This is a genomic window from Pseudomonas sp. PS01298 (genome assembly GCF_029959745.1).
Lineage (GTDB): Bacteria > Pseudomonadota > Gammaproteobacteria > Pseudomonadales > Pseudomonadaceae > Aquipseudomonas > Aquipseudomonas aylmerensis.
Window position 1 is genome coordinate 1 of sequence record NZ_JASCPP010000017.1, and the last position, 57,671, is coordinate 57,671.

General features: G+C 60.4%; 47 protein-coding genes and 1 tRNA gene (1 of these 48 running past the window's edge). 18 read left to right on the plus strand and 30 right to left on the minus strand.

The window, feature by feature from the left end; translation table 11 throughout:
* Window positions 1-423: 423 nt before the first annotated feature.
* The 7 genes from QMX97_RS09180 to rfbB are packed head-to-tail and all read right to left on the minus strand — an operon-like array spanning window position 424 to window position 7,495.
* Window positions 424-879: a YiiD C-terminal domain-containing protein gene (locus QMX97_RS09180; RefSeq protein WP_282396763.1), complete on the minus strand. Its 456-nt coding sequence runs from the start codon at window positions 877-879 to the stop codon at window positions 424-426.
* Window positions 880-905: 26 nt separating this feature from the next.
* Window positions 906-2,291 (minus strand): sigma-54 dependent transcriptional regulator, encoded by a 1,386-nt coding sequence (locus tag QMX97_RS09185; RefSeq protein WP_065899621.1) that lies wholly within the window; start codon window positions 2,289-2,291, stop codon window positions 906-908.
* Window positions 2,288-4,096: an ATP-binding protein gene (locus QMX97_RS09190; protein ID WP_106805432.1), complete on the minus strand. Its 1,809-nt coding sequence runs from the start codon at window positions 4,094-4,096 to the stop codon at window positions 2,288-2,290. Before QMX97_RS09190 ends, QMX97_RS09185 begins: the two co-directional genes overlap by 4 nt.
* A 36-nt stretch (window positions 4,097-4,132) precedes the next feature.
* On the minus strand, window positions 4,133-5,002 hold the full coding sequence (gene rfbD / locus QMX97_RS09195) for a dTDP-4-dehydrorhamnose reductase (RefSeq protein ID WP_282396764.1): 870 nt from the start codon (window positions 5,000-5,002) through the stop codon (window positions 4,133-4,135).
* A complete protein-coding gene (gene rfbC, locus QMX97_RS09200) occupies window positions 4,999-5,544 on the minus strand; it encodes a dTDP-4-dehydrorhamnose 3,5-epimerase (protein ID WP_282396765.1) in 546 nt (181 codons plus the stop codon). Before rfbC ends, rfbD begins: the two co-directional genes overlap by 4 nt.
* Complete coding sequence (gene rfbA, locus QMX97_RS09205; protein WP_065899625.1) at window positions 5,541-6,416, minus strand: glucose-1-phosphate thymidylyltransferase RfbA; 876 nt, start codon at window positions 6,414-6,416, stop codon at window positions 5,541-5,543. The genes rfbC and rfbA overlap by 4 nt, the downstream gene beginning before the upstream one ends.
* Complete coding sequence (rfbB, locus tag QMX97_RS09210) at window positions 6,413-7,495, minus strand: dTDP-glucose 4,6-dehydratase (protein ID WP_282396766.1); 1,083 nt, start codon at window positions 7,493-7,495, stop codon at window positions 6,413-6,415. The genes rfbA and rfbB overlap by 4 nt, the downstream gene beginning before the upstream one ends.
* Before the next feature lie 148 nt (window positions 7,496-7,643).
* Between rfbB and QMX97_RS09215 the strand changes: the two genes are divergently transcribed.
* The 3 genes from QMX97_RS09215 (at window position 7,644) to QMX97_RS09225 (ending at window position 12,234) form a co-directional block, all read left to right on the plus strand.
* The gene (locus tag QMX97_RS09215; RefSeq protein ID WP_282396767.1) at window positions 7,644-10,553 is read left to right on the plus strand and encodes an aminotransferase; all 2,910 of its coding nucleotides are present in this window, start codon (window positions 7,644-7,646) and stop codon (window positions 10,551-10,553) included.
* A 121-nt stretch (window positions 10,554-10,674) separates the two neighbouring features.
* Window positions 10,675-11,781 carry an agmatine deiminase gene (aguA, locus tag QMX97_RS09220; protein WP_065899628.1) on the plus strand — a complete coding sequence of 369 codons (1,107 nt, stop codon included), beginning with the start codon at window positions 10,675-10,677 and terminating at the stop codon, window positions 11,779-11,781.
* 234 nt (window positions 11,782-12,015) lie between these two features.
* Window positions 12,016-12,234 carry a hypothetical protein gene (locus QMX97_RS09225; protein ID WP_065899629.1) on the plus strand — a complete coding sequence of 73 codons (219 nt, stop codon included), beginning with the start codon at window positions 12,016-12,018 and terminating at the stop codon, window positions 12,232-12,234.
* A gap of 92 nt (window positions 12,235-12,326) precedes the next feature.
* On the opposite strand, the gene QMX97_RS09230 is transcribed toward QMX97_RS09225, so the two are convergent.
* Window positions 12,327-14,414 (minus strand): TonB-dependent siderophore receptor, encoded by a 2,088-nt coding sequence (locus QMX97_RS09230; RefSeq protein ID WP_282396768.1) that lies wholly within the window; start codon window positions 14,412-14,414, stop codon window positions 12,327-12,329.
* A 408-nt stretch (window positions 14,415-14,822) separates the two neighbouring features.
* Between QMX97_RS09230 and QMX97_RS09235 the strand changes: the two genes are divergently transcribed.
* The gene (locus QMX97_RS09235; RefSeq protein WP_065899631.1) at window positions 14,823-16,139 is read left to right on the plus strand and encodes an OprD family porin; all 1,317 of its coding nucleotides are present in this window, start codon (window positions 14,823-14,825) and stop codon (window positions 16,137-16,139) included.
* A 60-nt stretch (window positions 16,140-16,199) separates the two neighbouring features.
* Here the strand turns inward: QMX97_RS09235 and QMX97_RS09240 are convergent, their stop codons facing one another.
* Window positions 16,200-18,341, minus strand: a complete 2,142-nt coding sequence (locus QMX97_RS09240) for a M48 family metallopeptidase (RefSeq protein ID WP_282396769.1) — start codon at window positions 18,339-18,341, stop codon at window positions 16,200-16,202.
* A gap of 199 nt (window positions 18,342-18,540) precedes the next feature.
* Between QMX97_RS09240 and QMX97_RS09245 the strand changes: the two genes are divergently transcribed.
* Window positions 18,541-18,756: a 4-oxalocrotonate tautomerase family protein gene (locus tag QMX97_RS09245; RefSeq protein ID WP_065899633.1), complete on the plus strand. Its 216-nt coding sequence runs from the start codon at window positions 18,541-18,543 to the stop codon at window positions 18,754-18,756.
* Window positions 18,753-19,454, plus strand: coding sequence for an SDR family oxidoreductase (locus QMX97_RS09250; RefSeq protein ID WP_065899634.1), 702 nt, complete (start codon window positions 18,753-18,755; stop codon window positions 19,452-19,454). The genes QMX97_RS09245 and QMX97_RS09250 overlap by 4 nt, the downstream gene beginning before the upstream one ends.
* A gap of 124 nt (window positions 19,455-19,578) precedes the next feature.
* On the opposite strand, the gene QMX97_RS09255 is transcribed toward QMX97_RS09250, so the two are convergent.
* Window positions 19,579-20,526 carry a FecR domain-containing protein gene (locus tag QMX97_RS09255; RefSeq protein ID WP_282396770.1) on the minus strand — a complete coding sequence of 316 codons (948 nt, stop codon included), beginning with the start codon at window positions 20,524-20,526 and terminating at the stop codon, window positions 19,579-19,581.
* Window positions 20,526-21,026, minus strand: a complete 501-nt coding sequence (locus QMX97_RS09260) for a sigma-70 family RNA polymerase sigma factor (RefSeq protein ID WP_282396771.1) — start codon at window positions 21,024-21,026, stop codon at window positions 20,526-20,528. The genes QMX97_RS09255 and QMX97_RS09260 overlap by 1 nt, the downstream gene beginning before the upstream one ends.
* Before the next feature lie 494 nt (window positions 21,027-21,520).
* Here QMX97_RS09260 and QMX97_RS09265 point away from each other — a divergent pair, with 494 nt between their 5' ends.
* The 8 genes from QMX97_RS09265 to pelG all read left to right on the plus strand — a co-directional run bounded on the left by QMX97_RS09265 (window position 21,521) and on the right by pelG (window position 34,682).
* Window positions 21,521-22,453 carry an NAD-dependent epimerase/dehydratase family protein gene (locus tag QMX97_RS09265; protein WP_065899641.1) on the plus strand — a complete coding sequence of 311 codons (933 nt, stop codon included), beginning with the start codon at window positions 21,521-21,523 and terminating at the stop codon, window positions 22,451-22,453.
* A gap of 63 nt (window positions 22,454-22,516) precedes the next feature.
* On the plus strand, window positions 22,517-25,330 hold the full coding sequence (locus QMX97_RS09270; RefSeq protein ID WP_201143348.1) for a bifunctional glycoside hydrolase 114/ polysaccharide deacetylase family protein: 2,814 nt from the start codon (window positions 22,517-22,519) through the stop codon (window positions 25,328-25,330).
* Window positions 25,308-28,916, plus strand: coding sequence for a tetratricopeptide repeat protein (locus tag QMX97_RS09275; RefSeq protein ID WP_282396772.1), 3,609 nt, complete (start codon window positions 25,308-25,310; stop codon window positions 28,914-28,916). Before QMX97_RS09270 ends, QMX97_RS09275 begins: the two co-directional genes overlap by 23 nt.
* A 26-nt stretch (window positions 28,917-28,942) precedes the next feature.
* The gene (locus tag QMX97_RS09280) at window positions 28,943-29,461 is read left to right on the plus strand and encodes a penicillin-binding protein activator LpoB (RefSeq protein ID WP_065899648.1); all 519 of its coding nucleotides are present in this window, start codon (window positions 28,943-28,945) and stop codon (window positions 29,459-29,461) included.
* A gap of 5 nt (window positions 29,462-29,466) precedes the next feature.
* On the plus strand, window positions 29,467-30,834 hold the full coding sequence (locus tag QMX97_RS09285; RefSeq protein WP_065899653.1) for a PelD GGDEF domain-containing protein: 1,368 nt from the start codon (window positions 29,467-29,469) through the stop codon (window positions 30,832-30,834).
* Window positions 30,812-31,807, plus strand: coding sequence for a HEAT repeat domain-containing protein (locus tag QMX97_RS09290; protein WP_065899654.1), 996 nt, complete (start codon window positions 30,812-30,814; stop codon window positions 31,805-31,807). The genes QMX97_RS09285 and QMX97_RS09290 overlap by 23 nt, the downstream gene beginning before the upstream one ends.
* Window positions 31,797-33,311, plus strand: coding sequence for a GT4 family glycosyltransferase PelF (pelF, locus tag QMX97_RS09295; protein WP_065899655.1), 1,515 nt, complete (start codon window positions 31,797-31,799; stop codon window positions 33,309-33,311). The genes QMX97_RS09290 and pelF overlap by 11 nt, the downstream gene beginning before the upstream one ends.
* Window positions 33,312-34,682, plus strand: a complete 1,371-nt coding sequence (pelG, locus tag QMX97_RS09300) for an exopolysaccharide Pel transporter PelG (protein WP_065899656.1) — start codon at window positions 33,312-33,314, stop codon at window positions 34,680-34,682.
* Between the two features lie 158 nt (window positions 34,683-34,840).
* Here the strand turns inward: pelG and QMX97_RS09305 are convergent, their stop codons facing one another.
* From QMX97_RS09305 to QMX97_RS09335, 7 genes are all read right to left on the minus strand, one after another.
* Window positions 34,841-37,150, minus strand: coding sequence for a TonB-dependent receptor (locus QMX97_RS09305; protein ID WP_226940012.1), 2,310 nt, complete (start codon window positions 37,148-37,150; stop codon window positions 34,841-34,843).
* A 547-nt stretch (window positions 37,151-37,697) separates the two neighbouring features.
* Window positions 37,698-37,976, minus strand: a complete 279-nt coding sequence (locus tag QMX97_RS32115; RefSeq protein ID WP_348775366.1) for a FecR domain-containing protein — start codon at window positions 37,974-37,976, stop codon at window positions 37,698-37,700.
* Window positions 37,977-38,476: 500 nt separating this feature from the next.
* Window positions 38,477-39,127 (minus strand): HAD-IA family hydrolase, encoded by a 651-nt coding sequence (locus tag QMX97_RS09315; RefSeq protein WP_106805421.1) that lies wholly within the window; start codon window positions 39,125-39,127, stop codon window positions 38,477-38,479.
* A gap of 566 nt (window positions 39,128-39,693) precedes the next feature.
* Entirely contained in the window at window positions 39,694-40,206 is a 513-nt protein-coding gene (locus QMX97_RS09320; protein WP_256595142.1) for a bifunctional diaminohydroxyphosphoribosylaminopyrimidine deaminase/5-amino-6-(5-phosphoribosylamino)uracil reductase RibD, read from the minus strand.
* Between the two features lie 81 nt (window positions 40,207-40,287).
* Window positions 40,288-40,887 carry a histidine phosphatase family protein gene (locus tag QMX97_RS09325; protein ID WP_106805419.1) on the minus strand — a complete coding sequence of 200 codons (600 nt, stop codon included), beginning with the start codon at window positions 40,885-40,887 and terminating at the stop codon, window positions 40,288-40,290.
* 102 nt (window positions 40,888-40,989) lie between these two features.
* Window positions 40,990-41,694 (minus strand): DJ-1/PfpI family protein, encoded by a 705-nt coding sequence (locus QMX97_RS09330; protein WP_106805418.1) that lies wholly within the window; start codon window positions 41,692-41,694, stop codon window positions 40,990-40,992.
* 396 nt (window positions 41,695-42,090) lie between these two features.
* Complete coding sequence (locus tag QMX97_RS09335; RefSeq protein WP_106805417.1) at window positions 42,091-42,381, minus strand: chorismate mutase; 291 nt, start codon at window positions 42,379-42,381, stop codon at window positions 42,091-42,093.
* Window positions 42,382-42,703: 322 nt separating this feature from the next.
* Here QMX97_RS09335 and QMX97_RS09340 point away from each other — a divergent pair, with 322 nt between their 5' ends.
* Window positions 42,704-43,396, plus strand: coding sequence for a M24 family metallopeptidase (locus QMX97_RS09340; RefSeq protein ID WP_106805416.1), 693 nt, complete (start codon window positions 42,704-42,706; stop codon window positions 43,394-43,396).
* Here the strand turns inward: QMX97_RS09340 and QMX97_RS09345 are convergent.
* From QMX97_RS09345 to QMX97_RS09365, 5 genes are all read right to left on the minus strand, one after another.
* Window positions 43,393-43,728, minus strand: coding sequence for a hypothetical protein (locus QMX97_RS09345; protein WP_248769689.1), 336 nt, complete (start codon window positions 43,726-43,728; stop codon window positions 43,393-43,395). The genes QMX97_RS09340 and QMX97_RS09345 overlap by 4 nt on opposite strands.
* Entirely contained in the window at window positions 43,725-44,705 is a 981-nt protein-coding gene (locus QMX97_RS09350; protein ID WP_106805415.1) for an integrase domain-containing protein, read from the minus strand. The genes QMX97_RS09345 and QMX97_RS09350 overlap by 4 nt, the downstream gene beginning before the upstream one ends.
* Before the next feature lie 895 nt (window positions 44,706-45,600).
* The gene (locus QMX97_RS09355; RefSeq protein WP_106805413.1) at window positions 45,601-45,930 is read right to left on the minus strand and encodes a hypothetical protein; all 330 of its coding nucleotides are present in this window, start codon (window positions 45,928-45,930) and stop codon (window positions 45,601-45,603) included.
* A 1-nt stretch (window position 45,931) separates the two neighbouring features.
* Entirely contained in the window at window positions 45,932-47,266 is a 1,335-nt protein-coding gene (locus QMX97_RS09360; RefSeq protein WP_248769687.1) for an integrase arm-type DNA-binding domain-containing protein, read from the minus strand.
* 172 nt (window positions 47,267-47,438) lie between these two features.
* Window positions 47,439-47,514: transfer RNA gene (locus QMX97_RS09365), tRNA-Thr, on the minus strand.
* Window positions 47,515-47,932: 418 nt separating this feature from the next.
* Here QMX97_RS09365 and bcsQ point away from each other — a divergent pair.
* The gene (bcsQ, locus tag QMX97_RS09370) at window positions 47,933-48,868 is read left to right on the plus strand and encodes a cellulose biosynthesis protein BcsQ (protein WP_201143357.1); all 936 of its coding nucleotides are present in this window, start codon (window positions 47,933-47,935) and stop codon (window positions 48,866-48,868) included.
* Window positions 48,869-49,109: 241 nt separating this feature from the next.
* Here the strand turns inward: bcsQ and QMX97_RS09375 are convergent, their stop codons facing one another.
* The 5 genes from QMX97_RS09375 to QMX97_RS09395 all read right to left on the minus strand — a co-directional run bounded on the left by QMX97_RS09375 (window position 49,110) and on the right by QMX97_RS09395 (window position 53,315).
* Window positions 49,110-50,297 carry a methyltransferase gene (locus tag QMX97_RS09375; protein WP_282396773.1) on the minus strand — a complete coding sequence of 396 codons (1,188 nt, stop codon included), beginning with the start codon at window positions 50,295-50,297 and terminating at the stop codon, window positions 49,110-49,112.
* A complete protein-coding gene (locus tag QMX97_RS09380; protein ID WP_058422651.1) occupies window positions 50,278-50,967 on the minus strand; it encodes an ABC transporter permease in 690 nt (229 codons plus the stop codon). The genes QMX97_RS09375 and QMX97_RS09380 overlap by 20 nt, the downstream gene beginning before the upstream one ends.
* A gap of 38 nt (window positions 50,968-51,005) precedes the next feature.
* Window positions 51,006-51,701 (minus strand): ABC transporter permease, encoded by a 696-nt coding sequence (locus QMX97_RS09385; RefSeq protein ID WP_053253867.1) that lies wholly within the window; start codon window positions 51,699-51,701, stop codon window positions 51,006-51,008.
* Window positions 51,702-51,775: 74 nt separating this feature from the next.
* A complete protein-coding gene (locus tag QMX97_RS09390; protein ID WP_065899767.1) occupies window positions 51,776-52,528 on the minus strand; it encodes an ABC transporter substrate-binding protein in 753 nt (250 codons plus the stop codon).
* 13 nt (window positions 52,529-52,541) lie between these two features.
* The gene (locus QMX97_RS09395) at window positions 52,542-53,315 is read right to left on the minus strand and encodes an ABC transporter ATP-binding protein (RefSeq protein ID WP_017138656.1); all 774 of its coding nucleotides are present in this window, start codon (window positions 53,313-53,315) and stop codon (window positions 52,542-52,544) included.
* 554 nt (window positions 53,316-53,869) lie between these two features.
* Here QMX97_RS09395 and gabP point away from each other — a divergent pair.
* A complete protein-coding gene (gene gabP, locus QMX97_RS09400) occupies window positions 53,870-55,261 on the plus strand; it encodes a GABA permease (protein ID WP_065899768.1) in 1,392 nt (463 codons plus the stop codon).
* An 83-nt stretch (window positions 55,262-55,344) separates the two neighbouring features.
* Here gabP and QMX97_RS09405 read toward each other — a convergent pair whose 3' ends face one another.
* Together QMX97_RS09405 and QMX97_RS09410 are read right to left on the minus strand one after the other, a co-directional pair.
* A complete protein-coding gene (locus QMX97_RS09405; protein ID WP_213550251.1) occupies window positions 55,345-55,752 on the minus strand; it encodes a hypothetical protein in 408 nt (135 codons plus the stop codon).
* Between the two features lie 4 nt (window positions 55,753-55,756).
* Window positions 55,757-56,704: an alpha/beta fold hydrolase gene (locus tag QMX97_RS09410; protein WP_282396774.1), complete on the minus strand. Its 948-nt coding sequence runs from the start codon at window positions 56,702-56,704 to the stop codon at window positions 55,757-55,759.
* Between the two features lie 170 nt (window positions 56,705-56,874).
* Between QMX97_RS09410 and QMX97_RS09415 the strand changes: the two genes are divergently transcribed.
* Window positions 56,875-57,671, plus strand: the 5' portion of a protein-coding gene (locus tag QMX97_RS09415) for an arsenic resistance protein (protein ID WP_282396775.1). It continues 169 nt past the right edge of the window; the window shows 797 of its 966 coding nt (coding positions 1-797); the start codon lies at window positions 56,875-56,877; its stop codon lies off the right edge, out of view.

The following is a 57,671-nucleotide window of genomic DNA, read 5'->3' on the forward strand; positions in this document are numbered from 1 at the left end:
GGCAAGCCCGCTCCCACATTTTTGATCGGTGTGAAGCTTCGCGTTTGGCTGTGCGGTTGAAATTGCCGGGCCTTGCGCCGCAGCAATGGACGACGCATCCCCCAATGTGGGAGCGGGCTTGCCCGCGAAAGCGGTATGCCAGTCACCGAACATGTTGGCTGATCCACCGCCTTTGCGGGCAAGCCCGCTCCCACATTTTTGATCGGTGTGAAGCTTCGCGTTTGGCTGTGCGGTTGAAATTGCCGGGCCTTGCGCCGCAGCAATGGACGACGCATCCCAATGTGGGAGCGGGCTTGCCCGCGAAGGCGGTATGCCAGTCACCGAACATGTTGGCTGATCCACCGCTTTCGCGAGCAAGCCCACTCCCACATGGGAACTGCGTCGGGCGCGGGATGCAGGCTAGCCGCTTCCACGCTTATGCTTTTAGCGGTGCAGGACGTACTGGCCGGTAAATACCACCGCGCGCGCCTCACTGCCCTCATTCACAATCCATGTCTCCAGGGTCAAACGCGCTCGGCCATAACGCTTATAGGTGGCGAGAAAGCGCTTCCACACCTTCTCTTCCGGCGCTGCGCACATCACCGTCGCATCCTGCGTCACCGGCAGCGGATAGCTGATCTGCCCTTCCTGGATCACGATATGCCCGTCTTCAATGCCTTCCTCGCGCAGCTGCAGGTGCAGCCAACCCCAACCCGCCAACACCGCGCCGCAATACAGGCTGCCGCCGAACATGGTGCTCTTGTGGTTGATATTGGCCTGCAGGGGCAGGTGCAGCTGCAATTGGCCGTGTTGCCAGTCGAGCACCTTGAGGCCCATTTCCCGGGTGAGGGGAATGTCGTGGTGAAGGATGGATTCCAGGTAACGGCTGTCGCGGCTCATGGGTGCCTCTTGATGGGTGGGCGGGGTCATTCGTCGTCGGTACTGTGGTTGCCGCTGTCGGCGAAGTTCAGGCCGTGTTTACGCAGCTTGTCGTGCAGGGTCTTGCGCGGCACACCCAGGGCTTCGGCGAGGCTGCGCAGGGAGCTGTGGGGGCGTGTGAGTTCGGCTGCGATCAGGCTCTTCTCGAACTGTTCGACTTGTTCGCTCAGGCCTCCCGGAGTGGAGGTCAGTACACCTGCCGCCGGATTGTCCGGCGTGTTGTCCAGCGCCAGCTCCAGGCCCAGGGCAAAGCGCTCGGCAGCGTTCTGCAGTTCGCGGACATTGCCCGGCCAGCTGTGGCGCAGCAGCAGCGCGCGTTGGCCCGGTTGCAGCTCGTGCAGCGGCAGGCCGTGGCGGCTGCTGGCTTCGTCGGCAAAGTGCTGGAACAGCATCAGCGCATCTTCACCGCGCTCGCGCAGCGGCGGGATGCGCAACGGCGCGACGTTGAGGCGGTAGTACAAGTCGGCCCGGAAGCGGCCCTGGTCGGCGGACTGGCGCAGGTCTTCCTTGGTGGCGGCGATGATGCGGATATCCAGTGGAATCAGCTGATTGCCGCCCAGGCGCTCGACCACACGCTCCTGCAACAGGCGCAGCAGCTTGACCTGTACATCCAGGCTCATGCTTTCGATTTCGTCGAGGAACAGCGTGCCGCCGTTGGCGAATTCGAACTTGCCGATACGCCGCTTCTGCGCGCCGGTAAAGGCGCCCGGTTCATGGCCGAACAGCTCGCTTTCGACCACCGACTCAGCCAGGGCGCCGGCGTTGATCGCCACAAACGGCCCGCTGCGTCGGCTCGACAAGTCATGCAAGGCGCGCGCGACCACTTCCTTGCCGGCGCCGGTTTCACCGAGGATCAGCACATCGGCCTTGGTCGCCGCCAATGCGCCGATCTGCTCGCGCAGCCGCAGCATTTGCGGGGAGTGGCCGACCAGCCGCGTGCTCAATTGCTGGCGGTCACTCAAGGCCAGGCGCAGGCTGCGGTTGTCCAGCACCAGGCGGCGCAGGGCCAGGGCGCGGCGCACGCTGTCGAGCAGGGCGTCGCTGGCGAAGGGTTTTTCCAGGAAGTCATAGGCGCCGGCGCGCATGGCCTGCACCGCCAGCGGCACGTCGCCGTGGCCGGTGATCAGCAGTACCGGCAACTCCGCGTCCTGGCCGTGCAGTTCGGCCAGCAGCTCCAGGCCATCCATGCCGGGCATGCGGATGTCGCTGACCACCACGCCCGGCCAATCGCGGGACAGGCGTGCGGTAAGGCCGGTGGCTTCGCCCAGCGTCAGGACTTTCAGCCCGGCCAGGTCCAGGGTCTGGCACAGGGCCTGACGCAAGTGTGGATCGTCGTCGATCAACACCACCTGAATCTGGTTATCGATACTCATACACTGCGGTCCTCGGACGGTTGCAGACTGACGCCCGGCGAGCCGGCACGCAATTTCAAGGTTAACAGCGCGCCGCCTTCCTTGTGGTTGGCGAACAGCAGCTCGCCGCCAAAGGCACGCATCAGGGTGTCACAGATTGCCAGCCCCAGCCCCAGGCCTTGAGTGCGCGTCTTGGTGGTGTAGAACGGCTCGCTGGCGCGGCCCAGGGCTTCCATGCAAAAGCCCGGGCCGTTGTCGCGAATGTACAGGTTGACGCCCTGTTCGGTGGTTTGGGCACTCAGCCAGAGCTTGCGCGGCGGGCCTTTTTCGGTCAGGGCGTCGAGGGCATTGGCCAGCAGGTTGCCCAGTACCTGGCGCAAGCGGGTTTCGCCGGCCTGCACCCACAGGGTCGCTTCCGGCAAATCGCGGATCAACTCGACTTCCATCGACCGCCGCCGCTTGGCCAGCAAGGCCAGCGCGTCGTCCAGCGCCGGCTGCAGCGCCACGCTTTCCGGCGCATGGCGGTCGCGGCGGGCAAAGGCGCGCAGGTGCGCGATGATCGAGGCCATGCGCCCGGTCAGTTCGCTGATCAGCTTGAGGTTGCCCCGCGCATCACTGGTGCGCTCGTGGTCGAGCAGGATCTCGGCGTTTTCCGCGTAGCTGCGGATCGCCGCCAGGGGCTGATTGAGTTCGTGGCTGATGCTCGCGGACATGGTGCCCAAAGCCGACAGTTTGCCGGCCTGCACCAGGTCATCCTGGGCGCGCACCAGTTCCTGCTGGGCGTGTTCGCGTTCGAGCACTTCCTGCTTCAAGCGGCGGTTGAGGCCTTCGAGGTCGCTGGTCCGCTCGACCACGCGCATTTCCAGCTCACGACGGGCCTTGGCTTCGAAGGCAATGCGGTCCAGATAGTGGCGGCGGCGCTGCATCATCAGGCCGAGCAACAGCATCAACACCAGCAGCGTGGCGCCCCCCACCGCAACCACTGTGCGCACCGGGCGGTTGATCAGCGAGCGCGGCGCCAGGATCTCCACGTTCCAGCCGGTCTCGGCGATGGCTGTGGATTGGCGCAGCCACGCCGTGGAGCTCAGTGCCAATGGCTGCGGGTCGCGAGTCGGGTAGGGCTGGATGGCGATGATGGCCTGGCGTTCTTCGGCGGTCAGTGGCCGAGTGGCACGGAAGCGCCATTGCGGGCGCGAGGTCAGGATCACCACGCCATTGTGGTCGGTGACCAGCAGTTGTTCCGGGGTATTGCCCCACAGGCTCTCGGTGTGGTCCAGGTCGACCTTGACCACCAGCACTCCGATGATGGTGGCACCATCGCGCACGGCGGCGGCGAAAAAGTAACCGCGTTTGGCCGAGGTGGTGCCCAGGCCGAAGAAGCGCCCCAGGCGCCCGGCCATGGCTTCGCTGAAGTAGGGGCGGAAGGAGAAATTGCGGCCGACGAAACTGTCTTGCTTGTCCCAGTTAGACGCGGCGAGGGTCTTGCCGGTGGTGTCCATCAGGTACATCACTTCCACCCCGGCCTGGGCCGCGACGTCCTTGAGCAGCAGGTTGGCGTTGACCAGGTTGGTGCTCACCTGCGGCGCATCCAGGGCCGTGCGCAGGGCCGGCAAGTCACCGAGAATCTGCGGCAGCACTTCATAGCGATGCAGCGTGCCCAGCAGGTTGGCCACGTACAGGTCGAGGGTCTGGCGGTTCTGCCCGGCCAGTTCACTGCGGTAATAGCGCTCGGCCAAGTGCTCCAGCGGCCACAGCAGCGGCGCCAGGCACAACGCCAACAGGGCGAGGCTGCGCCAGCGGGGTCTTCGCGGAAGGGGTGGGTTCATGGGAGTCGTGCGCCTGTGGGTACAGGCGCATTATGCCTAGTGCTGCCTTGCAAGACACTCGCGCAATGCGTCTTGCCACTGTGGCTGGCTGACCTGCCATTGTTGCTGCAGGCGACTGCAATCCAGGCGTGAGTTCAGCGGGCGCTTGGCGGGCGTCGGGTAGGCGCTGGAGGGAATCGCCTCCAGCTCGGCACAGGCTGTGCCGCCGGCGCGCAGCTGCTCGGCGATCGCCGCGGCGAAGCCGAACCAAGAGGTCTCGCCCTGGGCGGTCAGGTGGTAGACCCCCCATTCACCGGCCTTGCCGGCCTGCCAGCGATCGATCAAGGCACGGGTGCTGTTGGCGATCGTGCCGGCCCAGGTCGGCGCACCGATCTGGTCGGCGACGATACGCAAGTGCGGTTTTTCCTGCAGCAGGCGTTGCATGGTCAGCAGGAAATTCTTGCCGTGGTTGGAGTAGACCCAACTGGTGCGCAGGATCAGGTACTCGCCACCCACGGCGGCAATCGCCTGCTCACCCGCCAGCTTGCTTTGGCCGTAGACGCCCAGGGGGTTCGGTGTGTCGGCTTCGGTGTAGGGCGCGGGTTTGTTGCCGTCAAACACGTAGTCGGTGGAGTAGTGGATCAACGGGATGCCCAGGGCCTCGGCTTCCTCGGCGAGGACGCCGGGGGCAATCGCGTTGATGGCGAAGGCGACGTCTGCTTCGCTTTCGGCTTGATCGACCGCAGTGTGAGCCGCGGCATTGATGATCAGGTCGGGGCGCTGGGCACGGACCTGCTGGCGGATCCGGTCGACGTCAGCCAGGTCGAGCTGATCGCGGCCCAGCACGATGAGTTCGCCGAGATCCTGCAGCCGCTGTTGCAGCGCCAGGGAGACTTGGCCGTGTTGGCCGGTGATGAGGATTTTCATGGGAACAGGTCGGCTTCCATCAGTCGTTTGCCTGCCTGGTCCTTGGCAGACAGTTGCGGCGGTGCAGTGAGTTCCCAGTCGATGGCCAGCGCCGGGTCATTCCACAGGATGCTGCGCTCGGCGCTCGGCTGGTAATAGTCGGTGGTCTTGTACAGAAATTCGGCGTAATCGCTGAGTACCACAAACCCATGGGCGAAGCCTTCCGGTATCCACAGCTGGCGATTGTTCTGCGCCGACAACCGAACCCCCACCCACTGGCCGAAGTTCGGCGAGCTGCGGCGAATATCGACGGCCACGTCCAATACTTCACCGGCGGTCACGCGCACCAGCTTGCCCTGGGTGTGTTCGAGTTGATAGTGCAGGCCGCGCAGCACGCCTTTTTGTGAGCGTGAATGGTTGTCCTGGACAAAGTTGCGCTGCAGCCCGGTGGCGTTTTCGAAAGCCCGGGCGTTGAAGCTTTCGTAGAAAAAGCCGCGCTCATCACCGAACACTTTGGGTTCGATGATCAGCACGCCTGGCAATGAGGTTTCAATGACGTTCACTGGTTGTCTCCGGCCAGTGAGTAGAGGTATTGGCCGTAGCCGGTCTTGCCAAAGTATTTGGCGCGTTCGAGCAGGTGGTCGCGATCGATCCAGCCGTTGCCGTAGGCAATCTCTTCGAGACAGGCGACTTTCAGGCCCTGGCGGCGCTCGATGGTCTGCACGTACTGCGAGGCGTCGAGCAAGCTGTCGTGGGTGCCCGTGTCGAGCCAGGCGAAGCCTCGGCCGAAACGTTCCACTTGCAAGTCACCCCGGTGCAGGTAGGCGTTGTTGACGTCGGTGATCTCCAATTCGCCGCGAGCCGAGGGCTTCACCGCCTTGGCGATATTGACCACATCGTTATCGTAGAAATACAGGCCGGTCACCGCGTAACTGGACTTCGGTACCGCCGGCTTTTCTTCGATGGACAGGGCACGGCCTTCGCTGTCGAAGTCGATCACGCCAAAGCGCTCCGGGTCTTTGACCCAATAGCCGAACACCGTGGCGCCCTTGCCGCGTTTGACGGCCGCGTGCAGCTGCTCGCTGAAGCGCTGACCATGGAAAATGTTGTCACCCAGGATCAAGCACACCGGGTCGCTGCCTATGAACTGCTCGCCAATCAGGAAGGCTTGCGCCAGGCCATCCGGGGTCGGCTGTTCGGCGTAGCTGAATGTCACGCCGAACTGGCTGCCGTCACCCAGCAGATTGCGGTACTGCGGCAGGTCCGCCGGGGTGGAAATCACCAGGATTTCCTTGATCCCTGCGAGCATCAGGACCGAGATCGGGTAATAGATCATCGGCTTGTCATACACCGGTAGCAATTGCTTGGACACACCCAGGGTGATGGGGTGCAGGCGCGTGCCGGAGCCGCCGGCCAATACGATTCCTTTCATCATGCGATCAGATCCCTCATGTCGGTGTTGCCCAATCGTTGACCCTGATAACTGCCGTCCTGGACCCTGCGGCACCATTCCAGATTATCCAGGTACCACTGCACGGTTTTGCGTAGACCGGTTTCAAAGGTTTCCAAAGGCACCCAGCCCAATTCGCGTTCGATCTTGCTGGCATCAATGGCGTAGCGTTGATCGTGCCCTGGGCGGTCCTTTACGAATGTGATCAGGTCGGCGTATTGCTCGACGCCGTCCGGGTGCTGCGGCGCCAGCTCTTCCAACAGGGCGCAGATGCTGCGAACCACGCTGATGTTCTGCTGCTCGTTGTGCCCGCCGATGTTGTAGGTCTCGCCGACGGCGCCTTCGGTGACCACCTTGAGCAGCGCCCGCGCGTGGTCTTCGACGAACAGCCAGTCGCGCACCTGCAAACCATCACCATAGACCGGCAATGGCTTGCCCGCGAGCGCGTTGAGGATCACCAGCGGGATCAATTTCTCGGGAAAATGGAACGGGCCGTAATTGTTCGAGCAGTTGGTCAGCAGTACCGGCAGGCCGTAGGTGCGCTGCCAGGCTCGCACCAGGTGGTCGGAGGCTGCTTTACTGGCGGAGTAAGGCGAACTCGGCGCATAGGGGGTGGTTTCGGTGAACAGGTCGTCCACGCCATGCAGGTCGCCGTACACTTCGTCAGTGGAAATGTGGTGGAAGCGAAACGCGCTTTTGTCTGCGGTCTCGAGTGTTTGCCAGTAGCCCCGGGCGGCCTCCAGCAGGCTGTAGGTGCCGACGATGTTGGTCTGGATAAAGTCCGATGGACCGTCAATCGAACGGTCGACATGCGACTCGGCGGCCAAGTGCATGATCGCCTGGGGCTCGAAGCGCGCCAATACGGCGCTGACGGTGGCCTGGTCGATGATGTCGGCCTGGACGAACTCATAGCGGCTGTTGGCGGCGATACTGGTCAGCGACTCCAGGTTGCCGGCGTAGGTGAGTTTGTCCAGGTTGAGCACTTCGTGCTCGGTGTGCTGAATCAGGTGACGTACCAAAGCAGAACCGATAAAACCGGCGCCACCGGTAATGAGAATGCGCATGTCGGGGGCCCTTTTCCTTAGACGGACGATTAGCGAATGGAGCATAGCCTGTGTTGTGGCGCTGGACAGGGCGGTATATGTCCGGGGGTTGCGTAAGCCCCCTGAACAATGGCGATATACACCCCTGAAAAAAAACCGAGGCCACCCCATGTTGCTCGCCACGTTGATTCATCGCGCCAGTCTACCCTGCCCGCAAGTAGGCCCCGATCAGGCGGCGCAGTTGCTTGAGCAACATTACGGCCTCGCGGGCACATTGCAGTCACTGGGCAGCCAACAGGACCTCAACTACAAGGTCGACAGCCCGCGCGGGCGCTTTGTTCTGAAAATCTGCCGGGGCGACTACGCCGCTGTGGAATTGCACGCCCAGCACGCGGCCTTCAACAGCTTGCAGGCGCAAGCCGGCCTGCGTGTACCCAAGGTCATCCCGGCCTTGAGCGGCGACGAACTGCTGAGCGTCAATCTCGACGGGCAAACCCTGCATGTGCGTCTGCTGGATTATATCGACGGGCAGCCGTTGACCCACCTGCCTCACCTGGGGCGTGAGGTGATCGCGGGCTTCGGCGACCTGTGCGGCCGTATGAGCCTGGCCCTCGCGTCTTTTGCCCATCCGGGCCTGGAACGCACCCTGCAATGGGACCCGCGCCATGCACGGGAACTGATCACCCACCTGCTGGCCAGCCTGGAAAACCTGCCGCATCGCGCGGCCCTGGAGCAGGTGGCCGAGCAGGTCGAGCAACGCATCCGGCCCTTGGCCGAGCGCTTGCCGTGGCAAGCGGTGCACATGGATATCACCGACGACAACGTGGTCTGGCAACGCGATGCCCAACGCCGTTGGCAAGTCCAGGGCGTGATCGATTTCGGCGACCTGGTCCACACCTGGCGCATCGCCGACCTGTCCGTGACCTGCGCCGCCCTGTTGCACCATGCCGAGGGCGACCCGTTTGCGATCTTGCCGGCGATCCAGGCTTGCCATGCGGTGACACCGCTGCAGCCCGAAGAATTGCAGGTGCTGTGGCCGTTGATCGTCGCCCGCGCGGCCGTGTTGGTACTCAGCAGCGAGCAGCAGCAACGCCTGGATCCGGATAACAGTTACCTGTTGAAAAACGCCGAGCACGAGTGGGAAATCTTCCATGTGGCGACATCGGTGCCGTTCGAGTTGATGGAAGCGGCGATTCTCAGCTGCGTCGGGCAGGCGCCTGCAGCGCTGGTCAGCCAAGGCTTCGCGCCGTTGTTGCCAGGGCTGGTGGGGCGCGAATTTGCGCTGATCGACCTGGGCGTGCTCAGCGCGCATTTCGAGGCCGGCAACTGGGAACATGCCGGCGCCGATCAGCGTTTGCTGCAGGACGCGGCCGCCGTGCATGGCCTGGCGGCCAGTCGTTATGGGCAGTACCGTTTGTCACGGACTCAGCCCGACAGTGCCCATGAGCCGCAGACGTTCCCATTGCACGTCGAGCTGCACGTGCCCCAGGGTACCTCCGTCGAAGCGCCGTTTGCGGGCACTGTGCACCTGGGCGCCAACGGCGAACTGCGTGTGCACAGCGGTGAAGCCAACGTGCGGTTGTGGGGTGTCAAGGCGTCGCTGCGGCCGGGCGCTGCGGTGCTCAAGGGCCAGGTTATCGGCGAAGTCGAAGGCCCGCTCACCGTGCAACTGTGTCGCACCGAGCTGCCGGCGCCGTTATTCTGCACGCCCTCGCGCGCGCAGGCGTGGCAGGTGCTGTGCCCCTCGCCGGCCGCGCTGCTGGGGCTGGCTTGCGATGCCGAGCCCGAGCTGGACCCCGAGGCCCTGCTGGCGCGCCGCGATGCCAGCTTCGCCCGCTCGCAGAAACACTATTACGCCGATCCGCCGCGTATCGAGCGCGGCTGGCGCAACCACCTGATCGACATGCAGGGCCGCTCCTACCTGGACATGCTCAACAACGTGGCGGTGCTCGGCCATGGCCATCCGCGCATGGCCGAGGTGGCGGCGCGCCAGTGGTCGCTGCTCAACACCAACTCGCGCTTCCATTACGCGGCAATTGCCGAGTTTTCCGAGCGCTTGCTGGCGCTGGCGCCGGCGGGCATGGACCGGGTGTTCCTGGTCAACAGCGGCACCGAAGCCAACGACCTGGCGATCCGCCTGGCCTGGGCCTACAGCGGCGGGCGCGACATGCTCAGCGTGCTGGAGGCGTACCACGGCTGGTCGGTGGCAGCGGATGCGGTCTCGACTTCGATTGCCGACAACCCCCAGGCCTTGAGCAGCCGCCCGGAGTGGGTGCACCCGGTGACCGCGCCCAATACCTATCGCGGCGAGTTCCGCGGGCAGGACAGCGCGCCGGACTATGTACGAAGCGTGGAACACAACCTGGCGAAAATCGCCGCGAGCAAACGTCAATTGGCGGGTTTCATCTGCGAGCCGGTGTACGGCAATGCCGGTGGCATCTCGCTGCCGCCTGGTTATCTGCAGCAGGTGTATGCATTGGTGCGCGCTCAGGGCGGCGTGTGCATCGCCGATGAAGTGCAGGTCGGTTATGGCCGCATGGGCCACTTTTTCTGGAGCTTTGAAGAGCAGGGCGTGGTGCCGGACATCATCACCATGGCCAAAGGCATGGGCAATGGCCAGCCGCTGGGGGCGGTGATCACCCGCCGCGAAATCGCCGAGGCGCTGGAGGCTGAGGGCTATTTCTTCTCATCCTCCGGTGGCAGCCCGGTCAGTTGCCGCATCGGCATGGCAGTGCTGGATGTGATGGAGGAAGAAAAGCTGTGGGAAAACGCCCAAGTGGTCGGCGGGCATTTCAAGGCGAGATTGGAAGCATTGATCGACCGTCACCCGTTGGTCGGCGCCGTTCACGGCTCGGGTTTCTACCTGGGCCTGGAGCTGGTGCGCGACCGCCACACCCTGGAACCCGCCACCGAAGAAACCGCGCTGCTCTGCGAGCGCCTGCGCGAGCTGGGGATTTTCATGCAGCCTACCGGTGATTACTTGAACATCCTCAAGATCAAGCCGCCGATGGTCACCTCCCGCCGCAGCGTGGATTTCTTCGTCGATATGCTGTCGAAGGTGCTGGATGAGCTTGTGTAGGTAGTCGATTGTTATCGGCTATTTATTGTCATATTTATCCACTATGATCGCAGATCGCTTTTAAAGCCGATTTTTATCCGTTATAAAGTCGGCCTTCACCCCATTCGGAGTCCTGAACGCCATGACCACCCTGCACAGCACACCCCGCGCCGATGGCTTCTACATGCCCGCCGAATGGGCGCCACAGACCCAGACCTGGATGATCTGGCCAGAACGCCCGGACAACTGGCGCCTGGGCGGCAAGCCAGCGCAGGCGGCGCACGTCGCGGTGGCCAAGGCCATTGCGCGCTTTGAACCGGTGACCGTGGCGGTGTCCGCCGGCCAGTACGAAAACGCCCGCGCCCGCCTGGATGTGCCGAATATCCGCGTGGTGGAAATGTCCAGTGACGATGCCTGGGTACGTGACACCGGCCCGACCTTCGTGATCAACAACAGCGGCGAAGTGCGCGGCGTGAACTGGGACTTCAACGCTTGGGGCGGTTTTGACGGCGGTCTGTATTCGCCGTGGAACCGCGACTCGCAGGTAGGCGGCAAGATCCTCGAAATCGAGCGCGCGCCGCGCTACCGCACCGAGGGCTTTGTGCTCGAAGGCGGCTCGATCCACGTCGACGGCGAAGGCACCTTGATCACCACCGAGGAGTGCCTGCTCAACCGCAATCGCAACCCGCACCTGGACCGTGGCGAGATCGAAGCAGTGCTGAGCGCCAACCTGGCTGTGGATAAGATCATCTGGTTGCCGGACGGCCTGTTCAACGACGAAACCGATGGGCATGTGGATAACTTCTGCTGCTACGTGCGCCCGGGTGAAGTGCTGCTGGCCTGGACCGACGACCCGCAAGACCCGAACTACGCGCGCTGCCATGCCGCCCTCGACGTCCTGCAAAGCAGCACTGATGCTAAGGGACGCGCGTTCACAGTGCACAAAATGCCGATCCCGGGGCCGCTGTACGCCACCGAGGAAGAATGCGCCGGCGTGGACCCGGTAGACGGTACCCAGGAGCGCAACCCGAGCGTGCGGCTGGCGGGTTCCTACGTGAACTTCCTGATCGTCAACGGCGGCATTATCGCGCCGAGCTTCGACGATCCGCTGGACAGCCAGGCCAAGGCCATCCTGCAGCAGCTGTTCCCACAGCACGAAGTGGTGATGGTGCCGGGCCGTGAACTGTTACTGGGCGGCGGCAATATCCATTGCCTGACCCAACAACAGCCAGCCCCGCACAAAAACTGAGTGCAGTTGTAACAGCGTTCGAGCGATGAGCGGGCGCTAGCCGGTTTCAGCGTTTTGAGCAAGCCCGCGGCCCAGCAAGGTCGCGGGCTTTTTTGTGTCCGTATGCCTATAAACACGGGACATTGGCATAGCTCTTGTATCGGTGTTGTCACAGTGGCCCAGGGTGATGACTGCGCAGTTCTGTCATAAACCTTGAGTAAGTTAGCCGCTCACGCAGTAGGAGAGAGCGCTGAAATGAATGCCGATATCAACCTGATGTACACGCGCACCTTCCACCCTTTGCGGGTCAACGGTGACGCGATCCATGCGCTGGCGCTCTGGTTGAAGGAAAACGGTTCGCGACAGATCCGGCAGCAGCCTGACTTGCGCAGCGTGATGAGTGAACGCTACCCGGCGGGGTTGTTCAGTGAGGAAGAAGTGCACGCGCTGTGTGAACTGATCGCACCCTTGTAGGAACCGGCCTGCCGGCGACGACGGCCTTGGGCCTGCGCTGATCTCGCCGACGCTATCGTCGGCAAGCCGGCTCCTACAGGTGGAGGGGGAATTTAGAAGCTGTAAGTGCCTGTGACCACCAGGCTGCGTGGCTCGCCTGGCTGGATCTGCGCCACGCTGGTCGCCGAGGCGTAGTAGGTTTTATCGGCGATGTTATTCAGCGCCGCGCGCAGGTCCCATTCCTTTTGACGGAACCCGGCCAATGCGTCCCAGCGACCATAACCTGGCATGACCACGGTGTTGAGGCTGTCGGCATAACGGTCGCCCACCAGGGTCAGCCCGGTTTCCGCGTACCAACCCATTTCCGGTTTCCAGGTGAGGAACAGGCTGGCATTGCGCTTGGCGACGTCGCTGACGCGCTTGCCTTCAAAGCCGTTGTTGTCCTTCACGACCGTAGCATCCTGCAAGCCGATGCCGCCGCGCACCGACCAATTGCCGACAATCTTGCCGGTGGCGGTCAGCTCCACGCCACGCGAGCGCTGCAGGCCGCTGAGCAAGGTGATGGTGCGGTCCAGCGGGTCGCTGGTGCGGCGGTTGTAGAGTTCCAGTTCGTACACGGCGAGGGTGGTGCTGAGGCGGTCGTCGAGCCAGTCGCTCTTGACCCCGATTTCCTTCTGCTTGGTCAGTTCGGGGCTCAGGTCGTTGACGCTGCCGGCGGCGTTCGGGGTGATGCCGATCACGCCGCCCCCCGCCGGGGAAAAGGTTTTGCTCCACGAGGCGTAGAACGAGTGATGTTCCAGCGGCGTCCAGACCACACCGAAGCGCGGGCTGGTGCTGTGGCTTTCGACCGCTTGCCGGGTGTTGAGCAGCTTGTTCTTGGTGTCCACTTCAAATCGGTCGTAGCGCAGGCCAGCGAGCAATTGCCACTGATCATTCAGGCGCAGTTGGTCCTGTACGTAGACGGCGCGGCTGTCGACTTCAGTGTGATTGTTGCTCGACACGCTCATTCGCCCGGTGTGGCTCAGGTGGCGATTCGGCTGGTTGAGGTCCAGGCTCGGCACGGCCTGCCCGCCACGGCTGACGGCTGTCGCGGTGTACAGCTTGGGGTCGCGGCGCTGGCTGCCCAGCTCAAGGCCGCTGAGCAGGCGGTGCTCCAGGCCGAAGGTGCTGAAGCCACCTTCGAGCTCAAGGTTGTTGAAGATATTCAGGGTGGTCAGGTCCTGCTGCCAGCGCTGGCGTGTGACGCTGTTAGTCGTAGGCGCGTAGGCGGTCTGGTAAGTGTTGTCGAAATCGCTGTCGAGCTTGAATACGCCCAACGTCTGGCGCAGTTGCCAATTGTCATTGAGTTCGTAGGCCAGCTTGGAGCGCAGCGACTGGGTCTTGTCGTCGATGTAGTCGCGGCTGTCAAAGTAGGTGGTGCCGCGGCTCACATCCGCCGGGCGGCCGTTGACGCCGGGGATGCCACGGTCCGGCGTGCGGTTGTAGCGGCTGTATTCGTATTGCACCAGCCAGTTCAGGTCCGGGGTCAGTTGCCAGCTCATGGACGGTGCGAACAACTGGCGATTGCCGCTGACGCCATCGCGAAAGCTGTTGTTGTCCTGGTTGCCCATGTTCAGGCGCAGGCTGAGGGTGTCGCTGGGGTCGGCACTGAGATCGGCATACAGGCTGCGCAAATCATTGCTGCCACCCTGGGCCTCGATGCTCGAGGCGTGGCCGGCGATGGGCAGTTTGCTCACGCGGTTGACGATCCCTCCCTGACCGCCTCGCCCGTAAAGTACGGCTGCTGGCCCCTTGAGCACTTCGATGCGCTCGATGTTATGCAGGTCGCGCACGTATTGGCTGTCGTCGCGAATGCCATCCAGATAGAAGTCATTGCTCGCGTCGAAACCACGGATGCGCAAACTGTCGAAACGTGTGTCGGCGCCGCTGCTCACGTTGGGGATGCCGCTCAACGCCTGGCCGAGGTCATTGGTGCCGTAGGCGCGCAGGGTTTCGGTCTTGACCGAGTCGATCGCCTGGGGCACATAACGCACCGCAGTGGCGGTGCGGGTGGCGGTGGTGGTTTCCCTGACGCGGGGATCGTCTTCGTCGGCGTCGACGCTGATCGAGGTTTCGGGCAGGGTGGTCACCGCACAGGCAAAACCGGCAGACAGCAGAACAGAAAGCCCAAGGGTGAGGGGCATCAGGCGTGGGGCTGGCATGGGGAAATGTATCCGAATTGTTAGGGAGGAAATTGCGCGTTAATGGTAATGCTTTGCATTTACGTGCGTTATCTATTCCCAAATGTATCGGCTTTGAAATATGTTACTAAATGTGTTTCAAAGGTCGCCAAAGGCGATTTTTTGTCGTTTCCAGAGCGGCAATAGGCCTTTGCTTAGAATTATTTCGCCTAAATACAGACGATTCACGAAATTGACACATAGTTCAACGCGCGACTAGGATTGCGCCCAACGCCTGTGGCTAACCGCCATGACTCATCCAATAAAAAAGGCCCGCGGCAGTTAAGTCGTCCGCGGGCTTTCTTTTTTCCTGGAAAAGTCGACACCAGAAAAGCGACACGGAGCCTGGTGTCACAGCGCGTACTCAACCAGTAATAAGGAATATAAGAAATGTTGAAGCAACGGATGGGTCTGATCGCTCTGGGGATTTTGAGCGCCACTCAGGCAATGGCCAACGACCAGGAGCAATCCAAGGGTTTTGTTGAAGACAGCCACCTGAACATCGCAGCACGTAACGCCTACATCAGCCGTGACTACAAGAACGGCAAGCAAGACAAAGCCGAGTGGGGCCAAGGCTTCATCGGTAAGTTGGAGTCCGGCTTCACCCAAGGCACCGTCGGTGTGGGTGTGGACGTCATCGGCCAATACGCTATCCGTCTGGACGGTGGTAAAGGTCGCGCCGGCGCGGGCGGCATCGACTTCTTCAAGCAGGGCAATGGCACCACCAACCCTGATGGCAGCAACAACCCAGGCTCGGCACCGCACGACCTGGCCAAAGGCGGCGCTGCCGTGAAGTTCCGCGTTTCCAACACTGTGCTCAAGTACGGTGATCAGTTCCCGGCCGTGCCTGTACTGCAGTACGACAACTCCCGTCTGTTGTCGGAAACCTACACCGGTACGTCGATCGTTTCCAAAGAGATCGCCGGTCTGCAACTGGACGCAGGTCACTTCACCAAAGAAGCGCGCAAGAGCATGGAAGGCACCGACAGCGGTCGCCTGAAAAGCATCGACTACATCGGTGGTAGCTACAAATTCACCGAAAGCCTGTCGGCTGCGCTCTACGCTTCCGACATGCAGGACGTGCTGAAGAAGCAATACGTCAACGTCAACTACGTGCTGGCCCTGCCAGAGAAGCAGTCGCTGACCTTTGACTTCAACGGCTACAAAACCAAGTTGGACAAGAGCTTCGCCCTGGAAAACCAGAAAGACGAAGACGCTCGCGACAACAAAATCTGGAGCCTGGGCGCCACGTGGGCTGTCGGCCCGCACAGCTTCACCCTTGCTCACCAGCGCAGCACCGGCGACACCGGCTACCTGTATGGCGGCTACCGCAACGCTGGCGGCATCGGCGATGGCGGCAACACCATCCTGCTGGCCAACTCCTACTGGTCCGACTTCAACGGCAAGGACGAGCGTTCGTGGCAAGCAGCCTACGGTATCGACTTCGCTACCTTCGGCGTGCCTGGCCTGAGCTACAACGTTGCCTACGTGCGCGGTACCAACATTGACGACGGTTCCAACCGCGGCAATGGCACTGAGCGTGAAATCTTCAACCAGTTCAAATACGTCGTTCAGAGTGGCCCGGCCAAAGACCTGAGCCTGCGTGCGCGTGCGTCCTGGTTGCGTGTTTCCAGCAACGCCGACCAGTACAACGTAGGCGGTAACGAAATCCGTCTGTTCGCCGACTACCCGATCAACGTTTTCTGATTGATCTGGCGTCGCGCCTGATCCAAGGCGATAAAAAACCCCGACTGGTTCGGGGTTTTTTTATGCCTGCGCAGAATCCTCCCGGCTCTGCAGGACCTTGCGTGCAACAGACGCGTTGACGTAGTCGAGCATCAGCCTCAGGCCCTCGTAGGGTTCGATCTTCTGGTTGTCGATACACAGTTGCGCCATCTGCAGCAGCACTTGGCGTTTCTTCTTGTTGATCCGCGCGCCGGGCACGCCAAACGCGGTCTTGCGCCGCTCAGGCAAGGGCGCATCCGGCTTCAACTCCAGCGTTACCCAGATGCCCTGCATGAACTGCAGCGAGACATCGGCGATGTGCTCGATCGGCACCGGCTGCTTCAGGTTGGCGAAGACAAAATGCTCCGGCGTCAGGCGCAAGGCGACCTGCGCTGCGCGTTTGTACCGTCGCACGCCCAGCCCCAGGAATATCAGCGCGACGCTACCGACGGCGGCGCCCACGCCGATTGTCGACAACGGCATGCCTTTCAGGCGCTCCGGGGCCAGCCAGGGGCGGGCCATTATCCACAGGGCGAACAGCACGAAGGGTATCGTCAATACCGCCATCAAGACGCCGCGCCATGCGCCGCCTTCATGCAGTGCGCGTTCGCCATCTGTCGAAACGACCAGGGTTTCCAGCAGCTGAGTGTGCATGGCGTTCTCGGCGACGGCCACCTCGAGCAGATCGCGATACAGTTGCTCGCGCAGCGTCTGTGGCGCGCTGAAATAACCATCGATTTGCCCGTTCGCCGCGGTGGCGTCGACGGGTCGGGTGGCGGTGCGCAGCGCCTCGTCCAACGGCACCTCAAGCGCCTGCAGGCGTTCGCCATTGGACGGGTGGGAATCGGTCGGATGCGGCTGATGAATCTCCAGTGCTTCAGGCGGCAGATGCAATTCGCAACCGCTCAGCGCGGTGAGCACGGCGCGGGGCAGGTCTTCTTCTGATGCGGCGTCACATAACGTCAGCAGCGATTCCTCGACGTGGGCATGCAGCACCGACACCCGCAACAGGGCCGACGCCGCGGCGCGATTGCCGGCCACGCGCGCACCGGCGGCATCCGCCAGCAGCTCGCGCTCGCGGCTCCAATGATTCACCGCGTGATCAAAGTGCTGCATGAAAAACACGCCGAACAGAAAGGATGGGCGCATCAGCCAGCCCTGGATCAGGTCGCTCGCCAGCAGGGTTTGCAGCAAGGCCTGCAGGCTGCGATTGACGCCGTCATAGATCGGCACAAAGCGCAGGCTGTAGTCGGTATCTTCACCGGCGAAGTGCGCGAGTTCATGGCCGATCACCGCGCCGATTTCGGCGCGGCTCAGCAAGCCAAGGTGCAGCAGCGGCACGTGCAGGGTGCGTCCAGTCAAGCGGGTTTGCGCCGGCAGCACACTGGCCTCGCTGGACGTCACATAAAAGCCTTGGGCCAGGCTCACGACGATATGGTCCGGCGCCAATGCATCCAGTGTGCTCGAAAGCTCATTCACCTGGCCCCACAAGGCTGGTGCCTGCTCGGGCGTCACCACGGCGCCGAACATCTCCAGCGGTTCGGGCTTGAACATGCCCAGCATGTACCGCAACTGCTTGAGCAACAGCCAGATCGAATACACGCAGAACGCCGCGACCACCCCCAGCACTGCCATCAGCTTGATTTCACCGCTGCCCAGCCGGCCGACATGCCACATCGCCAAACTTTCATAGCTCAAGGCGAGGGCGACCGTTGCTGCCATCGCCACCACATGGCTGACCAACACGTAGGGCAGCAAGCGGCTGCCGAGGGTGAACGCCTGCAAGAGTTTGTCCCGCGACTGCTGCGCCCGTTGCCCGGCCCACTGCGTGCCGAGCAGCGCCGCCAGGCCAATCAAGGCCGCCAGCAGCCCGAGGCCGATCACCCACGGTGCCAACGCCCGCAGTGCACGGTTGATGTGATGAGCGGTGGGCAGTTCGGCTTCGATCTTGTCCAGCCGCGAGAGCGCCAGTTGCACGCGGATTTTTTCTTTGCCGAGGTCGACGGTCGCGGCCGGGTCTTGCGCCGCCAGCGCCTGCAGTTGCTGCTTGGCGATGTCGACATTGAGGTGGTAGTCGATCACCGCGTTGCTGGTTTGGGCAGCGCGCTGGTGCTCCCAACCGCCGAGTGCGGCCAACAGCAGCGGGAAAATCACCAGCAGAAAGGTCAGCTTCAGGGCGTTCATGGGAGTCCGTTCACAACGCGTGGGCTTCGGTTATACCGAAAAATACGCCAGCGAGGATAGGGCAATACGACGCTGTTGATCCATTACACCGCGTCACTAATGAAGTACCCAGCCCCACCTTTATCCGCTCAAGGCGCACGCCTAAATTGGCCCCACTGCCAGCCCATCACCCCGATGGCCGGCGACTGGAGCCATTGCCATGCCCTTTGTCAGCCTGCGCATCACCCGAGACGGCGTTACCCCGGAGCAAAAAGCCCAGGTCATCGCCGAGTTCACCGAAACCCTCGAACGCGTCCTGCACAAACGCCCGGACCTGACCCACATCGTCATCGAAGAAATCGACACCGATAACTGGGGCTACGCCGGCATCACCACCACTGAGTACCGCAAATCCATTACCGGAGCATCATCATGAGTAAAGTCGTTATCGTTACCGGCGCTTCCCAAGGCATCGGCGCCGCCGTGGTCCAGGCCTACCGCGCCCTCGACTACCGCGTGGTCGCCACCTCGCGTTCGATCCAGCCGTCCACCGACCCGAACATCCTCACCGTCGCCGGTGACATCGGCGACTCCGCCACCGCCCAGCGCGTCATCCGCGAAGCGCTGGCAGCCTTTGGGCGCATCGACAGCCTGGTCAACAACGCCGGTATCTTCATCGCCAAGCCTTTCACCACGTACACCCAGGAGGACTACGCCAACGTGCTCGCGGTGAACCTCAACGGCTTTTTCTACATCACCCAACTCGCCATTGCCGAGATGGAAAAACGCGGCGCCGGCCACATCGTCAGCGTCACCACCAGCCTGGTCGACCATGCCGTCGACGGCGTGCCTTCGGTGCTCGCCAGCCTCACCAAGGGCGGGCTGAATTCGGCGACCAAGTCGCTGGCGATTGAATACGCCAAGCGCGGGATTCGGGTCAACGCAGTGAGCCCGGGGATCATCAAGACGCCGATGCACGCCGAGCCCACCCACGCGGCACTCGGGAAGTTGCACCCGATGGGGCATATGGGCGAAGTGAGTGACATCGCCCAGGCGATTATCTATTTGGAGCAAGCGGCATTCGTGACCGGCGAGATTCTGCATGTGGACGGCGGCCAAAGTGCCGGGCACTGAGTGCAGGTGGCTTGAGTCAATGACGCCCGCCGACTAGTCTCGATGGCGGGCACCGCTGCACAAAAACCTTCCACCCACTGTTCGGGATGAGATCAAAATCGGCAAGGCTGCGCGCGAACAGTTTTCAGGCGAGTTCGATGCTGACCCAATAGCGGGTCAGGTAGCGCACCCTTACTGGCAGGGTTTTGCCCAGGTTTTCCAGCACAGTGTCGGTGTCGTCAATGCGGAACGCGCCGGAAATGCTCAGGTCCTGGACCTGCGGCGCGCAACGCAGCACGCCTGGGCGGTAACGACCCAACTCGGTGATGAAGTCGCCGAGGCGCCAATCGTCCACGCTCAACATGCCGCGAACCCATGCCGCCGAGCCGGGAGGCAGAGGACGCGCGTTTTCAAGCGCATCGTGATCGAACGTGACCTGTTGGCCGGCCTCCAGGCGCAACGCCTGTTCTGGTTGGCGGCGCGGGCGGACTTCAACGGCGGCCTCCAGCACACCGACGTGGGTGCTGTCTTCCAATTGGCGAACGCTGAACTGGGTGCCAAGCGCCTTGATCGTGCCGTCGCCGGTGCTGACGATGAGCGGGCGCCGGGCCGGGTCCTTGGCGGTCTGCACCAGGATTTCGCCCTGGTACAGCTGGATCAGCCGCTGATGGGCGTCGAAGCGGATATCCAGCGCCGTGCCGGTGTTCAACTCCAGTTGCGTGCCATCGTCGAGCCTCAGCGAGCGCCGTTCCCGGGTGTGGGTGCGGTGTTGTGCGAGCACCGCGCGATACGGCACCTGTTCCACCGCCAGCCACGAACAGCCACCTACCGCGAGCAGCATGCCGAGAATCTTCAACACAGCGCGACGTTGTTTCTGCGCCGCGCCCAGACCGGAAAGCGCCGCCTGGCGAGGCATCTTCGCCCACTGCTGCTGCAGCGCCTCGACCCGTGCCCACGCCGCCGCGTGTTGCGGGCTGGCCTGCAACCAGGCCTGCCAGGCGTGGGTGCGCGCCTCATCCGGCGTACCGTCATTGAGCTGCACGTACCAGGTGGCGGCGGCCTCCAGCGTCTTGAGGTCCGGCGGTGTAGCCATCAGGTTTCGACCAGCAACAGGCATTGGGTCATGGCGCGAACCAGGTGATTTTTCACCGTGGTCACCGAGACCCCGAATCGCTCGCCAGCCGCTACGTAATTCAAGCCTTCCAACTGCACTGCGAGAAAAATCTCGCGTGTGCGCGTGCCTAACCCATCCAGCAGCGTGTCGATGGACACCAGCATCTCAATGATCGACAAGCGCACCTCGGGCGACACCTCCACCGGCTCCGGCCGCAGCGCCAATGCCTGCAGGTAAGCCTGTTCGATGGCCCGGCGCCGGGATTTATCGATCAGCAACGAACGCGCAATCGCACTCAGATAGCCGCGCGGCTCCCGGATGGGCGTAGTCTGGCGGGCCGTCATCACACGTACGAACGTGTCCTGCGCCAAGTCGGACGCATCCGCAGCATTCCCCAGGCGCACCCGCAACCAGCCCTTCAGCCAACTGTTGTGTTCGCTGTACAGCTGGTGAAGTGTTGAAGGATCGAGGGTCGACATGAGCGTGCCACCGAAGTGTAAATGGTAATGGCTCTCATTATTGTGATGGCACGTTTATTAGGCAAGGCCTTTGAATGTTCTTTTAGTGCGTTCGGTACTATTAAAATGTCGGTCTTTTTAAACTTTCCGCTCGTACGTATCCGCACTTTTCCCGCGACTAAACCCGTTAGCGAACGCCCTCCATGGCACCATTTATGTCGTCAAATAAGTGACGTTTTTGCGCAAAAAATGCCGTTGGGCGGCAGATAAGACAAAGCGTTGACAGTTTGATATTCATCCAACATTATTCGCGACGGTTTTGATGGCTCTAAGCCATTAAAATGACATTAATGACGCGCGTTCGTCCCGCTGTGGTTTTTCAAGATAAAGGGATATGGCGGCTCGGATTCAAACGGTCCGGCGGCGTCGGCCAGAGTTAACTAATAAACGCTGTCACTTTATTTAGCAGGCTCGCTTCTACACGCCTGCGCTCGAGTCTTTAGGAAGAAAACTACATGGCTGTTGGACGAATTCTGGTTACGGGTGGTGCAGGTTTCATTGGTTCACATCTGGTAGATGCTTTGCTTGGCAAAGGCTACAAGATTCGCGTACTCGATAACCTGTCGACCGGCAAGGTGACGAACCTGCCCGTGGACAATGCCGACCTCGAACTGGTCGTCGGTGACGTGGCGGACAGCGCCGTCGTTGACCAAGCCATGCGCGACTGCAGCGCCGTCGTCCACCTTGCCGCAGTGGCGTCGGTGCAGGCGTCGGTAGACGATCCTGTCGCCACCCACCAAGCCAACTTCGTCGGCACCCTCAATGTCTGCCAGAGCATGCTCAAGGCCGGCGTGAAGCGCGTGGTGTTCGCCTCCAGCGCCGCGACCTATGGCAACAACGGCGAAGGCACGGCCATCACCGAAGACACCCCCAAGTCGCCACTGACCCCTTATGCCAGCGACAAGTTGGCCAGTGAGTACTACCTGGACTTCTATCGCCGCGAGCACGGCCTGGAACCGGTGATCTTCCGTTTCTTCAATATCTTCGGCCCGCGCCAGGATCCTTCATCGCCGTACTCCGGTGTGATCAGCATCTTCACCGAACGCGCGTTGGCCCGTAAGCCGATCACGGTCTTTGGTGACGGCGAGCAGACGCGCGACTTCGTCTATGTGCAGGACCTGGTCAGCATCCTGGTCCAGGCCGTGGAGACCCGCAAGCCGGCCCCTGAAGCCATCAACGTCGGGCTTAACCGCGCGACCAGTCTCAATGACCTGATTGCCGAACTGGGCAAGGCCACGGGCACCCCGCTGAACGTGACTTACCAGGCGCCACGCCAAGGTGACATTCGCCATTCGCGCGCCAACAACACCCGTTTGCTGGAACGCTTTGCACTCCCGGAACCGACCTCCATCGGCCAGGGTCTGGCGCAGCTTTTGCGAAGTTTGTAACTCGCCGGTCAACCTGTCCGTCGTTAACGCAGTATTGGCTCAGTCATTTTTCAAGAGTGAATTATGGAAATCGTTTTCCGCAGGACGCGTGTCCGCGTGATCGCTGAGCGGCTATTAGCTGCTCTTGCCTTGTTCGTCGGAGGGCCAGCGGTCCAGGCTGCTGTGTTACCCCAGCCAGCCAGCGTGGCTTTCTGGTACGCCGACCAGCCGCCACTGCCAGAGTTATCGCAATTCGACTGGGCCGTGGTCGAGCCAGGCCACATGACACCGGGCGATGTGAAAACCTTGCGGGCCTTGGGCAGCCAGCCGTTTGCCTACTTGTCCGTGGGGGAGTTCGACGGCAACAAGGCGGAAATCGAAAAGGCCGGGCTGACCAAAGCTGTTTCGCCGGTACGCAACAATGCCTGGGACAGCCAGGTCATGGACCTCACTTCACCCGCCTGGCGCGAGCATTTGTTTGGCCGTGCGAAGGCGTTGGAAGCCCAGGGTTATGCCGGTCTGTTTCTCGATACGCTCGACAGTTTCCAACTGGTGCCCGCAGCCTCCCGTGAAGCCCAGCGCGTTGGCCTGGCCAGCCTGCTGCGTGAATTGCACAAACGTCAGCCCAAGCTGAAGCTGTTCTTCAACCGTGGTTTCGAAGTATTGCCCGAACTGGACGGCGTCGCCGCCGCCGTTGCGGTCGAGTCAATCCACGCCGGCTGGGATGCCGCCGCCAAGCGTTATCGCCCGGTATCGGAGTCCGACCGCGCGTGGCTGGAAACACACCTGCAACCGCTGCGTGCCAAAGGCATCCCGTTGGTCGCGATCGACTACCTGCCCCCGGAGCGCCGCGAAGAAGCCCGCACACTGGCCAAGCGTCTGCGCGACGAAGGCTTCATCCCGTACATCAGCACCCCGGACCTCAACACACTGGGCATCAGCAGTATCGAAGTGCAGCCGCGCCGTATCGCGCTAATCTACGATCCGCGTGAAGGCGCGATGGAAGACGCCGCCGGCCATACCAATCTTGGCGGCCTGCTCGAATACCTGGGCTACCGCGTCGACTACCTGCCGGCCGACAGCAATCTGCCGCTCTACAGCTTCAGTGGCCTGTACGCCGGCGTGATCACCTGGATGACCAGCGGCCCGCCGCAGGATGCCCCGGCGTTCAACCGTTTCCTCAATGCACGCCTCGACGAGCAGGTTCCCGTGGTGTTCTTCAGCGGGCTGCCGGTCGAAGACAAGCTGCTGCTCAAGCGCCTGGGCCTCAAGCGCGATGCGCCGCCGGCGACACAGGTGTTGACCGTCACCCATCAGGACAAGGCCCTGCTCGGCGCTTTTGAAGCCCCTGTAGTACCGCGCTCCCGTGACTTGGCTGCGGTCTCGGTACTGCCCGGCGGTCCGACCCCGGCGCTGTCGTTGAAAGGCGTCGGTGGCGACGTATTCACCCCGGTAGTAGTGGGCAAATGGGGTGGCTTGGCCCTCGCGCCTTATATCCTGGAAATCAACAACGAGCGCAGCCGCTGGATTCTCGATCCCTTCGCGTTTCTCCAGGCCAGCCTGCGCCTGCCGAACCAGCCGCGCCCGGACACCACCACCGAAAATGGCCGTCGCATCGCGACCGTGCACATTGATGGCGACGGCTTTCCTTCGCGTGCCGAAGTACGCGGCACGCCTTACGCCGGGCGTCACACCCTGGACGACTACATCAAGCCCAACCCGTTCCTGACGTCCGTGTCGATCATCGAAGGGGAAATTTCGCCGCGTGGCGCGTTCCCGTTCCTGGCACGCGAACTGGAGCCGATTGCGCGCGAGATCTTCGCCAACCCGAAAGTTGAAGTGGCCACCCATACCTTCAGCCACCCGTTTTTCATGCAGCCGAACAAAGCCAAGAAACGCGAGAACTTCAACGCGGAATACGGCATGAACATGAAGATTGCCGGCTACGACAAAATTGATTTTCGGCGTGAAATCTTCGGCTCGCGCGACTACATCAACCAGAACCTGACCACCCCGCAAAAGCCGGTGAAGATGGTGTTCTGGCCAGGTGACGCGCTGCCATCGTCCGACACGATCAAACTGGCCTACGACGCTGGCTTGAAAAACGTCAACGGTGCCGAAACCATCATGACCAAGGCCAACCCGTCGCTCACGGGCCTCAACCCGCTGCTGCGACCGACCCCGGGCGGGCTGCAATACTACGCGCCGATCATCAACGAAAACCTCTACACCAACTTGTGGAAGGGGCCGTATTACGGTTTCCGCGAGTTGATCGAGACCTTCGAACTCACCGACAGCCCCCGCCGCCTGCGCGGGCTGCATCTTTACTATCACTTCTACTCCAGCACCAAGCAGGCTTCGATCAAGGCCATGCATGAGATCTACGGCTACATGCGCGATCAGCAGCCGATGTCCTTGTGGATGAGCGATTACGTTGACCGCCTGCACGGCTTGTACCAGGCGAGCCTGGCGCGAACCGCTGACGGGGCCTGGCAGATCCGCGGGATGGACGCGCTGCGCACCGTGCGCCTTGACGCGCAAATGGGCTGGCCGGACCTGCTCCAATCCCAAGGCATCGCCGGTGTGCGTGACTTGCCGCAAGGGCGCTATGTGGCGCTGAGCAGCGACAAGGCCTTGCTGGTGCTGCGCCCGGATCGAGACCCCAGGCCCGCCCTGGAGGAGGCAAATCTGCCGTTGCTTGACTGGCGCTACGTCGATGCAAATCGCGTGAGCTTTGCGTTTGCCGGTCAGTTCGACCTGACCTTCTCCGTACGCTCGGCGACGGCGTGTCGCGTGGAAGTCGATGGACAGCGTTTCGCGGGCAAGGCGTCAGCCGGCCTCTGGACTTTTCAATTACCTATGAAGCAGGTGAGTAATGGTCAGCTCCTCTGCAACTAAAAATAGCCGCCTGCTCAATCCTTGGGCATTGGCGGTAGTCGCGGTCGCCGTGGGCGGCCTGCTGTGGGCGACGTTCCAGCGCGAAGAAGTCTTCCAGCCGGATGGGCGCCAGCCGGACGCAGTGTCGGCCAACTACGCCGAGCTGCTGCTGACGGCCCACCCGGATGACGACCACCTGCGCCTGCAGTTGGTTGATTTGCTGATTCGCCTCGGTGACTACACCAAGGCGCGCCAGCACCTGGAGGCCTGGCCCAAGCCGCAGCCGGAAACCCAGGCGTACTATCGCCTGGAACTGGATGCACTGGTCGCGGCCAGCAGCAACGACCTGATTGCGCAGCAGGCGCTGGTCGAGCGCCTGGAAACATTCGATCACCGCAAACTGGCGGTGCCACAGCTGCAGAACCTGGCGAAGCTGGCGCTGACATTGCAGGCACCGGCATTTGCAGCCAGCGTGTTCGAAGAGATCGCCGCGCGCGATCCGGCGCAGCGCAGTGAATCACTCAAAGCCGCTGCGCAGTGGTTCATGGCCGGCGAAAAACCCGCGCGTGCCGCGCAGATCTACCTGCAACTCAAACGCGATGCCCAGCAACCGGCCGAGCGACGTGAGTACGCACAACTGGCGTTCAACAGCCTGTTGTCGGCAGGACAAGATGAGCAAGCCGCACAGGTGCTCTCCGATGAGTTGCCCGACCTCACCAATCCGCAGACCGATCCGGCCTGGCTGGAGCAGGGCGTCGATGTCGCCGTGGCGACCAAGCATTACGACCTTGCGCAGCGCGTGCTCCAACAGTGGCGCGTGCTGCAGCCGGACAACCCGAAAATTGCACTGAAAGAATTCCACGTACGCCTGGCCATCAATGACCTGGCCGGTGCCTGGGAAACCGGCCAGCAATTGACCGTCGATTACCCGGATGACACCGAGCTGCTCGAGCAAATGGCCCGCCTCGGTGAATGGCGCGGCGATAACGAAGCGGCGCTGGACTACTGGGTTCGCCTGCTCAAGCTCAAGGAAGACCCGGCCACCCGCGAACACGCCTGGCGCCTGGCCAGCCAACAGTTCGACTTTGACCGCTCGATCCCGTTGCTTGCCGAGATCATGCAACAGCGCGCACTCACCGATATCGAGCTGGATGCGTTGATCTACGGTCACGAATCGCGCGGTACACCGGCCGAGGCCGAAGCCTGGTTGCGTACTTACCTGCGCAAATACCCTTCGCACCGCCTGGCCTGGACCCGCTTGCTGCAAAACCTGGAAAACACCGGGCAGTTCGCCGCCAAAGGCAAGCTCTACAAGGACTACGCCAAACGCTACAAGCTGACCACGGCCGAACAGGTCGACTGGGCCAGCACCCACATGAAGCTGTTCGAAGAGCAGGCTGCGTGGGACGTGGTCAAGGTGGATGATCCCTCCATTCAGGATCCGGAGTACTGGCACACACGTGCCGCACTGGCTTGGGACCTGGAGCGCGATGAGGATTTGCGTGTGTCGCTGGAGCGCCTGCTCGCCATCAACGGCAAGTTGGTCAGCGGCGACGAGAGTCAGTTGATCTCCCTGTATCGCGTCAGCAACCCCCCGCGCGCGCTGGAGTTGATGGTTGCCAGCTGGCACCGCGCCCAGGACCCTCAACGCCTGGTCGAAGCCCTGCAGCTCGCCCAGGAATTGCAGGACTGGGACCAAGTGATCGCCTTGCTGGATGACGCCCGCAAATACCCGCAGGCCTACGAGCAAGCCCAGGTCCTGGCCGTGCGTGGCGCGCTGGCTATCGAGCAGGGCGACACGGCCGAGGCTGAGCGCCTGTACCTGCTCGGCTTGTCAAACTACCCGGATGATAACCTGTTCCGCGAGCGCCTGACCTGGCTGTATGTCGACCAGGCCGACACCGCCAAGCTCAAGCCACTGCTCACCAAGTGGCGTGCCTATGCGCGTGAAGACCGCTTGCTGTGGCTGCCGTTTGCAAGCGCCAGCCAGTTGCTGGGGCGCGACACCGAGGCTTTGGCGTGGTACCGCATGTACCTCAAGCTCACCCCGAACGACTGGCTGGTGCAAGCGGCCTACGCCGACGCACTGGACACCGCCGGTTACCAGGACGCCGCCCAGCGCCTGCGCTTGAAGCTGCTGCGTAACCCTGAGGCCGACAACCTGCAACCTTCGTCCCAGCGTTATGCGATCTGGCTGCGGTTGATGTCCAGCAGCTACTCGCCTCGCAAGGCGCAGCAGGAATTGTTGAAGTGGAAGGACGGTTCGCCGTCGATGAAGCAGATGTGGTTCGAGCGTCTGCTGGCCCGCCTGGATGCGACCAACCAGGAAGCGCAGAAAGACCGGTGGTTGGAGTGGGCACGCAGCCAAGGCTTGAAGGTCGATCGCTACGAGCAGATCCAGGAAGCCCTGCGCAGCCGCAACAAGGCCCAGGTTGAAACCCTGCTGGCCAGCAGCGACTTGAACCCGGCCCAGCGTTCACAAGCGCTGAGCCGTCTGGGGCGCACCAACGAAGCCCTGGACACGAGCCTGTCCGCCCTCGGCGACGACCAGCCGTCTTCAGTGAACGAGCAACTGCGTCGCCAGGCCGTGGAAATTCACGAAAGCACCCCGCAAGGCGCATTGCTGTCCTATCAGAAGCAGGATTTCGGTGGCCTGTCGTTTGACTCGCCGCGCCTGGAGATCGCGCATAACCTGGGTGACAACTGGTACGCCGACCTTGAAGCCGAGCACGGTAACTACAAGGGCGACGACATCATCTCGTCCCGGATCGGTGATGAGAGCAATGCCGCCCTGACCCTGGTTCGCTCGGTGGAAAACGGCAGTTGGAAGCTCTTCGCCGACACCAGCCAGCGCAAGGACGATGACCGTAACGGCCTGGGCCTGTCACGCATGTGGCAATTGGGTAACAGCCACCAGATCGAGACCGGCCTGGACTGGCATCGCAAGAGTGACGACAGCGGCCTGATGCGTGCTTTCGGCCAGCAGGACCGCGCCTGGGTGGGTGGCCGTCACGGCCTGACCGCACGCGATCAGTTGAGCTGGGAAGTGGCGCAGCGGTCGTTCTCGACCCGCGCGGGTGACTCGCTGGGGACTGGCCAGGCGTTGAAGCTGGAACTCAACCACACGCTGGAATTCGCCGGGCCTAACTGGACGGTGCGCAGCGGCCTGGATTACCAGAAAAACAACGTGAAGGATCGCAACCTGGACTACCTGTCCAGCCGCAATGGCGGCGCCGTCAAGATCACGCCTCAGTCGACCGACCCTGACACCGGCCAGCTTGATCCTCTCGATGTCGACACCGTGACCGGCGCCGACCTGCTGCAAAGCCGCTATGGCCAGCTCTACGTCGGCACTTCGTGGCGTCGTGGCATACCCGGCGCACTGGTGCGCAGCAAGCCGCAGTACACCTGGCTGGTGGACATGACGGCGGGCTGGCAATGGACCGATCAGACTTTCAACTACGGCATCAACACGGGCATCGGGTTTGAAGTGCTGGGTGATGACGAACTGGCCCTGACCTTCGGTTACCAATCTGCCCCACAGGGCGGGGATGGCAAGTCCGGCGGCACACTGGGCATGAGCTACGGCGTGCGTTTCGGGCGCTGATTACAGAATCTACGGGAGAAAAACCTATGCAAGCAATTCGTACACTGAGCCTGGCCCTGACAGTACTGTTCGTCGCCGGTTGCTCGAGCTTCACCAGTGAAAACAGCCCGAACCTGTCGCGCAGTGCGAAATGGGGCATCGTGCCGATGGTCAACTATTCCCAGACTCCGCAAGCCGGTGAGCGCAGCGAGCAGATCCTGCTCAGCGTCCTCAGCAGCCACGGTCTGCAGCCTCGCGTTTACCCGACCACTACCCAGGGCGAACAAGCGCTGATGGATGACAACGAGCGCCTCACCGGCGCCCTCGAGTGGGCCCGCGACCAGAAGCTCGACTACGTCGTTGCAGGCAGCGTCGAAGAGTGGCAATACAAGAACGGCCTGGACGGCGAGCCAGCGGTCGGCATCAGCCTGCGCGTGCTGGACGCCAAGGACGGTACCGTGCTCTGGAGCAAGAGCGGCGCGCGCGCCGGCTGGTCCCGTGAAAGCCTGGCGGGCAATGCTCAGACGGTAATCGACAAACTTGTTGGCGCCCTTCGGTTCGAGTGAACGCAATGAATTCTCCACACATGGATTACAGCCTGGCGCCCCGCGCCAGCGGGCCGGTGTCTTGGCTGGAAACGCTGATAGTGACGGGTGCCGCGATTGGCCTCGGCCTCTGGCTGACTCCCGAAGACCCGTTGCAGATGCACGGTGGTTTCCCTTGGGTAATCCTGGCGCCGCTGCTGTTAGGTGTGCGTTACGGTTTTGTACGCGGCTTGTTCAGCGCAGGTCTGCTGGTAGTGGCGTTATTTGTGCTGCGCTACACCGGGCATGCAGGCTACACCGAGCTTGAGCCGTCGTTTATCGTCGGCGTGCTGGTGTGCGGGATGCTCGTGGGTGAAGTTCGCGACCTGTGGGTGCGCCGCCTGGAGCGTCTGCAGATGGCCAACGAGTACCGCCAGTACCGTCTTGATGAGTTCACCCGCGCTCACCAGATCCTGCGGGTTTCCCATGACTTGCTGGAGCAGCGCGTCGCTGGCAGCGATCAGAGCCTGCGCAGTTCGTTGCTGGGCCTGCGCGAGAAGCTGCGCAGCATGCCGATCGAAGGCGATGCCCTGAGCGACCTGGCGGAGCCGATCGTGGCGATGCTGGGCCAGTACGGTGCCCTGCGCGTTGCCGGGCTGTACCGTGTCGATGAAAGCGAAAAAAATGTGCTGCCCGAGGCCTTGGCCATGATCGGCGTAATGGGCCCGTTGGGCACCGACGACGGTCTGATCACCCTGTGCCTGGAACGTGGCGAGCTGGTCAGCGTGCGTCAGGACCTGATCGACTCCGGCAACTCCGCGCAGTTCTCATCGCTGCAGGCATGCATCCCGCTGATCGACGCCGAAGGTCGCCTGCTGGCGATCCTGGCGGTCCGGCAGATGCCGTTCTTCGCGTTCCAGGACCGCACGCTGAGCCTCCTGTCGTTGCTCGCCGGCCACATCGCCGACCTGTTGCGCCGCGATCCGCAAGTGCTGCGCCTGCCCGATGCCGACGCGCAGCAATTCACCTTGCAGCTCAAGCGCTCGCTGGTGGATGCGGAGCAGCACACGTTGCCGGCCGGCCTGTTCGCGTTTGAGATGACGCGCCCCAACGACGAGTTGACGCGTTTGATGGAGCGCAGCCAGCGTGGTCTCGACCTGCACCTGCCGGTTCGCAACAATCGCGATCATCCTTTGCTGTTGGTCCTGTTGCCGCTGACCAGCCCGGAAGGCACCCAAGGCTACCTGGCGCGTATCGGCCTGTTGCTGCACGAGCACTTCGGCATCGACACCGATTTTGACAGCCTGGGTGTGCGGGTAATGCCTTTCAACCTGGAGCCTGGCTGTGACCGCAACGGGCTGCGTAACTTTCTTCACAACGAGTGTGGCCTGAATGATCAGCAAGTGGCTGTTTAGCGGAGCCTTGTTGTTAGAGGCGGGCAGCTGGGCCAGTTTGTGGCTCAATGCGCCGGAGTTGCATCAACTGCTGGTGTTTATCTTCAGCCACGGCCTCGCCTGCCTGATGCTGTGCGCTGCCGTGTGGCGGATGCTGCCGGCGCGCTACCGTGCACCGCTTCCCTGGAGCCCGCTGTTCATTTTCTGCCTGGCATTCTTCGTGCCGGTCATCGGTACCCTGGGCGTAGTAGCGGCAATCTTCCCGGCGCTGTACCTGCCGCGCAAACGCGACCGCCAGGCCTGGCAGGCTGTTGGCATCCCGGGCCTGCCGTTCCGTGCGCAGGCGCAGACACGCACGCCGATTTTTGCCGATGGCGGCCTGCAGGATGTGTTGCGTCACGCGCCCGATCCGGACCAGCGCCTGGCAGCCTTGCTGGCGACGCGGCGCATGCCCGGCAAGGACGCGGTGCCCATCCTCAAATTGGCCCTGGGCGATCCCAGCGACGACGTGCGCCTGTTGGCGTACTCGATGCTCGACAAGCAGGAAAGCGACATCAACCTGCACATCCAGATGGCCCTGGAGCAATTGGCCGGCGTGAGCCCACGCATGGCAGGCCCGGTGCACAGCATGCTGGCGCGCTGGTATTGGGAGCTGGCCTACCTCGGCCTGGCCCAGGGCAGTGTGCTCGAACACGTCCTCAATCAAGCCAGTGAACACGCCGAGCAAGGTTTGGCCGCGGGCGAGGGCGGTGAGCTGCTGCTGTTGGCGGGACGTATTGCGTTGGAGCGCGGCGAGAACGAGCGGGCTGAAGCGCTGTTGCACGAGGCCGAGCGAAATGGCCTGGGCGCTGCGCAATTGCTGCCGTTTCATGCTGAGCTGGCGTTCGAAGCCGGTCGTTATCACGAAATCCCTGGGTTGCTCGCCAGCCTTCCCGAGAAAACCCGCCAGCGTCCACCGTTCGCTGAGCTGGTGAGGAGCTGGAATGAATCATAAGGAAGCGACACCCACCGCTGATATCTGTCTGTTGCTGGAAGGCACCTGGCCGTACGTGCGCGGCGGGGTATCGAGCTGGATTCACCAGATGATCCTGGGCCTGCCGGAGCTGACCTTTTCGGTCATGTTCATCGGCGGCCAGCGCTCGGCATACTCCTCGCGACGCTATGAAGTGCCGACAAACGTGGTGCACATCGAAGAAGTGTTCCTTGAGGATGCCACCCATCCTGCCAACCAGCGCGGTAAGCCGCGCGAGGCCGACCCGCAGCAGTTGGCCGACCTATATCGCTTCTTGCACCACCCGGACGCGCCCCCGCGCGAGCTGGGCGAGCGCATGCTCAATTGCATCGCCGAAGGGCACATGACCCTCGACGACGTACTGCGCAGCCGCGCCAGTTGGGAGACCCTCAGCGAAGGCTATCGCCAGCATTGCGCCGACCCCTCCTTCGTCAATTATTTCTGGACCCTGCGTTCCCTGCAGTCGCCGTTGCTGATGCTCGCCGAAGCTTCGCGCAAGATGCCGCGTGCACGGGTGCTGCACTCGATCTCCACCGGTTACGCGGGGCTCCTGGGCTGCATCCTCAAGCATCGCTGGGGATGTCCTTACCTGCTCAGCGAGCACGGCATCTACACCAAGGAGCGCAAGATCGACCTGGCCCAGGCCACGTGGATCGCCGAAAGCTCCGGCCAGGCGCTCAACCGCAGCCTCGATGGCGGTTCGGGGTATATCCGCACGCTGTGGGTACGCTATTTCGAACGCATCGGCCAGTTGGCCTACAACAGCGCCGACAACATCATTGCCTTGTATGACGGCAACCGTCAGCGCCAGATCAAGGACGGCGCCGACCCGAGCCGCACGCAGTTGATCGCCAATGGCATCGACCTGTCGCAGTGGGCAAAGGCCTTGGAATCCCGCGAGCCGGGCATTGCGCCGGTGGTGGGGCTGATTGGGCGGGTGGTGCCGATCAAGGACGTCAAGACCTTCCTGCGGGCCATGCGCGGTGTGATCAGCGCCATGCCACAGGCCGAGGGCTGGATTGTCGGCCCCGAAGAGGAAGATCCGGAATACGTCAGCGAATGCCGCAGTTTGATGGCCAGTCTGGGGCTTGAAGGCAAGGTGCACTTCCTGGGCTTCCAGCGCATCCAGGACATCCTGCCCAAACTGGGCCTGATGGTGCTGACCTCGATCAGCGAGGCCCAGCCGTTGGTGATCCTCGAAGCCTGGGCCGCCGGTACACCGGTGATCAGCAGCGACGTCGGTTCGTGTCGAGAATTGATCGAAGGCGGCAGCGCCGAAGACCGTGACCTTGGCCTCGCCGGCAAAGTGGTGGCGATCGCCGACCCACAAGCCACCTCGGCGGCGATCCTCGAACTGCTGCGCAGCCCGGAACGCTGGAAGGCCGCACAGGCCAGCGGGCTCTTGCGGGTCCACCGTTACTACACCGAAGCCTTGATGCTGCAGCGCTACCGCGACCTGTACCAGGCAGCCATGGAGAACAATTAAATGGCCGGTATTGGCTTCGAACTGCGCAAGATTCTTTCGCGCGACTCATACACCGCAACCCTGCACGCCTACGTGTATGCGGGCTTGATCAGCTCCGGGCCGTGGGTGTTGTCGATCATCAGCGTAATGCTGGTGGGGATTATCAGCCTCGGCCTGTTGTTGCCCAACTCACTGGTCGGGCAGTTCCTGGTGACGGTGACCTACCTGATGGCCAGCTCGCTGATCCTCACGGGTGGGCTGCAGTTGTTCTTCACCCGCTTTGTGTCCGACCAATTGTTCGAGCAACGCTACGAGCAAATCCTGCCGAACCTGTTGGGCATCCTGTTGATGGTCACCGTCGGCGCCGGCGTACTGGGTGTCATCGTGCTGGCGCTGCTGTTCGATCAGCCCCTGATCTACCGCGTGTTGGTACTGTCGAACTTCGTGGTGCTGTGCAACCTGTGGCTGGTGATCATCTTCCTCTCGGGGATGAAAAAATATAACCGCATCCTGCTGGTGATGGTGGTGGGTTACGCGCTGATGGTGGCGAGTGCCTGGTTGCTGAGCTTCCTGAAGATGCCCGGTCTGTTGCTGGCGTTGTTGATCGGGCACGGCAGCCTGCTGTTCCTGTACCTCTACGACATCCTGCGCGAATACCGTGCCGAGAAAATGATTGCCTTCGATTTCCTCAATCGTCGCAACGTGTTCCTCAGCCTGCTGGTCACCGGGTTCTTCTACAACTTCGGCATCTGGGTCGACAAGATCCTGTTCTGGTTCAACCCCGGCACTTCCAACGCCGTCATCGGCCCGCTGCGCGCCTCGATCCTGTATGACATGCCGATTTTCATCGCGTACCTGGCGATCATCCCTGGCATGGCGGTTTTCCTGGTACGCATCGAAACCGACTTCGCCGAATGGTACGACCGGCTGTTCCGCGCCATCCGCGACGGCGAGACCTTGCAGCACATCGGATCGCTGAAAACCGAAATGACCCTGTCCATTCGCCAGGGCCTGCTGGAAATCTGCAAGGTCCAGGGCCTCACCGTGGTCCTGCTGTTCCTCTTCGCGCCGCGCTTGCTCGAGTGGATCGGCATCTCCAGCTACTACCTGCCACTGTTCTACATCGACCTGATCGGTGTGAGCATCCAGGTGGTGTTCATGGCGCTGCTCAACGTGTTCTTCTACCTCGACAAACGTCGCGTGGTACTGGAACTGTGCGTACTGTTCGCTGTGTTGAACGCCGGCCTGACCCTCCTCAGCATGCACCTGGGCCCGAGCTTCTTCGGCTACGGGTTCACGCTGTCGTTGCTGGTGTGTGTCCTGCTGGGGCTGGCGCGCCTGTCGTCGGCGCTGGAAGACCTGGAATATGAGACGTTCATGCTGGCGCGTTAAGCGTATTTGCGGGTGATAAAAAAGGGCACTTGGCGGTTAGGCAAGTGCCCTTTTTGTTGCGACTTATTGCTCGGCGCTGCCGGAGTGGACAGCGCCTGAGGGCATGTTGCGGCGCACACCTGCCCAAGCAGGAGGTTGTCATTCTCCGAAGATGTAGCTTACATGCTCCACTTCATGGTCACGGCCACGTTACGCGGGTCGCCGAAGATGTTTGCGCCCGCCGGGTTACTGATGCTCTGGTAGTAGTGCTTGTCGAACACATTGTTCAGGTTGGCTTGGACCTTGAGGTTTTTGTTCACGTTGTAGCCGGTCATCAGGTCGACGATGCTGTAGCCGCCCTGCGATACGCCGTAGGTTGTGTATGTGCTGCTCTGGCTGCGGAATGAACCGCCGATCGACCATTTTTCGAGGTCGCCCGGCAATTGATAGGTGGTGGACAGCTTGAGCAGGTTGTATGGCGTGTCGCTGTCGAAGCGACCGCTGCCGCCCTTGACGTTCTTGGCGCCGGCGTAGGTGTAGCCGGCGGAGGCCTGCCAGCCACGGGCAAGCATGCCTTGCAGTTCAAGGTCGACGCCTTTGGTTTCCACTTCACCGGAGGCCACGGAGCAGGAAGCAACACCCGGTGCACAGGCATCAAGCCCTTGGGCGAGATTTTCCTGGTTCAACTGGAAGTAGGCCAGGCTAGCGTTCAGCGCCCCGTCAAAGTACTCGCCCTTGATCCCGACTTCACGGTTGGTACCCGTGACCGGCGGCAGAAGGCTGCCCTGGAAGTCCACGTTGGCTTGCGGCTGGAAGATTCTGGTCCAGCTGGTGTACACCGAGTAGGTATCGTTTATGTCGTAGATCAGGCCGGCATAGGGGGTGTATTCGCGCGTAGCCTTGTAGTCGGCGCCGAACGTGTAATCGCCGGAAATAGTGTTCTGTTCGTATTCATACCAATCCAGGCGTGAACCGAGGATCAATTTCAGGTCGTCGCGCAGATGGAAGCGCACGGTGGCGTAGGTGCTGTATTGATCGACCTTGCCCTTACGAGACCAGTTGTAGTTGATGGCCGGTTTTTCTACGCCGTGATAGTCGAAGTTTGATGGGTCGAGCACGATGTTTGGGTCATTGAGGAAACCACCGCCGGGGCCATCGTCGGTTTTATCATTGCGATAGCTGCCACCAAGTACCAGTTCGTGGGTCGCGCCAAACAGGGTGAAGGGGCCGGAAACGTAGCCGTCGACGCTTTTTTGTGTGTGCTGGTAGGTGTAGCGGCCCACGTTCAGGTTCAACTGATCTGCACTGGGGTCCAGTCGGTAGAAACTGGTGCCCAGCATGTCCAGGTCGCCTCGCAGCCACGTGGTATTCAGGCGCAATTTCCAGTCGTTGTCGAAGCGGTGCTCAATTTCGGCAAATGCGCTGGTGTTTTTCTTGTTCCAGTAGGTCCAGTTCGGGCTCATGCGCGTCGAGCGGGATATCGGCAGGAACGTGCCATTGGCCCTGGTCGGGATGCCCGACCAGTCGGCTCCCGGGTTGTCTTCACGGTTGTAGTACGCACCGAGGGTCAGGGTCGTGGCTTCGCTCAGGTCAAATTCGGTGATGCCGTACAACAACTGGCGCTTGCTGCTGTAGCCATCGGTAAAGCTGTCTTTGTCCTGGAAGGCACCGACCACGCGGCCTCTGATCGAACCGACAGAATTGAGTGCGCTGCTGGCATCGATTTCGGTGCGGTAGTTGTCCCACGAGCCGGCGCCCAAGGTGACTGAAACTTGCGGCTCGACGGTGGGGCGCTTGCGGATCAGGTTGAGGGTGCCGGAGGGGTTGCCGGCGCCGAGCATCAGGCCCGACGCACCGCGCACGACTTCAACCCGGTCGAACATCGCCAGGGTCGACGTGCCAAGGGTGTCGCTGTCATACGCGACTGGCAGTCCGTCAATCATGATGTTGTCGATGGCGGAACCGCGGGAATAGAACTCTGGGCGCTCACCACCGGTTTTGCGCATGGTCAGGCCTGGGGTGTGAGTCGAAATGTCCTCCAGAGACTGCATGTTCTGGTCATCCATGCGTTGGCGAGTGATTACCGTGACCGACTGCGGCGTCTCGCGCATGGAGGTGGCCAGTTTGGTCGCGGTACTCATGGAACCGGTGGTGTACGATCCGCTCCCCTCTGTCGTCGCTCCCAGCGATTGGCCCGTGACACTCGTCGCGCCAAGCACCACCGTGGTTCCGTTATTGGCAGGGATCAACACGTAGCCACCATTGCTCTGACGCTGCGCTTGTAACCCGCTGTTCGCCAGCAAGCGCATCAGTCCCTCCTCGACGCTGTACACGCCAGTCAGGCCCGCCGTAGTCAGACGGCGGGTTTGCTCGGTATCAAATGAAATAGTCACGCCCGCCTGCACTCCGAACTGGGTCAGGGCAGTGCCAAGCAGGCCTGAGGCGATCTGGTAGGACGTCTGGCTTTGCGCCAAAACTGGCGTGGACATTAGCGCCAGCCCCGACAGACTCGCGAGGCTCAGTCCAAAGAGGGCCAAGCGAACCGGGCGGGTCATTGAAGTCTTCGCATAGAGGGGAAGCAGGGGCATTCGTTGATCCTTCCGTTGTCATGGCAGAAAGTCGCCGTCATCGCGGCTTGTGTCATTGACGGATGAGAATCAAAATCAGCAAGGTGACTCGTTAAACATTTTCAAATCGAACTCATGCCGGTTCGATGCTAGCCCAATAGCGCGTCAGGTAGTGCACTCTCACCGGTAAGGTCTGGCTCCGGTTTTCCAGCACGGTATCCGTATCATCGATGCGGAGCGCGCCTGAGATGCTCAGCTCCTGAACCGATGCAGCGCAGTACGCCAGGGCGATAGCGTCCCAGCTCTTCGATGAAAGCCCCCAGCCGCCAGTCATCAACGCCCAGCATGCCCTGTACGGGGGTAACAGGCTGGCTACATCGACTGCATCGCGGTCAAAGGTGCCTTGCTCTCCAGCATTGAGGCGCAGAGTGCGTTCAACATGCTGGTGCGGATTTACTTCAACAGCGGCTTACAGTACTCCAACACGCGTTTGTTCGATCAGATGACGGACGCTAAACCGGGTGCCGAGCGCACGTACCCGACCTTCGCCGGTCTGAACGATAAATGGCCGCTGGGTGGGATCCTGGGCGGTGTTAACAAGCATTTCGCCACGGTACAACTGGATCGACCGCTGTTTTGAGTCGGAGCGGATATCCGATGCAGTATCCGCGTTCAGTGCCAGTTGTGAGCCATCGTCTAGGCGCTGCGGGGGACGCTCATGGATACTCGTACGCTGTTGAGCGAGCATTGAGCCATACGGGACTTGCTCGGTTGATGCGTTGTTGTTCGCAGGCGACTCCAGTAGTGAGATTTAATGGGTGGATTAAATGTGCCTGACGGGATGCTGTAACGACGTTCATGCCTGTTGTTGCTCGATTGCTTGAGATCGCTATCGCGAGCAAGCTCGGCTCCTACAGAGTGAGGTAGATCCGGGGTTTGTTGTTCTTGTGTTGGATGACGCCTTCCCAGCTTTCGGCAGCTCCTACAAAAATCTAGCGCACACAAAAAAGGCCCACCTTTCGGTGAGCCTTTTCGGGTACTGCGTATGGTGCGGCACCAGGAGTCGAAGCGAACCATAACTTGCTGATAAGTGGCGTTTTATAAAGCCTATGAGAGCAGGCTTATCTCTAAATCTACCCTGATGATGTCATCGACGCTCTCGCCCGGCCAGGCAACGCCTGTCCCTACAGCACCTCTGTTTCAGCGAGCACTATTCGCCGTTGCATTGAGGCCAGAAATCAGGCCGAGTTACCCAATACGCCTCGCGGCCAATTGCAGCGTGTCTATTTGGCCCGCGAGCGTGCTGGACTTATTCCACTCAATAGCATTCCATCCCAAGTTGCGCGCAGCCAAAACATTTGCGGGAGTGTCGTCTATCAGAAGTAGCTGTTCTGGCCGGAACCCAGACAATTCGTTGACCTTCTCATAAAAAAGGGTGCTTGGCTTCCGGCAAGACAGCGCTGCTGAATAGAAAATACCGTCGCAATACTGATCTAGGCCAATCGACTCCATCAGAAACTTTGCACGAAGGTGCTCCTGATTGGTCGCAAGATACACCTTGACGCCATGACGCCGTTGTAGGTCGAGATCAGCCAGCAATCTCAGGTCAAGCCGGGCATCATTTTCAAACCAATACTTCAATAATGTTTGTGGAGAAAGGCCCGGTGCGATGTCCGGCAGCACGGATTTCAGCGTCGCCTCCAAGCTTAATTTACCCGTGACTATGTCGTCCCAATGCGGCTCGAAGAGCACCGTATGAAGATCTGAGCGTGCCAGCCCAAGATCCTCTTCGAGAGAGGAAGCCCAACCCTCTCCATCGGAGGGTCGACCGTTAACAATGACACCATCCACATCGACCATAATCGCGTGTATCAAAGTAGCCTTCGTGACGGTAGTCATGACTGTCCCTGAGAACACTTCTGATCTCCATTAACCGATGATGCTTCTCGGGGGCGAGCATATGGGAACGGCTAACGTCGGTATAAGATTTTTTACGTATAGCCTTAGAAGCAACCGGGTTCTGGGTGACTTCGCCATATGCTTATGGGTATTGGACGAAAACTGATGAGCGCTGCGCGGGAATGGGCAACCGTTAGAGGAGCAGAAGACCTCGAACTAGCTGTCTGGACATTCAATACAGCTGCGATCCGGATGTACGAGGGAGTTTGGCATGGAAGTTCGAGTGTTTGAGATGGGGATGCATCTGCTTGAAAGCGCTGAAAATGTTATCTAATCGGACGCCATTGCTCTATTCGAAATTGCAAACAAGGTGTCTTGCCCGGACGGCTACTGCATTTAGCCCTTAGTAAATTCTATTCGTAGATCGCTATCTGGGAATGTCATAGATTTTGTGTTCGGATATAACATGTTGAAGAGGTGCGTGTATGCCGATCAAAAAAACCGGCCCGTGAGGACCCGTGAGGTAACGGTACGGGCATCCCGACTTGTGCTGAGAGGTCGACGATTTACTCATCGTTATGATCCGATGATCCATCTGGTTTTCTTACTAAAAAATCAGCTAAGTCCTTGGCAGCTTCCTCTGCCAGTAAGCCGACAACGACGGTAATACCTGCATCTTGTAACATTTTTATGCCTGCTCCCGAGTTTCTCGGATCGGGATCAAGCAGCGCAACAAACACTGTCTCGACTCCACTTTTTATCAGTGCCAACGCACATGACGGAGTTCGGCCATGAAAGGAGCATGGCTCAAGCGTGACAAATGCAGAGACCCCGGAGCAGTCGCGCGATAAGCAGCTTAGCGCCATTGCTTCCGCATGATAAAACCCAGGCGGCTGTGTATGACCTTGGCTGATCACCGCGTTATCTTTTACCAGCACGCAACCTACCGGCGGGTTTGGGAGGCACTCAGGTAGGGCTAAACGCCCTTGGGCGAGAGCGAGGTGCATAAAATCGGTATTGGAGGACGTGTTAGGCATATTCGATTGGTTCTCATCCTCGGCAGCCAACTCTTGGCACATCGGATTAGCCAGTGCTGTGCAGGCGTCACTATGGACTTACACTTAAATTACGCGGGCGCCCATTCATGGCAGCAGCCAGCATCACACTAGAGGCAGCGTGCCTCTCAGAATGTCAGTATCAAGCGTTGGAATCTCGAAACTCTCCAAGATCAGCATGCGGCCGTTTGAGAGCTGCCAGTGGTAAAAATCTGAAAAATCCCCTTTGGCCATCGCGCGGATGACCTTTGCAACGAAGCCGTGCGCGACGAGCAAAACAGTTTTTGACGAGTATTTCGATTCCAGCTCAACCAAACCGCTTCGTACTCTCTTCACTACGTCTGAGATCGACTCACCGCCGGTTGGTCCGGCATCCCAACGTCGAGTGATATTTTGCGACCAAAGCTGCGGGTATTGCTCTCTTGCGTCAGCTTGAGTCAATCCCTCAAAAACTCCGACATCCCGCTCTCGGAAACACTCCATAATCTCGATCGGGAGCTTCAGCCTTTCGTTAATGATCCTCGCAGTTTCTTTAGCCCTTATGCGAGGGGAGACGACGAGTGCATCAAGATTCTTGGGCAAGTATTCGCCAAGCGCTTCAGCTTGCCGCCGCCCCAGTTCGGTCAGCGCTGGATCAAGTGAACCGAGATAGCGCTGTTCGGCATTGGCCCAGGTTTCCCCGTGCCGTACGACGTATAAATGCATGAAATCCATCTTAATGAGTTAAACCGGGAACCTTACCAACTGAAGCCGCTCGGGCTGTTGTGACGAATCGGGTACAGGATGCTTACACTTGAACAGCAAGCTCTACTCAATGGCTGTTAAATACGCTTGCCCAGCAGCTAGGATCGTCGCTGCCCTACGACGCTCGATGAACGAACTCATTTTATCTTTCGTTCGCGATAGCAATTCTGCAGGCGCGGAGCGAGGCGAACCGACGTCATAGGGTGGGCGAGGATCGTATTCCATTTGCAGCTGGATCTCCTTGGCCACTTCCTCTCCTGCCACCAAGGCGACTACGCTAAGTGCAAAGTCAATTCCGGATGTCACACCGGCCCCCGTTAGCCGATCACGGTCTTGCACTACTCGTTCATGCACGGGCACTGCGCCCAGCAGACCCAATTGATCGATCGAGGACCAGTGGCAAGTTGCTCGATAACCTTTGAGCAAACCCGCTGCTCCTAAAACCAGTGACCCCGTACAAACAGAGGTGATCAGTTGGCAAGTCTTCGCCGCCTGCCTCAGAAAATCCAAGGTTTGCTGGTCGCTCATCAGTTCGATCTGACCCGCCCCTCCGGGAACACAGATCACATCGAGTGGAGGGCATTCGTCATAGCGGGTAGTCGGTAGGATCCGCATGCCGCGATCGGCCGAAACAGGGTCGAGATCTTTCCAGAGCAAATGAACCTGCGCTCCAGGAAGTCTGCCGAATACCTCGGCGGGTCCGGTGAGATCAAGCTGTGTCAGATTGGGGAACAGCACAAGGCCGATTTGGAGTTTTGGAGAGGGCATCAATGCCTCCATGGCAGTCACAGAAGCACGGTAATTTACTCCGCATTTAGTCCTGGCTTTAGACGAAATTGTCTTCAATGAGGAGCCATTTGTTATTACGAGAGCGCTGAGTGTCCAGCCAGCTGGATTGTGCTGGGAAGATAGGGGCGAGAAGTGTAAATAGTAGTTCGAGACTCGCCTGTGGGTACTTAGGCCATGGAATTGGCTGTTTGAAAGGTCGCTACTCGGCGGAAAACTGCTGGCGGCGATCATAAGCTTGCTCCAATCAGCGACTCAACGGACATTATCCATATACTGATTTGAAGGCCATCTTCATGCACCTTCTGACGCTGCTGGGCGTGAGATTACCGAGCTGTTACCTCACCGCTGGGAATCCACCATCGGTTGCTTTGCAGCCTATTTCAATGTGCTTTCTCGGATGGTTTGATGATTTGCCACGACTTCGTCTATGACGGCTCTGAAGACTTTCTGAGTTAGCTCGATACTAACCCCGTAACGTGCAGCTAGGACGGAATACCTTTCGGCTTGCGCGGCTTCGCGAGAAGGATCCACAGCTTCCAAGTTCTGTGCTGCCTTGATAGTGCCAACCTTGCCAGTAGCGACAAATCTCAGCGCGAGAATCCTGATGACCTCTTCATCCAAACTATCAATTTCCGCCCTCAATCTCCTCAACTCATCGCCGCTCATGCAGGTTGCCTCAAAGTCTTTAGTAGTCGCGGTTGAGTGTAACGATCTCTAGATCGGCCTTTGATAATGCCATCTCCTGAAGGTCGAACGGAGGGATGGCGGGATGCTTATCTGGGGTTTGCGGAGCGGGCTAGCTGACGTTGCCGGGCGCGTACTGATAAACGGGCTCCCATTGATTCCGCAATAGATTTGTGCCCCAACTGCTCTCGAGAGGTAAGTGTATTGCCAATACACCTTGAAGCGAAAGCTTCGTTACCTTTTGTTAAGCTGCTCAACTCAAGCGCCTGCGTGGCTAACGAAACCGACGATAGAGGCCCCATCCATGCCTGCGCCGCTAAATCTACCCGTCCAAGCTGCTGCGAAATCCGTCTTAGCACAACTCGTTAATCACATAACACCAAACTCCACTGAAGCATCTATCGTAAGAATCGCAGCCGATATGCTCACGCAGTTGGGATATCCAGATACTTGGTATTACGATTGTCCGGCATTCGTTTTGCTCGGATCCCGCAGTCTGGCCTCAGTCTCAGGTCGGGGCTACCAACCAAGCGAAGAGGCGGTAGGTTTGCGAAATCTTGTAACAGTCGATCTCAGCCCCCGATCAGGCACTGTGTGGGGTGATTGCGCACGTTCATTTTACGTCGAGGATGGTATATGTCGAACGATGCCACTTGGTGATGATTTCACTAGAGGATATGTGGCGGAGCAAAGTCTACATGACATCATGCTGCGGTTTGTTCACCCTGAAACCACCTTCAACGACCTGTATGAGTTAGCTAATGAGTCGATAATTGATGCCGGTTTCGAGAACCTCGATTTTCTTGGCAACGTTGGTCACAGCATTTGCGAGCGACGTGATCAAAGGCTTTACATTGAGTCGGGCAACAATCGCCGCCTGGGTGAGGTGACCTGTTTTACATTTGAGCCCCACATACGTTTGAGAGCCGGTAAATGGGGTTATAAGCATGAGAATATTTACTACTTCGACGATGACGGAGCACCATGTGAGCTTTAAAAATTATCGCCTGAAGCAGCTACATTCTCGGCGATGTGGTCGTACCCTGGCTTCCGTTCGCGTTTGAAATTCCAAGATTTTCCTAGGCGCAGAGTGATCAGACTTGTGGTAAGCAGATAGTAGTAGTGGGTCGATTTCGAGTTTGAGTTTATGTGGTGATTCAAAAACCAAATGAGATGTTTTCTTTGCCATGACCATGGGTTACCTCGGTTCCAGCGTTCAGAAATAGCTGCTTGAATAGTCTTGGCCTGGCGGATGTGTCGTTCTCGTGTGGTATGTGCTCCAGTCAGCACTCCAGCCAAGAATATCTCCATATCGAATGGTTTACTCATACCCGACCGCCGATGTACGCCGATACCACGTCGATTCGACCGTGCCCCAGCTCATAGCTGATTTGTAATCGTGCCTCTCGATCAAGGCGCGGATCGAGCCGCCTGCACCTGCCACCGTTGATGGGCGCTAGGTGGTGGGTGATCTGTTCATAGCGTTCGCACGCATAGGCCGCGCGCAGTTCGTGGAAGCCTTTGAGGTGGTGCGTATGGAGGATATCTCGGGCGGGGCGTACGACACTCGGTTGGAAATCGAGATAGCTCTCGTTCGGTGCAAGCAGGTTGCGGCTGCCGTCGGGCGAGACCTGTTCGGCAAACCTCAGTGCGTCACGAATATGATCGTCTACCCTGATCCAGCGAGGTGCCGACGCACCTGAGCGGCCACCTTTGGTGCCATCCTGGATGTTGATCTTGCCGTATTGTTCGGCCTCACGTTTTAGACGCGGTAGGTCGGCCAAAATGGCCTCGCGCAAGCGCATGCCGGTGGCACGCGCCAACTGCGCAATGGCGGCGGCGCGGGGGTACTGATTTTCGCAGAGGGCGTTTACGGTCCGCTTAACTTGTTCGCGGTCTTGGCCCTGCGGCACCGAGCGACGAACACTGGTTCGCCGCATTCCCAGCGCCTTACTCGGACTCGAGACCTTCACATACTGATCACCGCGAAGCGCGGCCATGGTCCGATTCACACTGGATAACCGGTTTTGCGCGGTGGCGATGGCGAGCTCACCTTGTTCAACTTGCTGACGCAGATGTCCGGCGTAGTCCAGCAAGGTCTGCCGATCAATTTGTCGTGCATCGTTAAATCCTGGCCCATTCTCGGAGCGACACCAGCGTACAAACGCCTGCCAGTGATCACTGTGCGCCTTGACCGTGCCGTAGTGCCCGCCGCCAAACAGATCGCGCAATGCCCGCGGCCCGGCATAGCTCAACTGCCGACCATAGCCAAAATTGCGCCCAGCTCGTCTACCGACCAATCCCATGACCAAACTCCTCTCGAAGCCAAACCTTTAAAACCATCCCCACGTCGTCCCGCCAAGAATGTTGAGTGTTATCAGGGATCAAGGCCCCTGCGACCTGTGAGGGTTGTCCACTACGCGGGACTGGCGGCTCTTTACGACCGGGAGCTTGGGCATCTCATGATCTGACCTCCTGAACACTTCCGCAGAAGTGGGCGGGTGGAGGCTGCACTGGCTGACGAGACCGGCGCCGCGAGATCCTGAGTCGGGTGAAGGCAGCGAGGCGATGACTGGGGTATGCCTGACTGTCAGTCAGGTGCAGTCCATTCCGTGGACTGCGGCACCATCATCTGCATCGCTGTTGCTGGTGACTTCGGTGTTTGTCACGCCGATTGTCACGAGGGGGAATGCCGCAAAGCCTTGTACGAGTTGGGCTGCAGCAGCGGTAGGAGCGCCCGTCTCTTTCCGGGAGAAAGAGACGGGCGCAGGTTGGCGCAAGGAAATGGCCAAGCGGACAGGTTGCTGCAGGGCAGCTATGAAAGGGAATGAGTTGCCGCAGTGGGCATGCTGGTAAAAGTAGGCATCCATCACATCGTTGTGACCGTGCGAGCCGCCGGACGCTAATCGCACTTTGGGAGAACCGCCACGGTGTGGCGTAGCCTTTAAGGTTCTGGCTACCTGGGTTGCTGTCAACGACAGCGCTTTGCCCGATCTTTTCTACTCCTGTAGATAATTTGGGTCAAGGTTCGATTTTTCGGGAGTTCTGCGGCTGTGGATGAAATTATCCACCGGTGGAAATCTGTGGTTTTCCACAGACAGTTGGGTGGGCTTTAGATTTTTTAAGTGAGGTCCATCCAAACAGGGCGGCTTTGCAGCCCTGTTTGGATGGACCCGCGTGGCAGAGCAGATTGCGAGAGTCTTACGGATGTACGCTTGCTTTACTGCGGCACTTTAAAAGCCAAAGCAGTGTCAGCACCGTCGGCCAAAACAACGTGTTGAGAATGTCGTGAGCGCTTGCCTGCCAACGCCAGTATCCGAAGCTTCCAATATCGTCTCGCCGATCTACCCACTCGCCAGCACACGCAATGATGAAAACAACCAGCCAGCCAATGTATGGTCTGAATCGTCGGGTGCCGACGATCAACGTTAAATAGACCACCATGCCCACATAGATATGCAGCGCGTCTTTTGACAGCCCGGTTGCCGACACGATGGCGAGCTTGATGCTTTGTGCGGTTGAGATATCCATGTCAATTCTTCCTTTCTGCGCCAGTGCCAGACTTCGCCTTCATCCGAGTAACGTTAACCCCAATCTGGTTGGCGAATTCGTGTGGAGTGACATGCTCTTGCCGGTTGGCCTCCAGATACCGACTCCACCAGTTCATGATCAGCCTGCGTTCCTCGATGAACTCAGCCTTGTGGATGTAAGCGGCGCGGACGTTGTTGCGCTCCTTGTGGCTCATCTGCCGTTCAATAGCTGTCTCCGACCACAGTCCTGACTCGATCAGTGCGCTGCAGGCCATCGAACGAAACCCATGTCCGCAGATATCGGTTTTGGTGTCGTATCCCATCGTCCGTAGCGCGTTGTTCACGGTGTTTTCGGACATGGGTTTCCAGGGCTTGGCATCGCCTGCAAACACCAGGTCGAATTTTCCAGTGAGGGCGTGGATCTGTTCAAGCAGGGCTACGGCTTGCGGCGATAAGGGTACAAGGTGGATGTCCCCGGCCATCTTCGTCCCCCTTGTTGAAAAGGGTACTCCGTCCAACGCTGGACGAGTGTCAGGTATTTCCCAGGTGCCGCGCTTGAGGTCGAACTCGCTCCAGCGTGCGAAACGCAGTTCGCTGGATCGTACAAACACATGCAATGACAGCATCACCGTCAGACGGGTAAGTGCCCGGCCTTTATAGGTGTCGATCCGCTCCTGCAGTTCCGGCAGTCGCGATAAGGGTAGAGCGGGGCGATGGATCACCCGCGGGGCCTTGATCGAGCCTTCGAGGTCGTAAGCAGGGTTTATAGTGATAAGCCGGAGGCGCTTTGCCTCGCGCATGATGCTCTGCAGGTAGTTTTGTACCCTTAAAGCAACGTCTATCGTTCCGCGCTTCTTGATCGCTTCCAAGGGCTGCATAAGGTCATGGGTGTCGAGATCAACAATGGCGCGTGCGCCGATCAGCGGGAACACGTGGGTTTTGAGGCGGCTCATCACTGTTTTGGAATGGCCTGGTGCCCACTTGGCCGACATTTCCGTATGCCAGTCGAGCGCAACGCTTTCAAAGGTTCTGCCTTTGATTACGGCTTCCGCCTTGGCTTGGTGCTTGGTCTCTATAGGATCAACGCCATCCGCCAGCATTCGCTTGACTTCCAAGCGCTTGCGGCGCGCATCGGCGAGGCCAATGACGGGGTAGTTGCCGAACGAGGTCAGTCCTTCCCGTCCGTCAGGTTTGACGTAACGGAGCCGCCAGCCTTTGCGGCCATTGGGTTGGACTAGGAGATAGAGGCCATCGCCATCGAAAAGCTTGTAGGCGCGGTCTGCAGGTTTTGCCAAGCGGCAAGCTGCGTCGGAGAGCGGAGCTGTGGTGCGCGACATAAGGGTACTCCCTTTTATCGAAGTGACCTGTATCCCAAACTCTACCCTTAAAACGGTTGGAATCCACCAGTTTCTGACGGAAATCGATGGAACGCCAAAACGAAAAAACCCGCCAGAAGGCGGGTTTTTCGGGGATTCCAGAGATTTTGAAAGCTTTCTATGGAACCTTGAATGGTGCCGGCACCAGGAGTCGAACCCGGGACCTACTGATTACAAGTCAGTTGCTCTACCAACTGAGCTATACCGGCGTGTTAGGGCGACGATTATAGCGATTGGAGGGGTTCTGTAAACCCCTGAATTCTGACTATTTTTGCGCAATTGCAGTTTTTTTGCCTGGCTGGTTATTTTGCCCACTGCAATGGCTTCTATTTGCACAGCCAGCAAGGAATTACCTATGCCCCCGCACTGGAATTTGGTTATGGGGCCCGTCCTCACCTAATGCAGCGAATCGATTGAAAACCCCTATGAAAGGCTCGTTGATGGTCATTAAATTGACGACTTGCCGTTTGTCTAAAAAATAGCCAGCCGCGACATCAAAATAATGACACTTTTAAGCGCTTGAAGCAGACTGCACGGACTAGGGCGACCAGAAAAAGACCTGCGGTAAGCAGTCGTATCAGCTGACCTTTTCACGTCTTTAAACTTCGCCGTGACGAGGAACGCGCTATGAGTTTTACCGATGGTCTTCTTGCCTTGCTTGGCAAAGATGTCAGTCGCGACGCCCGTGGGCTGAATGCGCGGCTGCACTTTTTCGGCAGCATTCCCGTGGATGATGGCACCCCGTTTCCCCCTCAGACTCCCAGCGCCAATGAGCATTGCCTGCCGGTGGACAAGGCCGAGCGGCGTCCGTGTGTGGTGGCGTTGGTGTCGGTCAATGGCGGCGTGGGGCGAAGCACCCTGGCCACGGCGTTGAGCAGCGGCTTGCAGCGCTTGGGTGAGTCAGTGGTGGCGGTGGATCTGGACCCCCAGGATGCATTGCGATTGCACTTCGGTGTCAGCCGCGCATCGCCCGGGATTGGTCGCGCCAGCCTGCGCAATGCACGTTGGGAAACCCTCCAGCAGCCGGGTTTTGTCGGCAGTCGCGTAATTACCTTTGGTGACACCGACATCCGCCAGCAGGACGACCTCCAGCGCTGGCTCAAACATGAGCCGCAATGGCTGGCGCAGCGCCTGGCAGCCCTGGACCTGAGTGCCCGCGACACGGTGATCATCGATACCCCTGCCGGCAATAACGTCTATTTTCATCAAGCCTTGAGTGTCGCCGATGTGGTGTTGGTGATTACCCAGGCCGATGCCGCTTCCTTGGGCACCCTGGATCAACTCGATGCCTTGATGGCGCCGCACCTTGAGCGCGAGCGGCCACCGCATGTTCACTTTGTGATCAATCAACTCGATGAGGACAATGCCTTCAGCCTGGATATGGTTGAGGCGTTCAGGCAGCGCCTCGGCACGAAGGAGCCATTGGAGGTGCACCACGATTTAGCGATCAGTGAGGCGCTGGCGTTTGGCACGGATCCCTTGGACAGCCAGGCGTTGAGCCTGGCGGGTGACGATATCGATGCGCTTTGCCGGCTGCTGATCGCACGCAGAAAACACCTGTGAACGGCGGTTTATACGCGTAACAGCAGATGCTTATGCACAATCGGTTGGACTGGGTTGTCACGAAACAGCCATTTTGTGGAGCTGTTCTCATCACGCCGCAACTGCCTGTTTTACGTGTGTTTTATTTTGTGAACAAAAAATGACCAGCGCGGCTTTCGGCCTGTAGCGCAGATGGCTACGGGCTCCGTAAAGAATTCATCAACAGAGTTATCCACAGGTTGGGGTGCGACAATTTCGCCCCTTAATCGCGCTCGGCGAGCACCATCAAGTTGCGCGGCGTCAGGGTTGGTTCGCAGAAGCTGCCTACTTCGACCGTGTAGCCGTTTTCACTTAGAAACAATGCCCGATCCAGCATCAGCCAGACCTCCAGCGGGCGCCGAAACAGACCACGTACCAGTTCCAGGTTCCTGACCTCGGCCAGACGGCGCCAGCCGTATGCCTCCAACGCCACCCAATCCTGCTCACCTGTGGATAACCCTTTGCGGCTCGCCAGCTCCCGGCAGTAGTCCGCGAAGGGTTTATCCAGCCAGCTGGCGGGCAGGGACGGCGTGGGCAGATAGTCGTCGTGGCCTCGTAGCTCGCGTTGCAAGTGATCGAACCCCAGCCGTCGGGCCATGGATATGTCCCGCTGCAAGCGCACGCGTTTGCCTGCGGTAACGGTTTCGCTCAGCGGCAGGCCGAGGTCATCGATCGACAGCTGCAGGCGCGATGCACGGCCTGCGGTGGACAGCGGTTGGTAGGTGTCGGCATTGATGCGGTTGTAGCAACACGGCGCCAGCGCCAGCTGTTTGCAGCCGGCGGCGCTGGCCAGGTGCAGCAGGCGCACATGCAGGTCGCCACAGGCGTGCAGGGCGACGGGCGTGTGTTCGGGGCTGATAGCCACGTCGGCCATCACATCTTGCAGGCGATGGGTGACCGGTAAGCCGTGATGCTCGCTCAAGGCTTGGCCGGCGGCGATCAGTGCCGGGTCATATTCCAGGCAGGTCAATGTTTGACCTGTTTGCAGCAGGCGACGACCCAGGTGGCCCTTGCCTGCACACCAGTCCAGCCAGTGCCGGGGTGTTTGTGCAAACGGCAGCGCCGCGCCGAAGGCTTCGATTTGTTCCCACTTGCGGCCCGGCACGTCGACGTTCAAGCGCTGGCGGGCGGGGTGCAGGGGCTGCGTCGGCAACTTATCCACAGCGCTGAGTTGCAGGGCTTGCTCGGCGAGCTGTGGAAAAGGCGCAGGCGCGGCCAGGTCGTGGGGATGGTTGTGACTGGCTTCGGCATCGGCCAGCGAACGTTGACGCAGCCACTGGGCGAGGTCGGGATGCCGGGTTTCCCAGGCTAGCTGGCGATGCGTGAAGGGCCGTGGTTTCCACAGCCCCTGGTGCTCGATCAGAAACGCATCCAGCGCCGCAAAGCGTGCTTCAACGTCCCTGGCAAGCATCGACGCGCAGCCAGCGTTCGAGCAGCTTGAAGCCCCGTACCAGGATGTAGGCCATCAGCAGGTAGAACAGGCCGGCAGCGAAGAAGATTTCCACCGGCAGGTACGTGCGGGCAATGATGGTGCGCGCCATGCCGGTCAGTTCCAGCAGGGTCACGGTGCTGGCCAGGGCGCTGGCCTTGAGCATCAGGATCACTTCGTTGCTGTAGGCCGGCAGGCCGATGCGCGAGGCGCGAGGCAGGATGATGTAGAACAGCGTCTTCGGCTTGGACATGCCCAGGGCGCGCGCGGCTTCGATCTCGCCGGGCGGTATGGCCTGGATCGCGCCGCGCAGGATCTCGGCGATATAGGCGGCGGTGTGCAGGGTCATGGTCGCCGTGGCGCACCAGAACGGATCGCGCAGGTACGGCCACATGAAGCTGTTGCGCACCGCGTCGAACTGCGCCAGGCCGTAGTAGACCAGGAACAGCTGCACCAGCAGTGGCGTACCACGGAAGAAGAAAATATAGGCGTAGGGCAGGGCGCTGACATACCAGCGGCGCGAGGAACGGGCGATCCCCAGGGGAATCGCCAGCAGGAGGCCGGCGATCACGGCAATGGCCACCAGCTCCAGGGTCAGGGTCGCGCCCTGGGCCAATTTGGGCAGCCACTTGATGATCACGGCCCAGTTCAGGCCCAGGTCGAAATGCGCCAGCCAGCTGTAGTCGCCGCTCATTGGGTGCTCCTTGCAAAGCCGCGGGCGGCGCGTTTTTCCAGGAAGTGCATGCCGGTCATGGCCAGGACGGTGAGGCCCAAGTACATGAAGGCGGCCACCATGAAGAAGGTGAACGGCTGCTTGGTCACGGTCACGCCGATCTGCGCGTGGCGCATGATTTCTTCAAGGCCGATCACCGACACCAGCGCGGTGTCCTTCATCAGGATCATGAACAGGTTGCCCAGGCCCGGCAAAGCGATGCGCCACATCTGCGGCATGATCAGGCGAGTGAAGATGCGAAACTTCGACAGCCCCAATGCCACACCGGCTTCGCGGTGGCCCTTGGGAATGGCGAGGATCGCGCCACGGAATACTTCTGTGGCGTAGGCACCAAAGCACAGGCCCAGGGCAATGACCCCGGCAGCAAAGGCACTTAAAGAAAGGTCGGGGTTGCCAAAGAACTCCCCCAGGGCACGCATCAGGTTGACCGTGCCGAAATAAATCAGCAGTACCCACAACAACTCGGGAATACCGCGAACGATGGTCGAGTAAGCACCGCCAAGCCATTGCAGCGGCTTGTACGGGGACGTCTTGGCCAAGGCGCCGGCGAGGCCGAGCACCAGCCCCAGGCACAGGGCCGTGAGCGCCAGTTTGACGGTCATCAGCGCGCCAGCGGCGAGCGCCGGGCCGAATCCGTAGAGATCGAAATTCATGGTGTTTTCATATCGCGGCAGGCATTGCTGAAAGCCGGCGCGCCCGAGGGGGCGCGCCGGTCAGGCCGTTCAGATCATTCGATGCTGAACGGGAAGTACTTGTCGTTGATCTTCTTGTAGGTGCCGTCAGCCTTGATCTCGGCCAGGGCTTTGTTCAGGCGCTCGCGCAGCGGGTCGCCCTTGCGTACGGCGATACCGATCTTGTCGCTTTCTACCACCGGGTCGCCCTTGAATTCATAGGCGGAACCGTCTTTGCTCTTGAGCCATTCGTACTGCACGTACTTGTCGGCGAGCATCCCGTCGAGGCGGCCGGACGTCAGGTCGAGGTAGGCGTTTTCCTGGGTGTCATAGAGCTTGGCGGTGGTTTCCGGCAGTTTGTCTTCCAGGTAGGTACCGGCCAACGTCGCGCGTTGTGCACCGATGACCTTGCCCTTCAGGTAAGCGGCGTCGGTCTTGAAGTCCGTCGTGGCTTTAGGGGCGATGAACTGCAGCTTGTTGGAGTAGTACGGGTCGGTGAAGTCGACGGCCTGCTTGCGCTCATCGGTGATCGACAGCGAGGACACCAGGAAGTCGAACTTCTTGGCGTTCAGGGCCGGGATGATGCCGTCCCAGTCGGACACATACACTTCGCACTTTTCGACTTTCATCTTGGCGCACAGGGCGTCGCCGATGTCTTTGTCGAAGCCGACCACGTTGCCGCTGGCGTCTTTATTGTTGAAGGGCGGGTAGGCCGCTTCGATCCCCATTTTCAAGGTTTCTGCCATGGCCGTGGCGCTGAACGCCATCGAGACGGCCGCGGCCAGAAGGAATTTTTTATAGTTCTGCATGCATGTTGCTCCGTTAGCGGTTGCTGGACATGAATTGTTTGCAGCGCGCCGAAAGCGGGTTTTCAAATACCTGCTGTGGCGATCCTTGCTCTTCGACCAGGCCCTGGTGCAGGAACACCACTTCACTGGACACCTGGCGGGCGAAGCCCATCTCATGAGTGACCAGCAGCATGGTGCGGCCTTCTTCGGCCAGCGCGCGGATCACATTAAGTACTTCCTGGACCATTTCCGGGTCAAGCGCGGATGTAGGCTCATCGAACAGGATGACTTTGGGCTGCATCGCCAGGGTGCGCGCGATGGCCGCCCGTTGTTGCTGGCCGCCGGACAATTGCGCGGGGTAGGCGTGGCGCTTGTCGCTGATGCCGACCTTGGCCAGCAAGGCTTCGGCGACTTCGATCGCCTCGGCCTTGCTCTGGCCGAGCACACGGCGGGGTGCCTCGATGATGTTGTCGAGGATGCTCATGTGCGGCCACAGGTTAAAGTTTTGAAACACAAAACCGATTTCGCTGCGCAGGCGATTGATCTGCTTGCCGTCGGCGGCCATCAGCTCGCCGTTTTTCGCGGCCTTGAGCTTGAGCTCTTCGCCGGCGACCAGGATTTGGCCCTGGTGCGGGTTTTCCAGCAGGTTGATGCAACGCAGGAACGTGGACTTGCCGGAACCGGAGGAACCCAGGATCGAGATCACGTCGCCGTCGCGAGCGGTCAGCGAGATACCTTTAAGTACCTCCAGCTCACCATAGCGTTTATGCAAGTTGCGGATTTCAAGCGCGGGCGCGGCCTCGGCCATGTGCGGTCCTCATTGTGTTCATTGCGTTCCTGCTGTTGGGCCGCCTTCCTGGCGAGGCGCCAAGCTAGCATAGCGCCTTGATGGCAGCCAACAGCGCGGCCGGCGGTAAACAGGCGGTGTGCGGCAGGGTGTCGCATCGGCACAGCAGCGTGTCGCGCCATCAACAACCGAACAACCGTTTGAACCTGTAAAACCGCAGGCTTCGCGTAAAAAAGGGCGCGATGGTGCCAGCTTTGGGCGGGTGTTGGAAGGGTTAACCGGGCAAACGGTGCTTATCAGCCCTTTTATGGAGCGTCACGTACTTTTTGTGTGTGTTTTTGGTGCGCTGGGTGGCCTTGGAAGTGAGTCGCACGGTAACGCTATAGCGGAATGCCATTGTTCTCAATGACTTGCGATTGCTGTTGAATCGTCCTACAGCCCGCGTCAATCGCGGCCTTGTAACATTTTGGCGCAAATCTTGCGTAAAAAATAAAGAACGCCCTGTTGGTTTCTTTTCACGAGAAAGATTTCAGGCCGGGCGGACCGTTTTCGCAATTCCTCGTAAAGGTGTGTCAATGAGTAGTACGCAAAGCTCCAATGACCTCGAACAGGGGCTCAAACCGCGTCACGTCACCATGCTGTCGATTGCCGGCGTCATCGGTGCCGGTTTGTTTGTCGGCTCCGGCCACGCGATTGCTGCCGCCGGCCCTGCCGTACTGCTGGCCTACGCCGCTGCGGGGACGCTGGTGGTATTGGTGATGCGCATGCTCGCCGAAATGGCCGTGGCCTCGCCTGACACCGGTTCGTTCTCCACCTACGCCGACCGCGCGATCGGCCATTGGGCCGGTTTCACCATCGGCTGGCTGTACTGGTGGTTCTGGGTATTGGTCATCCCCTTGGAGGCCAACGCCGCCGCGACCATCCTGCATGCATGGTTCCCGGATGTGGCCATCTGGGCCTTTACGCTGATCATCACTCTGCTGCTGACGGCGACGAACCTATTCAGCGTGAAGAACTACGGTGAGTTCGAGTTCTGGTTTGCGTTGATTAAAGTCGTGGCGATCGTGGGCTTTGTGATCCTCGGCCTCGCGGCGATTTTCGGCTTCCTGCCGACCAGCCAGGTCAGCGGCGTTTCGCACCTGTTCGACACCCAAGGCTTTATGCCTAACGGCATGGGCGCTGTCCTGGCTGCGATCCTGACCACCATGTTCTCCTTCATGGGCACCGAGATCGTTACCATCGCCGCCGCCGAATCGAAGAACCCAGGCCAGCAAATCACCAAGGCCACCAACTCGGTCATTTGGCGGATTGGTTTGTTCTACCTGTTGTCGATCTTCATCGTAGTGTCGCTGGTGCCATGGAACGATCCGACCCTGGCTGCCGTAGGTTCCTACCAGACCGTGCTGGAACGCATGGGCATCCCGAATGCCAAGCTGATCGTCGACCTGGTGGTCTTGGTCGCTGTGACCAGTTGCCTGAACTCGGCGCTGTACACCGCTTCGCGCATGCTGTTCTCGCTGGGTCGTCGCGGTGATGCACCGGCAGTCGCCAAGCGCACCAACAAGAGCGGCACGCCTTACTGGGCAGTGTTGCTGTCGACCGGCGCGGCGTTCCTGGCAGTGTTTGCCAACTACGTGGCTCCGGCGGCGGTGTTCGAGTTCCTGCTGGCCAGTTCCGGTGCCATCGCGTTGCTGGTGTACCTGGTGATCGCGGTATCGCAACTGCGCATGCGCCAGAAGCGCACGGCGGCGGGCGAGAAGATTGTGTTCAAGATGTGGCTGTTCCCAGGCCTGACCTACGCAGTGATGGTCTTCATCGTGGGCACGCTGACCATCATGCTGTTCCAGGAAGCGCACCGGGTCGAGATCATCGCGACCGGTATCCTCAGCTTGCTGGTGGTCGTGGCGGGGCTGTTTGTGTCGAGCCGTCGCAAGGCCCAGCGGGTAGGCGCTGCAGCACTCAGCTAGGTTGCACCGATCCCTGTAGGAGCTGGCTTGCCGGCGATGGCGTCTTCAAGGGCCCCATCGCCGGCAAGCCGGCTTCTACAGAGTCAGAGTTGGGTCAGTGCCTTCGAGGCCGCGAGGTAATCCGCCTGGAACTGCGGCGATTCGATCCACGCCAGCGCAGCCGCTTCATCATCGGTGTCCGTGGCCCACTGCCGATATTCGATCAGTGCCGCGAGGATGAAGTCGGTGGCTTCCTCTTCGCCTTCCTGCTCCAGCACCAGCGCCAGCAACGGGTGCGCCAGGAACACGGCACACAATGCCTGCTGGCTGATCTCGCCCGCTGTGCGCATCTCGACGAACAGCTCGGTCAAATCCACCGATTCAAGGTCAATGCGGCTGTCATCGCCGGCAAACGCATCCGGCTTGCTCGCGACGGCGCGCTGGGTACGGTTCTGCTTGGCCTTGGCCTTTGCCCGTTGGGCGCGTTTTTGCTGCTTGTTTGGCGAGGCCATGGGCTCAACGTCCTGAGGATCTGGGATGAGTATTGAAGCGCAGGTTGGGGGAAATCCCAAGGGTATCTGCGGTTAATTCGCCGTTTTGCAGCCACGCCAATGCAATCGGCCACAGCCGATCCTGATACTCGCTGCGAAAGAACGCGAAATGTCCGACCTGTTTTTCGCCGATATCTTCAGGCGCAATCCGCAGGTGAGTGCGTTCGCTGCCGTCGAAATAGCCCAGTAATCGCTCAATCGCCGGCACTGTGCCAAACGGATCATCGGTGATGCTGATCGCCAGGATCTGCGCGCTCACACGACTGAACGGCAAGCCCGCCAGCGCGCGACCGCTGGGCCGTGTTTCGTACCTGGGCGTCGGTGTGCTCCAGTCGCGTACCACGCCTGCCGGCGTGTCCTCCAGCCAGCCCAGCCGCTTGCCGGGGAAGTACCCGCACAGCGCGGTGACCAGTGGCATCGCTACATGCCACTTGGCAAACATCCGCCAGCGTCCGCTCGCCTGGTAATCGCGCCAGTAGGCGAACTGCGCGCCCACCGTGACGATCCGCCGGATCACCGCCCCTGAGGCGGCGAGCCCTGCCGCACAACCGCCGAAGCTGTGGCCGACCACATCAATCGGCTGGCCCGGAAACTCCCGCTGCACCCGTCGCAGGATCGCCTCGAAATCCAGTGCGCCCCAATCCGACCACGAGGCCTTGAAGCCGCGCAACGAACCGCTGCGGGATTCGCCGATGCCTCGGTAGTCGTAGGTAATCACGTCGAAGCCGTGGGCGAACAGGTAATCGGCGAAGCGTGAGTAATGGCGGCAGCGCACCGAGGTGGCGGCGTTGATGATCACGGCGGGGCGCGCCAGGTCGGTTCGGACGTGGCGCCAGCTGAAGCCGCCGAGAGGGTAACCGTCGGCAGCGGGCTCGCGGAATGCTTCTGGGGCAGGTCGGGTGGGCAGGTTCATAGGTCGACTCGATCCTTGCGCTTCGATGTGGGCTGGAAGGCCCATGCGCTTTTGTAGTCAGCCGAAATTAACAAATTTCGCCCGGCACAGGCGCAGGAATTATTGCGATGCTCGACCTTATCCCCTGGGGTGCTTAGGCTTACGAACTTTTGATCAACCGGAGTCAGTCCATGACCCGCGACACCCTCGAGCACAACCAGATCCCGGTCTACTTCGTCGCCGTCATTCTGGCCGTCGGCTTCGGTCTGCTTGCGCCGTCCTGGGGGCATGGATTGGGTGCGCTGGTCACGCCTGCCATCGCGGTCTTGATGTACGCCATGTTCCTGCAAATCCCTTTTCTGGATCTGCGTCAGGGCCTGGGCAACAGGCGCTTCCTCGCGGCGTTGCTGCTGGCCAATTTCATCCTGGTGCCGTTGCTGGTGTGGGCGTTGACGCGTGGCCTGGTGGAGCGCCCGGCGTTGCTGGTGGGCGCGTTGCTGGTGTTGCTCACGCCGTGTATCGACTACGTGGTGGTGTTCACCCACATCGGCAAAGGTGACGCGCGATTGATGCTGGCGGCGACGCCGGTGCTGTTGCTGCTGCAGTTGCTGCTGTTGCCGCTGTACCTGGGTTTCATGCTGGGCGCGCAGTCCGAGGTCGTGGTGGCGGCGGGGCCATTTATCGAGGCGTTCTTGTGGTTGATTGTGCTGCCGATGGTGCTCGCGGTGATCACGACGTCGCTGGCGCGCAAGTCAGTGCTCATCAATGCCTGGAACAGCGCCTGGGCGTGGCTGCCGGTGCCGGCGATGGCAGCGGTGCTGTTTGTGGTGATCGGTTCGCAAATCACCTCGGTGGTGCGCGACATCAGCTTGCTGCTGCCGGTGATCCCGGTGTATGTCGGCTTCCTGGTGCTGGCCCCGCTGATGGGTGCGCTGGCGGCGCGGCTGTTCGCGCTGCCGGCGGCAACGGCGCGGGCGGTGACTTTCAG

Bases quoted from the DNA above. Each gene is read 5' to 3' on its own strand.
- QMX97_RS09180 (WP_282396763.1), bottom strand. From the start codon at position 879: ATGAGCCGCGACAGCCGTTACCTGGAATCCATCCTTCACCACGACATT.
- QMX97_RS09395 (WP_017138656.1), bottom strand. From the start codon at position 53,315: ATGGCCGAGGCCGCGCCCGCGCTTGAAATCCGCAACTTGCATAAACGC.
- gabP (WP_065899768.1), top strand. From the start codon at position 53,870: ATGAGTAGTACGCAAAGCTCCAATGACCTCGAACAGGGGCTCAAACCG.
- QMX97_RS09265 (WP_065899641.1), top strand. From the start codon at position 21,521: ATGGCTGTTGGACGAATTCTGGTTACGGGTGGTGCAGGTTTCATTGGT.
- QMX97_RS09240 (WP_282396769.1), bottom strand. From the start codon at position 18,341: ATGAACGCCCTGAAGCTGACCTTTCTGCTGGTGATTTTCCCGCTGCTG.
- QMX97_RS09185 (WP_065899621.1), bottom strand. From the start codon at position 2,291: ATGAGTATCGATAACCAGATTCAGGTGGTGTTGATCGACGACGATCCA.
- QMX97_RS09225 (WP_065899629.1), top strand. From the start codon at position 12,016: ATGAATGCCGATATCAACCTGATGTACACGCGCACCTTCCACCCTTTG.
- QMX97_RS09190 (WP_106805432.1), bottom strand. From the start codon at position 4,096: ATGAACCCACCCCTTCCGCGAAGACCCCGCTGGCGCAGCCTCGCCCTG.
- QMX97_RS09360 (WP_248769687.1), bottom strand. From the start codon at position 47,266: ATGTCGCGCACCACAGCTCCGCTCTCCGACGCAGCTTGCCGCTTGGCA.
- QMX97_RS09250 (WP_065899634.1), top strand. From the start codon at position 18,753: ATGAGTAAAGTCGTTATCGTTACCGGCGCTTCCCAAGGCATCGGCGCC.
- QMX97_RS09230 (WP_282396768.1), bottom strand. From the start codon at position 14,414: ATGCCAGCCCCACGCCTGATGCCCCTCACCCTTGGGCTTTCTGTTCTG.
- QMX97_RS09330 (WP_106805418.1), bottom strand. From the start codon at position 41,694: ATGCCCTCTCCAAAACTCCAAATCGGCCTTGTGCTGTTCCCCAATCTG.
- QMX97_RS09215 (WP_282396767.1), top strand. From the start codon at position 7,644: ATGTTGCTCGCCACGTTGATTCATCGCGCCAGTCTACCCTGCCCGCAA.
- QMX97_RS09325 (WP_106805419.1), bottom strand. From the start codon at position 40,887: ATGCATTTATACGTCGTACGGCACGGGGAAACCTGGGCCAATGCCGAA.
- QMX97_RS09315 (WP_106805421.1), bottom strand. From the start codon at position 39,127: ATGACTACCGTCACGAAGGCTACTTTGATACACGCGATTATGGTCGAT.
- QMX97_RS09290 (WP_065899654.1), top strand. From the start codon at position 30,812: ATGATCAGCAAGTGGCTGTTTAGCGGAGCCTTGTTGTTAGAGGCGGGC.
- rfbA (WP_065899625.1), bottom strand. From the start codon at position 6,416: ATGATGAAAGGAATCGTATTGGCCGGCGGCTCCGGCACGCGCCTGCAC.
- QMX97_RS09320 (WP_256595142.1), bottom strand. From the start codon at position 40,206: ATGTGCCAAGAGTTGGCTGCCGAGGATGAGAACCAATCGAATATGCCT.
- bcsQ (WP_201143357.1), top strand. From the start codon at position 47,933: ATGAGTTTTACCGATGGTCTTCTTGCCTTGCTTGGCAAAGATGTCAGT.
- QMX97_RS09235 (WP_065899631.1), top strand. From the start codon at position 14,823: ATGTTGAAGCAACGGATGGGTCTGATCGCTCTGGGGATTTTGAGCGCC.
- QMX97_RS09260 (WP_282396771.1), bottom strand. From the start codon at position 21,026: ATGTCGACCCTCGATCCTTCAACACTTCACCAGCTGTACAGCGAACAC.
- QMX97_RS09350 (WP_106805415.1), bottom strand. From the start codon at position 44,705: ATGGGATTGGTCGGTAGACGAGCTGGGCGCAATTTTGGCTATGGTCGG.
- pelF (WP_065899655.1), top strand. From the start codon at position 31,797: ATGAATCATAAGGAAGCGACACCCACCGCTGATATCTGTCTGTTGCTG.
- rfbD (WP_282396764.1), bottom strand. From the start codon at position 5,002: ATGAAAATCCTCATCACCGGCCAACACGGCCAAGTCTCCCTGGCGCTG.
- QMX97_RS09390 (WP_065899767.1), bottom strand. From the start codon at position 52,528: ATGCAGAACTATAAAAAATTCCTTCTGGCCGCGGCCGTCTCGATGGCG.
- pelG (WP_065899656.1), top strand. From the start codon at position 33,312: ATGGCCGGTATTGGCTTCGAACTGCGCAAGATTCTTTCGCGCGACTCA.
- aguA (WP_065899628.1), top strand. From the start codon at position 10,675: ATGACCACCCTGCACAGCACACCCCGCGCCGATGGCTTCTACATGCCC.
- rfbB (WP_282396766.1), bottom strand. From the start codon at position 7,495: ATGCGCATTCTCATTACCGGTGGCGCCGGTTTTATCGGTTCTGCTTTG.
- QMX97_RS09270 (WP_201143348.1), top strand. From the start codon at position 22,517: ATGGAAATCGTTTTCCGCAGGACGCGTGTCCGCGTGATCGCTGAGCGG.
- QMX97_RS09375 (WP_282396773.1), bottom strand. From the start codon at position 50,297: ATGCTTGCCAGGGACGTTGAAGCACGCTTTGCGGCGCTGGATGCGTTT.
- QMX97_RS09245 (WP_065899633.1), top strand. From the start codon at position 18,541: ATGCCCTTTGTCAGCCTGCGCATCACCCGAGACGGCGTTACCCCGGAG.
- QMX97_RS09340 (WP_106805416.1), top strand. From the start codon at position 42,704: ATGCCTGCGCCGCTAAATCTACCCGTCCAAGCTGCTGCGAAATCCGTC.
- QMX97_RS09385 (WP_053253867.1), bottom strand. From the start codon at position 51,701: ATGAATTTCGATCTCTACGGATTCGGCCCGGCGCTCGCCGCTGGCGCG.
- QMX97_RS09255 (WP_282396770.1), bottom strand. From the start codon at position 20,526: ATGGCTACACCGCCGGACCTCAAGACGCTGGAGGCCGCCGCCACCTGG.
- QMX97_RS09345 (WP_248769689.1), bottom strand. From the start codon at position 43,728: ATGAGTAAACCATTCGATATGGAGATATTCTTGGCTGGAGTGCTGACT.
- QMX97_RS09285 (WP_065899653.1), top strand. From the start codon at position 29,467: ATGAATTCTCCACACATGGATTACAGCCTGGCGCCCCGCGCCAGCGGG.
- QMX97_RS09305 (WP_226940012.1), bottom strand. From the start codon at position 37,150: ATGTCCACGCCAGTTTTGGCGCAAAGCCAGACGTCCTACCAGATCGCC.
- QMX97_RS09335 (WP_106805417.1), bottom strand. From the start codon at position 42,381: ATGAGCGGCGATGAGTTGAGGAGATTGAGGGCGGAAATTGATAGTTTG.
- QMX97_RS09280 (WP_065899648.1), top strand. From the start codon at position 28,943: ATGCAAGCAATTCGTACACTGAGCCTGGCCCTGACAGTACTGTTCGTC.
- QMX97_RS32115 (WP_348775366.1), bottom strand. From the start codon at position 37,976: ATGCTCGCTCAACAGCGTACGAGTATCCATGAGCGTCCCCCGCAGCGC.
- QMX97_RS09410 (WP_282396774.1), bottom strand. From the start codon at position 56,704: ATGAACCTGCCCACCCGACCTGCCCCAGAAGCATTCCGCGAGCCCGCT.
- QMX97_RS09405 (WP_213550251.1), bottom strand. From the start codon at position 55,752: ATGGCCTCGCCAAACAAGCAGCAAAAACGCGCCCAACGGGCAAAGGCC.
- QMX97_RS09355 (WP_106805413.1), bottom strand. From the start codon at position 45,930: ATGGATATCTCAACCGCACAAAGCATCAAGCTCGCCATCGTGTCGGCA.
- QMX97_RS09275 (WP_282396772.1), top strand. From the start codon at position 25,308: ATGGTCAGCTCCTCTGCAACTAAAAATAGCCGCCTGCTCAATCCTTGG.